General features: G+C 71.3%; 49 protein-coding genes (2 of these 49 cut by a window edge). 30 read left to right on the top strand and 19 right to left on the bottom strand.

Translation table 11 applies throughout. The features are described 5' to 3' along the window. The 8 genes in view from ACZ6S4_RS01335 to ACZ6S4_RS01300 are tightly spaced (at most 49 nt apart) and all read left to right on the top strand, a layout consistent with a single transcriptional unit that may run on beyond the window. A protein-coding gene (locus ACZ6S4_RS01335) for an MlaE family ABC transporter permease (RefSeq protein ID WP_212990756.1) crosses the window boundary here: on the top strand, positions 1-274 show its end. It extends 485 nt beyond the left edge of the window; the window shows 274 of its 759 coding nt (coding positions 486-759); its start codon lies beyond the left edge, outside the window; its stop codon occupies positions 272-274. 49 nt (positions 275-323) lie between these two features. After that, complete coding sequence (locus ACZ6S4_RS01330; RefSeq protein WP_465472952.1) at positions 324-1,118, top strand: MlaE family ABC transporter permease; 795 nt, start codon at positions 324-326, stop codon at positions 1,116-1,118. After that, on the top strand, positions 1,118-2,326 hold the full coding sequence (locus tag ACZ6S4_RS01325; protein ID WP_465472951.1) for an MCE family protein: 1,209 nt from the start codon (positions 1,118-1,120) through the stop codon (positions 2,324-2,326). Before ACZ6S4_RS01330 ends, ACZ6S4_RS01325 begins: the two co-directional genes overlap by 1 nt. Continuing rightward, on the top strand, positions 2,323-3,345 hold the full coding sequence (locus ACZ6S4_RS01320; protein ID WP_465472950.1) for an MCE family protein: 1,023 nt from the start codon (positions 2,323-2,325) through the stop codon (positions 3,343-3,345). The genes ACZ6S4_RS01325 and ACZ6S4_RS01320 overlap by 4 nt, the downstream gene beginning before the upstream one ends. Beyond that, positions 3,342-4,352 (top strand): MCE family protein, encoded by a 1,011-nt coding sequence (locus ACZ6S4_RS01315; protein WP_465472949.1) that lies wholly within the window; start codon positions 3,342-3,344, stop codon positions 4,350-4,352. The genes ACZ6S4_RS01320 and ACZ6S4_RS01315 overlap by 4 nt, the downstream gene beginning before the upstream one ends. Continuing rightward, positions 4,349-5,410 carry an MCE family protein gene (locus tag ACZ6S4_RS01310; protein WP_465472948.1) on the top strand — a complete coding sequence of 354 codons (1,062 nt, stop codon included), beginning with the start codon at positions 4,349-4,351 and terminating at the stop codon, positions 5,408-5,410. Before ACZ6S4_RS01315 ends, ACZ6S4_RS01310 begins: the two co-directional genes overlap by 4 nt. Next, the gene (locus tag ACZ6S4_RS01305) at positions 5,410-6,729 is read left to right on the top strand and encodes an MCE family protein (protein ID WP_465472947.1); all 1,320 of its coding nucleotides are present in this window, start codon (positions 5,410-5,412) and stop codon (positions 6,727-6,729) included. The genes ACZ6S4_RS01310 and ACZ6S4_RS01305 overlap by 1 nt, the downstream gene beginning before the upstream one ends. Then, a complete protein-coding gene (locus ACZ6S4_RS01300; protein ID WP_465472946.1) occupies positions 6,729-7,844 on the top strand; it encodes an MCE family protein in 1,116 nt (371 codons plus the stop codon). The genes ACZ6S4_RS01305 and ACZ6S4_RS01300 overlap by 1 nt, the downstream gene beginning before the upstream one ends. 113 nt (positions 7,845-7,957) lie before the next feature. Here ACZ6S4_RS01300 and galE read toward each other — a convergent pair whose 3' ends face one another. From galE to ACZ6S4_RS01285, 3 genes are all read right to left on the bottom strand, one after another. Then, a complete protein-coding gene (galE, locus tag ACZ6S4_RS01295; RefSeq protein WP_465472945.1) occupies positions 7,958-8,911 on the bottom strand; it encodes a UDP-glucose 4-epimerase GalE in 954 nt (317 codons plus the stop codon). Between the two features lie 9 nt (positions 8,912-8,920). Then, on the bottom strand, positions 8,921-9,397 hold the full coding sequence (locus ACZ6S4_RS01290; protein WP_465472944.1) for a GNAT family N-acetyltransferase: 477 nt from the start codon (positions 9,395-9,397) through the stop codon (positions 8,921-8,923). Positions 9,398-9,525: 128 nt separating this feature from the next. Further along, the gene (locus tag ACZ6S4_RS01285; RefSeq protein ID WP_465472943.1) at positions 9,526-9,771 is read right to left on the bottom strand and encodes a hypothetical protein; all 246 of its coding nucleotides are present in this window, start codon (positions 9,769-9,771) and stop codon (positions 9,526-9,528) included. Positions 9,772-10,172: 401 nt separating this feature from the next. On the opposite strand from ACZ6S4_RS01285, the gene ACZ6S4_RS01280 reads away from it, so the two are divergent. The 4 genes from ACZ6S4_RS01280 (at position 10,173) to ACZ6S4_RS01265 (ending at position 13,998) form a co-directional block, all read left to right on the top strand. Then, on the top strand, positions 10,173-11,279 hold the full coding sequence (locus tag ACZ6S4_RS01280) for a helix-turn-helix domain-containing protein (RefSeq protein ID WP_465472942.1): 1,107 nt from the start codon (positions 10,173-10,175) through the stop codon (positions 11,277-11,279). Then, entirely contained in the window at positions 11,276-12,406 is a 1,131-nt protein-coding gene (locus ACZ6S4_RS01275; RefSeq protein WP_465472941.1) for a hypothetical protein, read from the top strand. Before ACZ6S4_RS01280 ends, ACZ6S4_RS01275 begins: the two co-directional genes overlap by 4 nt. Positions 12,407-12,885: 479 nt before the next feature. Continuing rightward, positions 12,886-13,323 carry a hypothetical protein gene (locus ACZ6S4_RS01270; RefSeq protein WP_465472940.1) on the top strand — a complete coding sequence of 146 codons (438 nt, stop codon included), beginning with the start codon at positions 12,886-12,888 and terminating at the stop codon, positions 13,321-13,323. Between the two features lie 189 nt (positions 13,324-13,512). Further along, positions 13,513-13,998: a hypothetical protein gene (locus tag ACZ6S4_RS01265; protein ID WP_465472939.1), complete on the top strand. Its 486-nt coding sequence runs from the start codon at positions 13,513-13,515 to the stop codon at positions 13,996-13,998. Between the two features lie 156 nt (positions 13,999-14,154). On the opposite strand, the gene ACZ6S4_RS01260 is transcribed toward ACZ6S4_RS01265, so the two are convergent. Continuing rightward, the gene (locus tag ACZ6S4_RS01260; protein ID WP_465472938.1) at positions 14,155-14,379 is read right to left on the bottom strand and encodes a preprotein translocase YidC; all 225 of its coding nucleotides are present in this window, start codon (positions 14,377-14,379) and stop codon (positions 14,155-14,157) included. A gap of 106 nt (positions 14,380-14,485) precedes the next feature. On the opposite strand from ACZ6S4_RS01260, the gene ACZ6S4_RS01255 reads away from it, so the two are divergent. Both ACZ6S4_RS01255 and ACZ6S4_RS01250 read left to right on the top strand, forming a co-directional pair. Next, on the top strand, positions 14,486-14,977 hold the full coding sequence (locus ACZ6S4_RS01255; protein WP_465472937.1) for a DUF892 family protein: 492 nt from the start codon (positions 14,486-14,488) through the stop codon (positions 14,975-14,977). Positions 14,978-15,053: 76 nt separating this feature from the next. Continuing rightward, a complete protein-coding gene (locus ACZ6S4_RS01250) occupies positions 15,054-15,818 on the top strand; it encodes a GAF and ANTAR domain-containing protein (RefSeq protein ID WP_465472936.1) in 765 nt (254 codons plus the stop codon). Positions 15,819-15,841: 23 nt separating this feature from the next. Here ACZ6S4_RS01250 and ACZ6S4_RS01245 read toward each other — a convergent pair whose 3' ends face one another. Next, positions 15,842-16,249 carry a four-helix bundle copper-binding protein gene (locus ACZ6S4_RS01245; RefSeq protein WP_465472935.1) on the bottom strand — a complete coding sequence of 136 codons (408 nt, stop codon included), beginning with the start codon at positions 16,247-16,249 and terminating at the stop codon, positions 15,842-15,844. Between ACZ6S4_RS01245 and ACZ6S4_RS01240 the strand changes: the two genes are divergently transcribed. From ACZ6S4_RS01240 to ACZ6S4_RS01230, 3 genes are all read left to right on the top strand, one after another. Next, positions 16,248-16,544, top strand: coding sequence for a ClpX C4-type zinc finger protein (locus ACZ6S4_RS01240; RefSeq protein WP_465473482.1), 297 nt, complete (start codon positions 16,248-16,250; stop codon positions 16,542-16,544). The two genes, ACZ6S4_RS01245 and ACZ6S4_RS01240, sit on opposite strands and share 2 nt — an antisense overlap. A gap of 733 nt (positions 16,545-17,277) precedes the next feature. Continuing rightward, positions 17,278-20,853, top strand: a complete 3,576-nt coding sequence (locus ACZ6S4_RS01235; protein WP_465472934.1) for a tetratricopeptide repeat protein — start codon at positions 17,278-17,280, stop codon at positions 20,851-20,853. Continuing rightward, positions 20,850-21,185: a hypothetical protein gene (locus ACZ6S4_RS01230; protein WP_465472933.1), complete on the top strand. Its 336-nt coding sequence runs from the start codon at positions 20,850-20,852 to the stop codon at positions 21,183-21,185. The genes ACZ6S4_RS01235 and ACZ6S4_RS01230 overlap by 4 nt, the downstream gene beginning before the upstream one ends. 40 nt (positions 21,186-21,225) lie before the next feature. Here ACZ6S4_RS01230 and ACZ6S4_RS01225 read toward each other — a convergent pair whose 3' ends face one another. Then, entirely contained in the window at positions 21,226-24,816 is a 3,591-nt protein-coding gene (locus ACZ6S4_RS01225; protein ID WP_465472932.1) for a hypothetical protein, read from the bottom strand. Between the two features lie 132 nt (positions 24,817-24,948). On the opposite strand from ACZ6S4_RS01225, the gene ACZ6S4_RS01220 reads away from it, so the two are divergent. The 6 genes from ACZ6S4_RS01220 to ACZ6S4_RS01195 all read left to right on the top strand — a co-directional run bounded on the left by ACZ6S4_RS01220 (position 24,949) and on the right by ACZ6S4_RS01195 (position 41,831). Further along, a complete protein-coding gene (locus ACZ6S4_RS01220; protein ID WP_465472931.1) occupies positions 24,949-25,512 on the top strand; it encodes a hypothetical protein in 564 nt (187 codons plus the stop codon). Between the two features lie 4,553 nt (positions 25,513-30,065). Next, a complete protein-coding gene (locus ACZ6S4_RS01215) occupies positions 30,066-35,732 on the top strand; it encodes a DUF6603 domain-containing protein (protein ID WP_465473481.1) in 5,667 nt (1,888 codons plus the stop codon). Continuing rightward, a complete protein-coding gene (locus tag ACZ6S4_RS01210; RefSeq protein WP_465472930.1) occupies positions 35,729-37,543 on the top strand; it encodes a hypothetical protein in 1,815 nt (604 codons plus the stop codon). The genes ACZ6S4_RS01215 and ACZ6S4_RS01210 overlap by 4 nt, the downstream gene beginning before the upstream one ends. Continuing rightward, positions 37,540-38,238, top strand: coding sequence for a hypothetical protein (locus ACZ6S4_RS01205; RefSeq protein ID WP_465472929.1), 699 nt, complete (start codon positions 37,540-37,542; stop codon positions 38,236-38,238). Before ACZ6S4_RS01210 ends, ACZ6S4_RS01205 begins: the two co-directional genes overlap by 4 nt. Further along, the gene (locus tag ACZ6S4_RS01200) at positions 38,235-41,414 is read left to right on the top strand and encodes a thioesterase domain-containing protein (RefSeq protein WP_465472928.1); all 3,180 of its coding nucleotides are present in this window, start codon (positions 38,235-38,237) and stop codon (positions 41,412-41,414) included. The genes ACZ6S4_RS01205 and ACZ6S4_RS01200 overlap by 4 nt, the downstream gene beginning before the upstream one ends. 147 nt (positions 41,415-41,561) lie before the next feature. After that, positions 41,562-41,831 carry a GNAT family N-acetyltransferase gene (locus tag ACZ6S4_RS01195; RefSeq protein ID WP_465472927.1) on the top strand — a complete coding sequence of 90 codons (270 nt, stop codon included), beginning with the start codon at positions 41,562-41,564 and terminating at the stop codon, positions 41,829-41,831. On the opposite strand, the gene ACZ6S4_RS01190 is transcribed toward ACZ6S4_RS01195, so the two are convergent. Continuing rightward, positions 41,743-41,925, bottom strand: a complete 183-nt coding sequence (locus ACZ6S4_RS01190; RefSeq protein WP_465473506.1) for a hypothetical protein — start codon at positions 41,923-41,925, stop codon at positions 41,743-41,745. The genes ACZ6S4_RS01195 and ACZ6S4_RS01190 overlap by 89 nt on opposite strands. A 78-nt stretch (positions 41,926-42,003) precedes the next feature. Here ACZ6S4_RS01190 and ACZ6S4_RS01185 point away from each other — a divergent pair, with 78 nt between their 5' ends. Next, complete coding sequence (locus ACZ6S4_RS01185; RefSeq protein WP_465472926.1) at positions 42,004-43,029, top strand: hypothetical protein; 1,026 nt, start codon at positions 42,004-42,006, stop codon at positions 43,027-43,029. Between the two features lie 33 nt (positions 43,030-43,062). On the opposite strand, the gene ACZ6S4_RS01180 is transcribed toward ACZ6S4_RS01185, so the two are convergent. The 3 genes from ACZ6S4_RS01180 to ACZ6S4_RS01170 all read right to left on the bottom strand — a co-directional run bounded on the left by ACZ6S4_RS01180 (position 43,063) and on the right by ACZ6S4_RS01170 (position 44,855). Further along, entirely contained in the window at positions 43,063-43,644 is a 582-nt protein-coding gene (locus ACZ6S4_RS01180; protein WP_465472925.1) for a DUF4760 domain-containing protein, read from the bottom strand. Between the two features lie 303 nt (positions 43,645-43,947). After that, positions 43,948-44,304, bottom strand: coding sequence for a hypothetical protein (locus tag ACZ6S4_RS01175; protein ID WP_465472924.1), 357 nt, complete (start codon positions 44,302-44,304; stop codon positions 43,948-43,950). Between the two features lie 116 nt (positions 44,305-44,420). Next, positions 44,421-44,855: a hypothetical protein gene (locus ACZ6S4_RS01170; RefSeq protein ID WP_465472923.1), complete on the bottom strand. Its 435-nt coding sequence runs from the start codon at positions 44,853-44,855 to the stop codon at positions 44,421-44,423. A gap of 223 nt (positions 44,856-45,078) precedes the next feature. Here ACZ6S4_RS01170 and ACZ6S4_RS01165 point away from each other — a divergent pair, with 223 nt between their 5' ends. Beyond that, on the top strand, positions 45,079-45,543 hold the full coding sequence (locus ACZ6S4_RS01165; RefSeq protein ID WP_465472922.1) for a DIP1984 family protein: 465 nt from the start codon (positions 45,079-45,081) through the stop codon (positions 45,541-45,543). 332 nt (positions 45,544-45,875) lie between these two features. On the opposite strand, the gene ACZ6S4_RS01160 is transcribed toward ACZ6S4_RS01165, so the two are convergent. The 3 genes from ACZ6S4_RS01160 to ACZ6S4_RS01150 form a co-directional block, all read right to left on the bottom strand. Next, positions 45,876-46,688 carry a hypothetical protein gene (locus ACZ6S4_RS01160; protein ID WP_465472921.1) on the bottom strand — a complete coding sequence of 271 codons (813 nt, stop codon included), beginning with the start codon at positions 46,686-46,688 and terminating at the stop codon, positions 45,876-45,878. Then, positions 46,685-47,182, bottom strand: a complete 498-nt coding sequence (locus ACZ6S4_RS01155; protein ID WP_465472920.1) for a SigE family RNA polymerase sigma factor — start codon at positions 47,180-47,182, stop codon at positions 46,685-46,687. The genes ACZ6S4_RS01160 and ACZ6S4_RS01155 overlap by 4 nt, the downstream gene beginning before the upstream one ends. A gap of 122 nt (positions 47,183-47,304) precedes the next feature. Then, positions 47,305-49,563, bottom strand: coding sequence for an MMPL family transporter (locus tag ACZ6S4_RS01150; protein WP_465472919.1), 2,259 nt, complete (start codon positions 49,561-49,563; stop codon positions 47,305-47,307). 175 nt (positions 49,564-49,738) lie between these two features. On the opposite strand from ACZ6S4_RS01150, the gene ACZ6S4_RS01145 reads away from it, so the two are divergent. The 4 genes from ACZ6S4_RS01145 to ACZ6S4_RS01130 all read left to right on the top strand — a co-directional run bounded on the left by ACZ6S4_RS01145 (position 49,739) and on the right by ACZ6S4_RS01130 (position 53,125). Further along, on the top strand, positions 49,739-50,911 hold the full coding sequence (locus ACZ6S4_RS01145) for a sensor histidine kinase (protein ID WP_465472918.1): 1,173 nt from the start codon (positions 49,739-49,741) through the stop codon (positions 50,909-50,911). Continuing rightward, on the top strand, positions 50,886-51,548 hold the full coding sequence (locus tag ACZ6S4_RS01140) for a response regulator (protein WP_465472917.1): 663 nt from the start codon (positions 50,886-50,888) through the stop codon (positions 51,546-51,548). Before ACZ6S4_RS01145 ends, ACZ6S4_RS01140 begins: the two co-directional genes overlap by 26 nt. A 150-nt stretch (positions 51,549-51,698) precedes the next feature. Continuing rightward, positions 51,699-52,004: a hypothetical protein gene (locus ACZ6S4_RS01135; RefSeq protein WP_465472916.1), complete on the top strand. Its 306-nt coding sequence runs from the start codon at positions 51,699-51,701 to the stop codon at positions 52,002-52,004. 194 nt (positions 52,005-52,198) lie between these two features. Further along, the gene (locus ACZ6S4_RS01130; RefSeq protein ID WP_465472915.1) at positions 52,199-53,125 is read left to right on the top strand and encodes an NADP-dependent oxidoreductase; all 927 of its coding nucleotides are present in this window, start codon (positions 52,199-52,201) and stop codon (positions 53,123-53,125) included. A 34-nt stretch (positions 53,126-53,159) separates the two neighbouring features. Here the strand turns inward: ACZ6S4_RS01130 and ACZ6S4_RS01125 are convergent, their stop codons facing one another. Beyond that, positions 53,160-54,116: a diguanylate cyclase domain-containing protein gene (locus ACZ6S4_RS01125; protein ID WP_465472914.1), complete on the bottom strand. Its 957-nt coding sequence runs from the start codon at positions 54,114-54,116 to the stop codon at positions 53,160-53,162. Positions 54,117-54,434: 318 nt separating this feature from the next. Between ACZ6S4_RS01125 and ACZ6S4_RS01120 the strand changes: the two genes are divergently transcribed. Beyond that, positions 54,435-54,641, top strand: a complete 207-nt coding sequence (locus tag ACZ6S4_RS01120) for a DUF397 domain-containing protein (protein ID WP_465472913.1) — start codon at positions 54,435-54,437, stop codon at positions 54,639-54,641. A 32-nt stretch (positions 54,642-54,673) separates the two neighbouring features. Here the strand turns inward: ACZ6S4_RS01120 and ACZ6S4_RS01115 are convergent, their stop codons facing one another. The 5 genes from ACZ6S4_RS01115 to ACZ6S4_RS01095 form a co-directional block, all read right to left on the bottom strand. Further along, a complete protein-coding gene (locus ACZ6S4_RS01115; RefSeq protein ID WP_465473480.1) occupies positions 54,674-55,471 on the bottom strand; it encodes a helix-turn-helix domain-containing protein in 798 nt (265 codons plus the stop codon). A 346-nt stretch (positions 55,472-55,817) separates the two neighbouring features. After that, positions 55,818-56,360: a hypothetical protein gene (locus ACZ6S4_RS01110; protein WP_465472912.1), complete on the bottom strand. Its 543-nt coding sequence runs from the start codon at positions 56,358-56,360 to the stop codon at positions 55,818-55,820. 52 nt (positions 56,361-56,412) lie between these two features. Further along, complete coding sequence (locus ACZ6S4_RS01105; protein ID WP_465472911.1) at positions 56,413-56,559, bottom strand: hypothetical protein; 147 nt, start codon at positions 56,557-56,559, stop codon at positions 56,413-56,415. A gap of 98 nt (positions 56,560-56,657) precedes the next feature. Continuing rightward, the gene (locus tag ACZ6S4_RS01100; protein ID WP_465472818.1) at positions 56,658-56,909 is read right to left on the bottom strand and encodes a hypothetical protein; all 252 of its coding nucleotides are present in this window, start codon (positions 56,907-56,909) and stop codon (positions 56,658-56,660) included. A gap of 229 nt (positions 56,910-57,138) precedes the next feature. Then, on the bottom strand, positions 57,139-57,671 hold the 3' portion of the coding sequence (locus tag ACZ6S4_RS01095; RefSeq protein ID WP_465472910.1) for a pectate lyase. Its footprint extends 187 nt past the window's final position; the window shows 533 of its 720 coding nt (coding positions 188-720); the start codon falls outside the window, past its right edge — the gene reads right to left on this strand; the stop codon is at positions 57,139-57,141.

The raw sequence follows: 57,671 nt of genomic DNA, 5'->3' as shown, positions 1-57,671 counted from the left end.
CATCATGCAGAACGGCACGCCAGGGGCGTACCTGGCCAGCTTCTCCGCCCTGGCGCACCTGCCGGACCTGTGGGTCAGCGAGATCAAGGCGCTCATCTTCGGCTTCATCGCCGGGGTGGTCGCGGCCAACCGGGGAATCTCCGCCAAGGGTGGCCCCAAGGGGGTGGGTGACGCGGTGAACCAGTCCGTCGTACTGGCGTTCCTCCTGCTGTTCTTCGTCAACCTGGTGATCACGGCCATCTACCTGCGCGTCGTACCGCCGAAGGGTGCATGAGGTGACACACGCATCGGGCACGCGGGGACCGTCGTTGGCGGACCGCGTCATGTCCCCTGTGGACACCTTGGGCGACTCGCTCGTCTTCTACGTGCGGGTCGCGCTGTGGGTGCCTCGCGCGCTGTTCCGGTATTCGAAGGAGATCCTGCGTCTACTGGCCGAGGTCGCCTTCGGCAGTGGCGGTCTGGGCGTGATCGGCGGCACGGTCGGCGTGATGGTCGCGATGACCATGTTCACGGGCACCGTCGTCGGACTTCAGGGGTACGCCGCGATGGATCAGATCGGCACCTCTGCCTTCACCGGCTTCATCTCGGCGTACTTCAACACCCGGGAGATCGCGCCCCTGGTGGCCGGCCTGGCCCTGTCCGCCACGGTCGGCGCCGGCTTCACCGCCCAGCTCGGGGCGATGCGCATCTCCGAAGAGGTGGACGCGCTGGAGGTGATGGGTATCCCCAGCCTGCCCTACCTGGTCACCACCCGGATGCTGGCCGGGTTCATCGCCATCATCCCGCTGTACGGCATGGGTCTGATCAGCTCGTATGCCGCCTCCCGGTGGACGACCATCCTGTTCAACGGGCAGTCCGCCGGCACCTACGACCACTACTTCGCGCTGTTCCTGCCGCCGCGGGACGTCCTGTGGTCGATCGGCAAGGTGCTCGTCTTCAGCGTGCTGGTGATCCTGACCCACTGCTACTACGGCTACCGGGCGAGCGGTGGCCCGGCCGGCGTGGGAGTTGCCGTGGGTCGCGCCGTCCGCAATGCCATCGTGCTGATCAGCCTGACCGACTTCTTCCTCAGCCTGGCGATCTGGGGAGCCACCACGACGGTGAAGGTGACCGGCTGATGATCATGCTGAGCCGCCGCCTGGCCGGGTTCGCGTTCCTCGCGGTCATCGTGCTGCTGGTGTGGCTTGTCGTCGCCCGCTATCAGGGGCGGTTCACCCCCGCGGCCACGGTCTTCGTGGAGACCACCAGCGCCGGCAACAACATGCACCCCCGTGCCGAGGTGAAGGCGCGCGGCGTCGTGGTGGGCGAGGTCCGCCGGATCACGTCGACCGGCGACGGCGCCCGGCTGGAGCTGGCGTTGCGGCCCGACCAGTTCCCGCTGCTGCCGGCCGGCGTCTCGGCCCAACTGCTGCCGACCACACTGTTCGGCGAGCGATACGTCGCCCTGGTCCTGCCCAGCCGGCCCGGTCCGGCCCGGCTGGCCGAGCACGCGGTCATCCCGCAGGACCGCTCGGCCAACGCGATCGAGCTGGAGCGGGTCCTCGCGGACCTGCTGCCCCTGTTGCAGGCGGTGCAGCCGCACAAGTTGTCCGTGACGCTCACCGCCGTCGCCCAGGCGCTGGACGGCCGTGGCGCCCAGCTCGGCACGACGCTGCGTGACCTCAACGCCTACCTGACGGAGCTGGAACCGTCGCTGCCACGGCTGAACGAGAACATCAGCCGGCTGGTGGAGGTGATGAACAGCTACGCGGACGCGGCACCCGACCTGACTGATGCGCTGACCCACCTGAGCGTCACCAGCCGGACCCTGGTCGAGCAGCAGAACAATCTCCGCACGCTCTTCGCCTCGGTGACCTCGGCCGGAGGTGACCTGAACTCGTTCCTGGCGGACAACCGGGACACCGTCATCCGGCTGTCCGCCGACAGCCGGCCGACGTTGGCCGTGCTGGCCAAGTACGCGCCGGAGTTTCCGTGTGTCCTGCAGCAGCTCTCCGACACGGTGTCTGACATGGACAAGGCTCTGGGGAAGGGCACGCCGGAGCCGGGACTGCACGTGAGGCTGCACGTCACCCCGTCGCGTGGGGCGTACCGGCCCGGGAAGGACGACCCCGCTTACCAGGACAAGAGCGGACCCGCCTGCTATCCCACGCCGTACACGCCGACCATGTCCCGCCCGGACAGCCTGGCCAACGCCCCGCAAGAGAGCGCGTACCTCAACGAACTGATGGCCGCCTCGCTCGGCGTCGCACCGCGGTCGCTGCCACCCTGGAGCAGCCTGCTGGTCGGCCCGGTCTTCCGCGGCAAGGAGGTGACGCTGACACCATGACGAAAAGCATCGCCGGCCCGGCACTCAAGGGCACCGTGTTCGCCGTCGTCACCGTGATCACCACGGCCGTTCTCGGTCTGAGCATCGCCAACACCAGCGTCGGCGAGATCCTGACCTACCGCGCCCAGTTCACCGATGTGACCGGCCTGTCCGACGGCGATGACATCCGCATCGCCGGGGTACGGGTCGGCCAGGTGACCGGCATCCGGGTCGTCGACCGCCGGGTGGCCGAGGTGCGGTTCACCGTCGACGCCGCGCGTACCCTGCCGGCCTCGGTGACCGCCACCATCAAGTACCGCAACCTGGTCGGGCAGCGCTACATCACGCTGGCCCAGGGCGTGGGCCCCGTCGGTCAGATCCTGGCGCCCGGCCAGACCATCCCGCTCGGGCGCACCACGCCGGCGCTGGACCTCACCGCGCTGTTCAACGGCTTCCAACCGCTGTTCCAGGCGCTGGCCCCCGAGGACGTCAACCAGTTGGCCAACGAAGTCGTCCAGGTCCTGCAGGGAGAAGACACCACCGTCGACAGTCTGCTGGCCCACACGGCGTCACTGACCTCCACCCTGGCCGCCAAGGACGAGGTGATCGGCACGGTCATCGACAACCTCAACGCGGTCCTGAAGACCGTCAACGCACGCGGCGACAAGCTCTCCACACTGATCAGCACCCTCCAGGAGCTGGTCTCCGGGCTGGCCCAGGACCGGAAACCCATCGGCCAGGCGATCGACGCGATCGGGGATCTGACCACCACCACGGCCGGCCTGCTCCGGAGCGGACGGGAGCCGCTGCGCCAGGACATCGTGTCGCTCGGCAAGGTCTCGGCCACCCTGTCGGAGGGCTCCGAGCTGGACACGTTCCTTCAGCGCCTGCCGGTGAAGATGGAGAACATCGGCCGGACCGCCTCGTACGGCTCGTGGCTCAACTTCTATCTCTGCTCAGCGACGGTCAGCGGGGTCTCCACCTCGGACGGCAGTCCGCCGCCGACCGGGCTCCCGGTGACCGAGGCGAGGTGCCGATGAGCCGCCCCAGCCGCCATCCCGTCCTCGCCGGCGTACTCGGCCTCGTCCTGGCCGCCGCGCTCGCGCTGCTCGCGTTCAACGCCGACAACCTCCCGATCATCGGAGGCGGCACCACCTACACCGCCGACTTCACCGAGGCGGCCGGACTGCGCACAGGCAACGAAGTGCGGGTCGCCGGAGTGAAGGTGGGCACCGTTACGCGCGTGGCGCTGCACGGCGGCGTAGTGCGGGTCGACTTCCGGGTCAAGGACACCTGGGTCGGCGACACCAGCACCGTGGCCATCCGGATCAAGACCCTGCTCGGCGACAAGGTGCTCGCTCTCGATCCGCTCGGCGGAGCGTCGCAGAACCCGCGGACCACCATCCCGATCAGCCGGACGACCTCGCCGTTCGACGTCACCGAGGCGTTCGGGCAGCTGTCGGACACCGTCAGCCAGATCGACACGGACGCGCTGGCCCGCAGCTTCGACACGACGGCGCAGACCTTCCGCAACACGCCCGATTCGGTGAAGGGGGCGCTGCGGGGACTGTCCGACCTCTCGCGCACCATCTCCTCCCGCGACACGCAACTGGCCCAGCTGCTGACGGCGACCAGGCAGATCACGGGGCGACTGGCCGACGACAACGCGCGGTTCCAGGCGCTGCTGGCCGACGGCAACCTGCTGCTGGCCGAGGTCCAGCGGCGGCGCGACGCGATCGGCGCGCTGCTGACCGGCACTGAGCAACTGGCCGTGCAGATCTCCGGGCTGGTCGCCGACAACACCGCGACCCTGGGCCCGGCGCTGGCGGCTCTGGACCGGGTCACCGACGTGTTGCAGCGCAACCAGGACAACCTCACCCGGGCACTCGCCCTGGCCGGCCCGTACTACCGGATGGTGGGCAACGCCATCGGCAACGGTCGCTGGTTCGACGCGTACCTGTGCGGCCTCGTGCCCGACTCGTACCTGCCGGCCGGCACCGCGCCGTCGAGCGGATGTGTGCCGCCGAGGACAGGGAGCACGCGATGAGTCCGACGTCGTACCGGGCGGGTCGTATCCTCGCCGCTGGTCTCGCGGTGCTGGTCGTCTTCACCGGCTCGCTGGCCTGGCTCGTGATGCGCGACTTCGGCACCAAGCACATCGTCGCGTACTTCGGCGAGGCGGTCGGCGTGTACGCCGGCTCGGACGTGCGGGTGCTCGGCGTACCGGTCGGCACCATCGCCTCGGTCAGTCCGCAGGGCACGCGGGTACGGGTGGGGATCACGATCGACCGCGATGTCGAGGTGCCGGCCGGCGCGCTGGCCGCGGTTGTCGCGCCCAGCATCGTCAGCGACCGGTACGTCCAGCTCAGCCCGGCCTACACCGGCGGTGCGAAGATGGCCGACGGCGACGAGATACCGGTCGAGCGCACCGCGACGCCGGTCGAGCTCGACCAGCTCTACGAGAGTCTCAACCGGCTGGCCACGGCGCTGGGACCGAGCGGCGCGAACCGCGCCGGCGCCCTGTCCGATCTCCTGGAGACAGGCGCCGCCAACCTGGACGGCAACGGTAGAGCTCTGGGAAGCAGCATCGCCGACCTCGGCAAGGCCACCCGTACGCTTTCGGGTTCTCAGGGGGACCTGTTCGACACCATCGCCAACCTCGAGCGCTTCACGGCCATGCTCAGGGACAACGACGGCCAGGTACGCAAGGCGGAAACCCAGCTGCGCGACGTGGCCGGCTTCCTCGCCGACGACCGGCAGGAACTCGCCGCTGCGCTCCGTGAACTCGCCACCGCCCTGCTCCAGGTGCGCGACTTCATCCGGGACAACCGCGGCCGGATCACATCGAATGTCGACAAGCTGGCCTCGATCACCGACACCCTGCTCCGGCAGCGCACCTCGCTCGAAGAGGCACTGGACGTGGCGCCGCTGGCGCTCACCAACGTGCTCGGCGCCTACAACCCGGCCACCGGGTCCTTCGAGGGAAGGGGGAACCTGAGAGAGCTCGGTCCGGACCAGCCACCCGTAGCGGTGCCGTCCACGACGGCGCCCGCCCTGCCCCTGCCCCCGGTGGGCACCGTCCAAGGCGCCCCGGGAGGCCGCTGATGAGTCGTCGGCCCCGCTTGCTCGTCCTGCCCGCCGTGGTACTACTGCTCTTCGGCTGCGGCCCGGGCGCCTTCTCCGGCGCTTCCGACCTGCCGCTGCCCGGCGGCGCCGATCTCGGCCCGCACCCGTACCGGGTCGTCGCCGACTTCGCCGATGTCCTCGACCTGGTGTCCCATGCGGCGGTACGGGTGAACAACGTGCCGGTCGGACGGGTGGCGAAGGTCGAGCTGCCCGGCGGGAGCTGGACCGCGCGGGTCACCATGGAAGTCAACGGATCTGTCCGCCTGCCGGCCAACGCCGTGGCCCGCCTGCACCAGTCCAGCCTGCTGGGCGAGAAGTACATTCAGCTGGCCGCACCCGCCGACGGCTCCGGCGCCGGGACGCTGAGCGACGGCGCCGAGATTCCGCTGGCCCGGACGAACCGCAACCCGGAGGTGGAGGAGGTCCTCGGCGCCCTCTCCATGCTCCTGAACGGCGGCGGCATCGCCCAGCTGCGCACCATCACCGTGGAGCTGAACAACGCGCTGGACGGCAACGAGCCGGAGATCAAGGCGCTGCTGAAGAACATCGACACGCTCATGTCCAGTCTGGACGACAACCGAGCGGACATCACCGCCGCGATCGACGCCCTCAACCGCTTCGCGGGCGCGCTGGCCCAGCGAGACCAGCAGATCGGCGCCATTCTGGACGACCTCGCCCCAGGGTTGCGGGTGCTGGAACAGCAGCGCGGTGAGCTCGTCGCGATGCTGCAGTCGCTCGACTCCCTGTCCCACACGGCGGTCGACACCATCGAGCGGAGCCAGGCCGACCTCGTGGCCGACCTGAAGTTGCTGGACCCGGCGCTGCGGCAGCTCAGCAACGCCGGGCAGGCCCTGCCGCAGGCGCTGCAGATCTTGTTGACCTACCCGTTCACCGACGCCACCCTCGACACGATCAAGGGTGACTACCTCAACGTGTATCTGTCGCTGGTCGCTGCGCCCGGCACGACCGTGATCCCGCCGCTGACGCCCGGCGACGCGATCGCCGCCGCAGCGCAGAAGGTTCAGGGCCGCCACCCGCCGGCCTCGACCACGCCGAGCACACCCGGAGCCAGCGCTCCACCACTCCCGCTGCCCATCGTCAGTTCGACTCCGCCGTGGGGGACCACGCCCTCGACGGCGACCTCACCTTCGCAGATCGGCCCACCCTCGCAGGCAGCCCCGCCCTCGGCGTCCGCACCGGAATCGCCGCCGGCCAGTTCCTCGCCACCCAGTGCCTCGACGCCCGAGCCCTCGACACCTTCGGCCTCGTCGGAACCATCCGCAGGAGGTGCCGGCTGATGCTCACGCTCGGCGCGAAGCTCAAGATCGTCCTTTTCGCCATCCTCGGTGTGCTCGTGGTCGGCTTCATCGGGCTGCGCTATGCCGACCTGGGCCGCTATGTCGGCCACAGCGGCTACTACGTGGTCCGCCTCGAACTGGGCGAGTCCGGCGGCATTTTCACCAATGCCGAGGTGACCTACCGGGGGGTGACGGTCGGACGCGTCGGCGCCATGCGGCTGACCGCCGACGGCATCGAGACCGACCTCAAGATCGATGATTCCGCGCCGCGCGTCCCGGCCGCGGTGCAGGCCGTGGTGGCCAACCGGTCGGCGGTGGGAGAACAGTACGTCGACCTGCGCCCGAAGAGCGACGGCGGACCGTACCTGGCCGCCGGAGCGCGCATCGAGCGCGCCGACACCCGGCTTCCGCTGCCGGTCACCACGATGCTGACCTCGGCGGCGGGCCTGGCCGCCTCGGTACCCAAGGACGACCTGCGCACGGTGGTGGACGAGCTGGACCGGGCACTGGCCGGCCAGGGCGGAAACCTGCAGATCCTGCTGGACACCGCCGGGGACCTGACCCGGGCCGCGTCGGACAACATCGGTCCCACGACTCAGCTCCTCGAAAATGGTCAGGTGGTGCTCCGGACGCAGCAGGAGTCGAGCGATGCGCTGCGCTCGTTCAGTCATGACCTGAACCTGCTCGCCACCCAACTGGACAGCTCCGACCCGGACCTGCGGCGCCTTATTCTCGCCGCCCCCGCGGCCGCCGACCAGGTGAGCGGGATGCTGAACGACACCGATCCGGGCCTCGGCGTGCTGCTGAGCAATCTGCTCACCACCTCGGACATCGCGCTGGTCCGCCGCGACGGGCTGGAGCAGGCCCTGGTGACGCTGCCGGCCGTGGCGGCGGCCGGATCGACGGCCATCACCGCGGACGGTATCGACATGGGGCTGGTCACCACGTTCTTCAAGCCGCCGCCATGCGTCAGTGGGTACGGCGCAACGACGTACCGCAACGGGCTCGACACGACGCCCGCCCCCAAGCTGAACACCGCGGCGTACTGCTCGCTGCCGCCCAGCACCGGCGTCGGCGTGCGCGGCTCGGCGAACGCGCCGCGGGGGAAGGGATAAGCGCCGGGCGACCATCCGCTGGCGTGCCCTCAAGCTTGTTCTTTCACCTGTGGCGGTCTTCCGCAGCCGCGTGATGGTGGCCCGAGTGCCTTGTTGCGGCGCGTGGCCGCTGGTCAGCGGCTCGTAGCCCGCCAGGCCGACCGGACCGCCTCGTCGAAGTCGCGCTCGGCCTTCCAGTGCAGCCGGGTCGCCGCCCGCTCGGTCGACGCCCGGATGGCGGGCACGTCGCCGGGCCGGCGGTCCGCGTCCCTGGTCCGCACCGGCCGCCCGGCCGCCGTGCCCACCGCGTCCAGCACCTCCCGAACGGTGTGCCCGCGGCCGGTGCCCACGTTGACGATCAACTGCGGCTCGTCGCCGTCGGCCGTCAGGTACTGCACGCCCAGCAGGTACGCTGCCACCACGTCGTCGATGTGCACGTAGTCGCGCTCGGCCGTGCCGTCGCGGGTCGGGTAGCTCGTGCCGTGGATCTCCACCGGCACGCTGTCCGGGCCGAGCGCCCGGAACGCCGCGGGCAGCAGGTTGGTCGCCCGGGTGTCGGCGGCCGCCGGATGGGTGCCCGCGCCGATGACGTTGAACTGCCGCAGCACCAGCGAGCGGACGTCGGCCCGGGCGATCAGCCGCTCGCCGTCGAGTTTGGTGCTGCCGTACGGGCTGGTCGGCACGGCCGGCGTCGCCTCGTCGACCTCGGTGCGGTCGGGGCGGCCGTAGACGGCGGCCGAGGACGAGAAGAGGATCCGCCGTACGCAAGCGGCGTGCATGGCGTCGAGCAGCTGTTGCAGCCCGCCGACGTTGTGTCGCTGGTACCGGATCGGATCGGCGACCGACTCCGCGACCGACTTGAGCGCGGCGAGGTGGATGACGCCCGCGATCCGGCGGCCGGCGAAGAGCCGGGCCAGGTCGCCGGCGTCCGTGATCGAGCCGCGGACCAGTTCGGCGCCGGCCGGCAGCCGGTCGGCCCGCCCGGTGGACAGATCGTCGAAGACGACGACGTCCCGGCCGAGGCCGCACATCCGGCGCACGATGTGGGCGCCGATGTAGCCGGCTCCGCCGGTCACGATCCAGGTCACCGGGGTAACTTACTGATCCGGCGGACCCAGTTTTTTAACGAACACGCGGCAATACTCGATTTCCCTCCCACGGCCCGCCTCTTTGAAGGTCCGTACCCGTCCGTGGCTCCATTCCGTGTATCCCAGGCGCAGATAGAACGTGATCGGATCGGGCCGGCTCTCGTCCACGCCGAGGGCGATCCGCCGGCGGCGATCGAGCCGGGCGCTCTCCTCGGCGCGGGCGACCAGCAGGCGGCCGACGCCCATTTGGCGGAATTCCGGTACGACCCGCAGCCGCTCGATCAACGGCGTGCCGGTGAGGAGCAGCCGCAGTTTGAGCTCCTCGGCCGATTCCAGCCGCAGATACACGTAACCGACGGGACGGTCGCCGGCGAAGGCGATGAACACCTGCCCGCGTCGCCGGCCGCCGCGGCGCAACCGGGCGAGGAAGAATTCCCGGTCCTCCGGCACCGTGACGAAGCGCTGGACGTCGTGTTCGGTCGCCACCTCTATTCGTACGTTGTCCAACAGTGCCCGCCTCCCCCACGCCCGCCGTCGCCGGCGGGCACCCGCATCGATACTCCCCGGGCGGTACGCGGCTGTCGATCGCAGCCGGACAGCCGCGTACCCGGCGGTCATCGGGTGACGACCGTGTAGAGCAGGAGAACGACCACGACGGCGATCAGCAGAAAGCTCATCACCGCGAAGAGGGCGGCCTTGATGATCTCGATGACCGGGCCGACCGACCGCCACATGAGGCGGGCGGTGAGCATCAACAGGCCGACGGCGGCCAGCACGAACAGGATCTGGTTGTTGCCGGCGCTGGTTGTCGTCGTGACGGTCGCCAGGTGGACGGCGTCGAAACGGTCTAGGGTAGGCATGGGTAGGTGCCCTTCAGGTAGGCCTGTGAGAGAAAGCGCCTGCTCGAAGCACTCTCGGCTGCAACCGGGGGTGCTTCACTTTGCGCGGCACTGCACGCGCTGGACGGTTCCGCGGAACTCTCGACGACGCCGGCGTCAGTCGGTGAGCGGGTGAACGGCCTGGTCCACGGGTACGGCATGACCACCTCCCGAGATTTCAGCTAGAAGTTCAGCTGTTCGGGCTTCTGGACTTGAGGTAAGGCTAGACTTTCAGCTCAGGTATATCGACGGCTGATGTCTTGGCTGGCATCAAATGCACATCGCTCACTGTGTGCGCGTCCTGACACTGATTGGCACTCGACTTCACGCTGTCGCGGCGGTATAACTTTCCAGTCCGCAGCTGAAGTTTGGGAGGGGCGGCGGTGCAGCGAACTGAAGATCCGGCTGGCACGCTGGCCTCCACGCTGCGCGGCCTGCGACTCTCCGGGCTTGGTCGGAAGATCACGCAGGGGCAGCTGGCGCAGGCGCTCGAATGCAGTACGGCGCTCATTTCGTCGTGGGAGCGACCGGACAACCCGGTCGTCCCGCCCGTCGAGCGCATCGCCGAGTACGCCGGCTTCTTCGGCACCACCCGGTCGGTGGAGGGCCGTCCCTACCGGCTGATCGCCGAACGAGATCTCACCGCCGACGAGATCGTCCAGCGCGACGAACTGCTGGCCCGGCTGACCCGCCTGCGCACCGCCGCCCTCTCCGGCAGCGAACCGCCGGCGCTGCACTGGCCCGCGGAGTCGTCGAGCCTGGTCGGCAAGGGCCCGTGGCACTTCCCGGCCGAGGACACCGAGAAGCCGGTGGTCATCGTCTGCCCCGAGCGACCTCGCAAGGAGCTCGACGCCATACCACACAGCAATGCGCGCGACCCCGACCACTCCGAGCTGTCTCGCATCACCGACGCCGATGCTTTGCTCGAATTGCACGGGCATATCCGCGCCGTCAACCCCGACCTGCGAGTCGAGTGGCGAAGTGTCGGAAACCTGCGCCGGGACGACTTCACCGGTCACCTCGTCGTTCTCGGCGGTGTGGACTGGAACGCGGCGTCGCGCGACGTCATGCGGCGGATCGAGGCGCCGGTCAACCAGGTGTCCGAGAACGACCCCATGTACCGGGGGTGCTTCCAGGTCGTCGGCGACCAGACCAAGGCGTTCGCTCCGGTGATCGAGGACGTCGACGGCAGGAAGACCCTCGTGGAGGACGTCGGGTACTTCTTCCGTGGTCCGAACCCCTACAACCCCGAGCGGACCGTTACGCTGTGCAACGGGATGTTCGGCCGCGGGGTCCTGGGCGCTGTCCGGGCCCTCACCGACAAGGAGCTCCGCGACAAGAACGCGGACTACATCGACGGCCACTTCGGCGGGCACGACTCGTACAGCATCCTGTTCCGGGTGCCGGTGATCGACGAACGAGTCGTGGTGACGCCCGACTGGAACACTCCTCTTTCAGTGCTCCACGCCTGGCCGGAGAAGAGCGAATGACCCGTGCTGTCGATCGCGTCGACGTCTCGCAGTTCCACCACGGGTCGCACGAACAGTTGCTGTCGTTCCTGCCACCATGCGACACGCCCGACCGGGGGATCGACGCAATAGTGGTGCCCACCTTCCGGCATCCGCACGTGCTCAGCGACGCGCTCATCCTGGCGCGCGATCTCGGCTGCTTGCTGGTGGCGTTGTGCAGCGGACCGGCGCAGGCGCGTCAGGCCGTCGACCTCGGCGCCGCGCTCGGGGCCGAGGTGCTGGCCGTCGACCTGCACGACCTGCCGCCGCTGATGCCCCGCCTGCGCAGCGACGAGGTGCTGGCCCGCACCAACTTCGTACACGCCAGCGACCTCAGCCTCAAGCGCAACCTCGGCCTGCTGCTCGGCCGACTGCTCGGCTGGCAGCGGGTGCTGTTCCTCGACGACGACATCGTCGGTGTCCGGGCGGCCGATGTGCCGGGCGCGGCGGCCCACCTCGACGCCGGCTTCCGGGCGGTCGGCCTGCGCAACAACGGGTACGAGGACAACTCGGTGGTCTGCCACGCGTACCGGGCGGTCGGTGGGCAGCAGCGCACCTTCATCGGCGGCGGCGCGATGATCGTCGACCCGAGCCGGACCCGGTCGTTCTTCCCGAACATCTACAACGAGGACTGGTTCTTCCTGCTCGGCGGCGGGGTGCCGTTCCGGGCGGCGGTCTCCGGGACGATGGTGCAGCGCACCTACGACCCGTTCGCCAGCAGCCGGCGCGCGGCCGGCGAGGAGTTCGGCGACACCCTGGCCGAGGGGCTGTTCTGGCTGCTCGACTCGGGGTTCGGGCTGGAGTTCTCGGACGCGTCGTTCTGGGGCGACTTCCTGTTCCGGCGGCGCCAGTTCCTCGATCACGTGCTCGGCCGGGTGGACGACCAGGTGGCCGACGAGCGGCGGCGCGAGCCGATCAAGGCCGCCCTGCGGGCCGCGCTGGGCCGCAGCGCCACCATCAACCCGTGGCTGTGCGACGCGTTCGTCGACGCATGGCGCCACGACGTCACCTCGTGGCAGACGTTCCTGCAGGACTTCTCGCCGGTCGACGACGTGGACAAGGCGCTCTCCGAGCTCGGGCTCTCGCACCTGGCGGTGCGCACCGACTGACCCGCCGGGACAGCCCGGCGGCGGCGCACCGGGCCGGGGTGGCACCCGGCCGGCACCGCGGCCAATGACTCACCCGCCTGCGCCTCACGATCAGCTGAAGGCAAGACGCGATGGAGGCCATCGACTCGACCACAATCTTGCCCGTGAAGCCGACCGGCCCGCTGCGCTGATTCGCCTGATCGAGTTCAAGGCAATCAACGGGTAGAAAATTGTTGCCTTGTCAATTCGACGCCGGCCAGCAGAGCGAGTCCGGGTCAGCCGCCGTCACAATCACCAATTGCGCGATGTCCTCCGTTCGACGTCGATGCCGACCGGCTACCCACGCAACGACTGACCATGCGACCGTTCCGGCTCAGTGTGAGGTCGTCGGCATGCCGAACACGTGACTGCACTGCGAAGCCGGTCTCACCGGCTATGACGGCTCTGGCTTGGAGTCCTCGTGCATACTGTGGCTCCCTCTGGTGTGGAGTGTGCAACGAATGATCCGCAAAGCCCTGTCAGCCGTCGGTATCGGTCTTGCCATGGTGCTGGCCACCACGATCCCGGCCTCCGCGGCGCCGGCGATCGAGCGTGACTACGCCCCCGCGACGGGCTCCATCACCAACCCCACTGCCTGTGTGTATGTGGAGGACCACGATTTCAATCCCGGCACGGGCTGCTTTGCGGCGGCCGGAGACATCCTCTACGCGTCGGACGGCAAGTCTGACGGACACTCGGTCGCCCTGCACTGGCTCAACTATCGGGACGGCTCGCTCTACCGGGAGGGTTACTGCATTCAGACCCACGGCAAGGACACCGGAGGGCGATGCAACAAGAACTTTCTCGAGGGTTCCAGTCTCTGGATCAGGGCGTGCACCTACGAGTCGGGCACGAACAGGGAGGTCTTCTGCAGCTCTTACGAGAAGACGTACGCCTGAGCGGTTCCAGGCGACTGCCACCGGGACGGTTGGCAGACATTGTTTCGGATTTCAGGGGCTCATCATGCTTGCGAGATCGACAACCTCCTCCCTGCCATGACGACAGGAAAGTCGCGAGTCTACGGCGCAGTGCTGTAGGGGCCGACACGCGGCAGAAACCAGGATTCGGACCCGGATTAGAGTGCGATCGTGACCGACGCACCCGTGTACCTCGCCGCCCAGCCTCGCCTCGACACGCTCGTGACGGCGTTTCCCTCCGACGCTCTGCGGCTGCGCACCGACTTCGCCGGGACGGCCTGGATCGGCGACATCCCCGACCCGGCATCCGGAATGATGGGACCGCGTTACCAGCGGCGCGCTGTCGACTCGCAACTGTTTCTGCCGGACACCCACTGGTACTCCGTCCTCGAGCTCGACGACGCCGAGGTGCAGGTTGTCGTCGGCCTGCTCCAAGTGCCTGGCACCACGCAGGGCACGCAAGGTCTGGTCGGCGCGATCGCGGACCCGCGGGCGGAATTCTTCGAGCACCCTGAGCACGACGACCGGGTCGGCATCTGCCTCACGCTGCGGGGCCAGATCTGGTCCAACGTCGGCCTGTCGTATCGAATCACCGTGCTGTGCCGGCCGGAGTCGGCCATGACCTCGCCCTTGGCGTCGGAGGCGCCGCGGCCGTAGAGGTAGCCGTCGCGCAGCGCCGGTCCGAACGGCGGTATCTGATCTCAGTTGTCGTCCTTCGCGGCGCGGACCGTTCGGCCGGGGCTCACGGGTCGCAGCGCGGGCACTCGTCCGCGTGCCTCCGGGTTGATGCTCTTGGCCACTCCTTGCTGTTCATCAGCGGGCGGCGTCAGGATGGCCCGGCATGCTGGAGCCGCCACCGCTGCCTCCCGAGGCGCCGCCGGCCGTACCCGAGCCGTCCGGTTCGGTGACGATGTCGCTCTCCGGCATGCCGGCCGGCCGGCGATCGGTCTCGACCTGGGTGAGCGGGGCACCGTCCTCCTGCTTGACGGCCGTGTCGATGGGCAGTTCGCCGTTGCGATTCCCTTGATTTGTCGTCATGGCGTGCGCGTACCCGTGCGACAGCGCTTCATGCGCAGCGCCTCGTTACGGTACGCACCAGCGGGGTAGCCGGGCGTTCCAACCTTCCCGGCCGAAGGAGCACCCGATGACCGTGCAGAGCCCCGAGGACACCTTCCTGTTCGACCTGTCGCGGGCGTATGCCGGCGAGCGCACCGCCCTGCAGATCCTCGAGCAGGGCGCCGGCGAGGTCGTCGACGAGCGGGCGCGTACCGTGCTCACCGGTCACGCCGAAGAGACCCGCGCGCAGCTCCGGGCCCAGGAGCAGGTGTTCTCACTGTTCGAGGCTCAGCCGCAGCCGCTGAGCTGCCCGGCCTTGGAGGGCATCCGGCACGAGCTCGACATGTTCCGGCAGTCCCTGAACTCGTTCCGGACGAGCGTCGCTGCCGGCCATGGAGCCCCTGCTTCGTTCCCGTGGCCTCAGACCTTCTCCCGTGCCGACCCTTGCCGGTTCCGTGGCGCGCCCCGGGCCGGACAGCCGGTTTCGCCGACACCGCAGCGGGTACCCGGACCCGTCTGCGGTCGGCGCCTCGCGTCGGCGAGTCAGCGTCAAGAAGCGGCGCGTCCCGGACCGGAATGAACGTGGTCCTGCAGTGACCCGAGCTTCAGCCCCGCACCTAACCCCGGTGCGGCGGCGTGTCGGAAGGACGCCTTCCATGACAGACCCGCAACCCATCAAGCCCACCGACGCGTTCGCCGAACTCGGGCGGATCAACTTCAGGGAGACGGACGTCGCCACGGCCTTGACCAAGGTGGCCGACCTGGCGCGGCGCAGCATCCCGGGCGCGGACGACGTGTCGATCACTCTCGTCGGCGCCGGCGGCGCGCACACCGCCGCGTACACCGGGCACCCGGCCGTGGCCGTCGACGAATGGCAGTACCAGCAGGGCCACGGCCCGTGTCTGGCCGCGGCCGCGGCCAACATCACGGTACGAGTGCCCGACATGGCGGGGGAGAGCCGATGGCCGGCCTGGGCGGAGCGCGCCATCGATGCCGGGGTGTACAGCTCGGTGTCCATCGGACTGCCGCTGCGCGAGTCCGTGAGCGGCGCCCTCAACGTGTACGCCCGTAAGCCCCTGGTCTTCGACGACGACGCCGTCATCCTGGCCGAGACCTTCGCCGGGTACGCGACGATCGCGATGGCCAACGCGCACCTGTATGACGGCCCCACCACACCTGTCGGCCACACTCACACGGCGACGGACAGGCGCGCCGTGATCGAGCAGGCCAAGGGCATCGTCATGGCCGAGCGCCACTGCACCGCGGACGAGGCGTCCGCCATCCTGACGAAACTCGCGGAGTACTCCCATCGCGGGCTCCACGACTTCGCCGCGGCACTGGTTGCCAGTGCCGTACACCGATCTACCGATGAGCTCTCTTCCCACCAGCTCGGAGATTTCATGCGGTCACCGGGGCGCTGAACCTCTCCAGTCATCACTGTCTGTCAGCTCATCGAGACGAGCAGATCACGGCAGACCTGCTCGCAGGCCAGGCAGGTCTCGGCGCAGATGCGACAGTGTTCGTGCATGTCGGCGTGGTTCGCGCACTCGTCACCGCAGGAACGGCAGGCGACGATGCATGCCTCAAGCAGGGTCCGGCTGATGTGTGCGTCGTAGCCGGTGTGCCGTGACAGCACGCGGGCCGTCGTCGCGCAGATGTCGGCACAGTCGAGGTTGGTGCGGATGCACTTGGTCAGCGCGCCGACCATGTCCTCGCCCAGACAGGCGTCGGCGCAGGCGGTGCACGCCAGGCTGCATGCGGTCAGCGCCTCGACAGAGGCGGCGAGCTTGGTCCGGTCCAGGTTGATCGACTGGGGGTAGGCGTTGAGCATCGGCATCGCGGTCGCGGTCATGCGGCTCGGCTACCCTCGGCCCGGCTGTCCATGCACTCGGTCTGCGTGCGGTGGGGGCTCACGGGCTCGCCGGGTGCTGACCGACATCGCCGCGGTCAAGATGGAACTCGCCTGCCACCTCAGGCTCCGTCCGCACCGACCCCGCCGGCTCGGCCGCCGCCGGCAGGCCCGGCACCCGGCCTGCTCGTTCTGCGGCGCCGCTGACACCTCCGCCCGGCCTTTGGTCCATCGCCCCGGCGTGACCATCTGCGCCAGATGCGCCGTCGAGAACGCCACTGCCCGTGCCATGACCTGACGGCGAGGACTTCTTGGCATCGAAGAGCCAGCAGTTCACCACCACGGCCATCGCAGCCGGCCGCGACCCGGTCCCGATCCCGGTGCGGCCCTCAACGCAACGACCTGCCCCGCCGCCGCGGCGGTGTGGCGCGAAGCCTCGTTGGACGTCTTGGGCTTGCGGTTGACGAAGCGATCGACGTGTCGCGGGGTGCCGGGTTGTGGAACACCGCCCAGTGGGCGCGGTGCGGGGGAAGCTGTCGCGATTCGGGAGCGTTTCCACCGGTCTGCGCCACCGCACTGACGTGACGACATCACGCACCTCGCGACGCCTTTTGACGACTCAGTGAACGGATATCCGGCGTACAGGTCGGCTCGTCCGTTGCCTTCCCGATCGGAGCCCTGATCCTCGGCTTCGGCCCGGCGCTTTTCGCGATACGGCCGGTCGGCATGGCCGACGTGGGTAAAGCGGCTTCGCCGGTGTCAGCTCCCGGGCGCTGGTCGCGTCGGCTGATCCGGTGGTCAGGCAGGTGGACAGCTGAATCGACGGCCTGATCTTGTCCCTGGTCTCGGCCCCGGCCGTGCCCATCCAAAAGGCTGAACGGGGTTCCCGCGGCGCTTCCTGGGGCCGTAACATCTCCGAACTCGGAGCAGGACGGCGGAGGGGAATGGCCTCGGTGGATCGACTTCTCGTCGATGTGGCCCCGGACGGCCGCGCGACCATGGCGATGTGCCCGCGTGGCATGTTGCCCCAGATGATCGGCGAACCGGTCCAGCTCACCAGCTCGCTGGACAAGTCCGAGCTGGAGGATCTGCGCTGGTACCTCGAGGACTATCTCGATGTTCCGATGGCCACGTGGGAGGACCGGGGTGCCGCCATCGCGACCCTCCTCCGCGGCTGGGGCGAGTCGCTGTTCCAGGAGCTGTTCGGCGCCGGGCCGGCGCGGGACGCATACCTGCGTGCCCGCGCCCGGGGCAGCCTGGAGATCGTGCTGCGCTCGCTGGCGCCTGGCTGGCTCGCATTGCCGTGGGAGCTGATGGCCGACCCGGACCGGCCCGAACCGCTCGTCCTCGACGGCGTTGCCCTCAGCCGCAGCCTGCCCCGGCCTGACTACGACACCGCGGTGGCGGTCGGAGGCGACCGGCTGCGCGTGCTCATGGTGATCTCGCGACCCGCCGGGAACTCCGACGTCGCCTACCGAAACATCGCCCGGCCGCTGCTCGACCGGCTCACTGCCGTACGCGGCAAGGTTGATCTCGTGGTCCTGCGACCTCCCACGCTGGACGCCCTGGACGAAGCCCTTCGCGCCGATCGGCCGTTCCAGGTCGTGCACTTCGACGGGCACGGCACCAGCTCCGACTCCGACGGCGGATCGCTGTTGTTCGAGAAACCCGATGGCGGCCCCGACCCGGTCTCGGCCGAGCGGCTCGGGCGGGTGCTGGCACGGGCGAAGGTCCCGGTCGTCGTGCTGAACGCGTGCGAGTCCGGTGCCGTCGGCCGCGAACTGGAGGCGGCCGTCGCCACCCGACTTCTCGACGACGGCGTCGCGGCCGTCGTCGCGATGGCATACCGGGTCTACACGATGGCCGCCGCCGAGTTTGTGACCGCCTTCTACGAGCGGTTGTTCGCCGGTGACAGCGTCAGCGAGGCCACCCTCGCCGGCCGCGCTCGGATGGCCGCCCGGCCGCACCGGCCCAGTCCTGTCGGCGATCTGTCGCTGGAGGACTGGCTGGTCCCGGTGCACTATCTGCGCGGCGAGGTCCGATTTCCTGACCTCGTCTCCGCTTCGGTCCCGTCGCGCTCTGCCATGGACGCTGCGTTGGACCGGCTGCGCGCCACCCCCCTTCCTGACCACAACGACCCCCTCGCGCCCGCCGAGGAGTTCGTCGGCCGCGACGGTGTCATCCACGACCTCGAGATCGCCGCCCGCGTCGATCGCGTGATCGTGCTGCACGGGCCGGGTGGCACCGGCAAGACGGAGATGGCGAAGGCGTTCGGCCGCTGGTGGCGCGACACCGAGGGAGTGGAGCGGCCCGAGTGGGTGTTCTGGCATTCCTTCGAACGCGGGCCGCGCGACCTGTGGGCCGTACTCGACGGAATTGGCCTGGTGGTTTTCGGGCCGGCTTTCCCGGCGCAGAATGCCGCCGACCGCCGGGCGCTGATCGTCGACCATTTCGGGCGGCACCGTTGCCTGCTGATCCTCGACAACTTCGAGTCTGTCGCGTCGATGCCGGCGGACAAGCCCATGCCGGAGATCGAGGAGTTCCTCGGGGCGTTGCGCACCTCCCGCGCGGCGAGCCTGGTGCTGATCACCAGCCGTAGTCCGGAGCTTTGGCTGTCCGGCGTCCACCGGGTCACCCTGGGCGGGCTCACTCCGGAAGAGACCGTCGAGTACGCCACCGCCGTGCTCCGACGCTTCCCGGCTGCCGCCCGCCGCCGGCGGGACCGCTCATTCGCCGAGCTGCTGTCCTGGCTGGACGGGCATCCGCTGAGCATGCGGCTCGCCCTGCCGCACCTGGCCACCACCGATGCGGCCACGCTGCTGGCTGGGCTGCGCGGCACCACGCCGTTCCCCGCGGGGGAGGCCGGGGAGGAGGAGGGCGACCGCCTCAACTCGCTTCCGGCCAGCATCACCTACTCCCTGCGGCATCTCTCATCCAATGTCCGCCGCCTGCTGGCCGCCGTCACGATGTTCCATGGCGTGGTGAACCCCGCCATCCTGAAGGTGTTCTCCAGCCGGCCGGAGCCACCCGACCGGTTCCGCGGTGTTGACGAGCGGGCGTGGCAGAAGGTTCTCGACACGGCCGCCGACGTCGGCCTGCTCACCCGGGTCAAGCGCGGACTCTTCCGCGTGCACCCCACGTTGCCGGCGTACCTTGCCGCCCAGTGGCGCGGGAACGACCCGGACCGCTACGCCTCTGAACAGGCGGCGGCCGGCAAGGCGATCCTGTGGACGTACGCCCGGTTCGCCGAGCACTGCTCCGTCGACATTCAGGGTGGCGACGCGGCCGGAGCCTACAACACGTTGCGGTGGGAGAGTGCCACCCTGACCCACCTACTCGGGCGTGCTCTGGACGGCGGGTTCTGGGACGAGGCGAACGCGATCGGGCGAGCGCTCACCGACTATTGGGATCACCGGCGGTTCGACGCCGAGGCTGACATATGGGCCGACCGCGTACGGCTGGCCGTCGAATCGCCGGACGGCTCGCCGCCCCCGCCGGACGATCCCCGCGCCCATGTGTGGTTTACGTTCGTTACCGGCTACGCCCATCGCCTGACGTCGAAGGGACGGACCGGCGCCGCCCGCGAGATTCTCTCGAAGGTGGTGTCCCTCACCGAGAACCGGCAGGACATGGAGCAGGCGGCGGAATGGCTTGCGATCGCCTGTCATGGGCTCGGGTGGGCCGCCATCACCGAACACCAGCATGCCGAAGCCGAGAGGTGGCAGCTGCGGGCGATCGCCCTCAGCGAGCAGCGCGGGGGAGCCTCCAGCGCGGCGGCATCGCGCCACCAGCTCGGGCTTCTGTATCACCAGCAAGGTCGGCTCGCTGAGGCCGAGCGCCTCTACCGGGAGGCCGCGACGGCCAAGACAGCGGCCGAGGACAAGCCGAACCTCATCATCAGCTGGGTCCAGCTCACCGACGTGCTGCGGGAACAGGGCAGACTGGCGGAGGCTGCGGAGTTCTGCCTCAAGGCCGCCCGCACCGCCGTGGAGCTCGGTGAGGAGCATTGGCAGGCCGTGGCTCTGCACAAGCTCGGCATGATCGCTAGTGACCTCCGCCGATGGGACGACGCAGAACGCTCGTTCCGGGAGTGCCTCGCCGTGCGGCAGCGGATCGGGGACCTGCCTGGCATGGTCGACACCTATCACGAGCTCGGCGTCGCCAAGGACTCCGCCGGTGACCTGGAGGCGGCGCGCAGCTGGTACGAGCATGCGCTGGCGTTGAAGGACAGGCTTGGCTACCGGCACGCGCAGGCCAGCACCCACCATCAGCTCGCGCTGCTCGCGCTGAAGCAGGGTGGGATCGACGAGGCCGACGAGTGCTGCCGCCGCTCATACGTGCTCAAGGAGGAAGCCGGCGATCGGGCGGGAATGGCCCGCTCGCACGGTGTGTGGGCGCGGGTCGCCGAGGCGCGCGGGGACCTGGGGGCCGCGTTGGACCACTGCGTCCGCTGCGTCTCTGAGCTGCGAACCTTCGAACACCTCGCCGACAACGGCATCGAGGACTTGGCCCGTCTGTCCCGGAAACTCGGCCGGGCCGCCGTCGAGGAGGCCTGGCTACGCATCACCGAGTCCCCGATCCCGTACGACCTGGAGGAGTGCAAGTGACACCGAACTCGGCCGAAACCGTGGCGCGCGCCGTGGCCGTCCGCCTGTCCGCGCCGGCCCGGCCGGCGCTGCCCGCTCAGGTGGATGCCGCATTGCGGTCGGCTCGGCCCGACCGGTACAGCGACGCAGTCGACATCGCCTCGCTCATTGTCAGCATCGCGACGTTGGGCTACACCATCTACACAGGTCAGCGGAACCGGCGGCAGCCCTCCGCCGAGATGCTGGCCCGCAGCATCCGCCATGAGCTGGCCGCGGACGGCGACGGGGGCGCTGCCGACGAGGTGATCGACACCGTGGCCGACGAGATCACGAAGGAGAGCCCGACGTCCTGATCGCGGTCAGGCGTTCGCAAGCGTCGCCGGCTGCGGGTACTCACCGGGGTGGTTCGGCCTCATCGCTCTCGTGCTCATGGACCTCGAACGGGATGCTCTGCCCCTGATGCCGGCCGCGCAGCAGGGGATCGATCGCGATCCCGGTCGTGCCCGCCGCCTGCTGGAGTTCGGTGGACAGCCTGGCCGCCTGCGCCGGCTCGACCAGTGGCCCGTCGGACGAGAGCTGGGCCAGAACCGTCCACAGCCGCCGGCGTGCCTGCTCGGTCGGGGCCAGCTGGTCGGCGCGGTCCCGCAGCACCGCCACCAGCAGGTCCCGTTCGGTCGATGCGGGTATGTGAAGGGGGTCGCCGGTCTTGAGTGGCAGGCCCTCGAAGTGGACGAGTAACTGCCGCAGGTCGATGCCGAGAGCGATCCACGTGTCGACGTCCCGGGCGAAACGGGCGGCGTCGTCGGCCGGATCGCGGGATCTGGCCTCCGCGTACTCGACGTGCAGGTGGTGGTAGTGGTTGTGCGCCATGAAGACCGGATCGGCGTCACGCAGCATGATCGACACCTGCTCACGCAGCTGCCGGTCGGCGCCGTCGAGCCCTTTCCGGACCGCGCGGACCGCCCGTAGATGGGCGATCGGCGATCCGGAGATGATCCGCGACGGGCCGGCCAGCAGCGCGGCGACCATCGAGACCTGTACCTGCTGGGCGCTGCGGGAGAAGAAGAAATGCGGCGTGCCGCCCATGACCCGCTCAGCGTTGTCGAAGGCGGCACTCTCCGCGACGCTGGTCACGTCGCCGTCCAGGAATGTCCGCACCTTGGCGAACTCGGTGTCGAACAACGACCGGACAAGACCCCGGAAGATCATCGGACCGGGTACGGCACCGGTGCCCTTCGCCGGGCCGAGGGCGGTGCGCTGCAACTCGGTGAACCGTTTGTCGATCTTCGTGAGCGGCGTGAGCAGTTTCTTCGTGTCGTCGTCGGCGGCACCCCAGGGCAGGCTGTCCGGGCCGAAAGAGATGTCGAACGTCTCCCCGTCCCGGTGGGTGGCGTGCGGCGGGTGGTGACCGCCCCAGGCGTAGGAACTGGCACCCACGATGATGCCGTCGGTGTCCGCCGGCAGTTTGGCGAGCATGGCCGGGGGCGCGACCAGCCGCCCCGCTGCGCCGGCATCGACCGGCCGGCGGGCGTTGCCGACCTGGCTGACCACGACGGTGGGGGAGAGGCCCATCTCGGCGATCGCGATCTGCACGATCTGCGCCTCGACGAACAGCCGGGCCTGTGCGCTCAACCGGGTGTGCAGGAACAACGCCGGATTGCCGACCCTCAGCCCCGGCACACCGAATTCGGGGAAGAGCCTGAGGCGCCGCCGCAGATCCTCGAGGCCGACCGCACCGATCGGCGGGCCTTCGTTGCGTGTCTCGTCGACCAGCGGGAACGGGGCCGCCGTCATCTCCCGCAGGCGGGCGGCGACGCCCGCGTGTGGCTCTGTGGTCTCCGGCCACGCCGCCACGAAGCCGTTCACCGACCAGCCGGAGATCACCCGCAGGATCTCGGCATCAGGGTCAGAGGTCAGGTAGCCGTCTGAACCCGACGTGCTCGGCGCCCGGCGGCCGGTGACCGCCTCCATCAGCGCCACCCCGAGATAGCCGTCGATCCGCTGATAGGCGGCGTCGACCGGCAGCGCCACCATCAGCATCCGCCCGGCCAACTCGACCAGATAGGCGCGCAGCACCGCGGCGAGCGCCACCCCCCACGGCAGGCCCACCGCGGCGGCCCGCGGGCCCTGCGCCCGACAGGCGGCCAGGAAACGGCCCTCGACCGCGTCCAGCGCGTGGAACAGTGCCTGCCAGCCGGCCGGCAGCGGGTCCGGTGGCAGGATCTCCCGCAGCAACGTGTCGGCCTGTTCGGCGACCCGCAGGTGGAGGCGGAAGTCCGGTCCGCCCGCGACGGTGGCGGCGATCGGTCCGCGGAGGACCGTCTTGGCCCGGTGCGCGTCCCCGAACGGTGCGGTGGCCAGTTCCTCGTATATTTTTTCGGTGAGCCCGACGCTCAGCGCGAGAGCACCGTAGCCGTCGTCGGTGGGGGCTCGGCCGGGACGGGACACGGCACCCGAACCTCCCCAGGGATTGATGATGTCCGGGCCGAACGCATCGGCCAGCGCCTGCTCCACCGCGGCCCGCGTGGTGCTCCCGCGCAGCGCGTCGAGGGCCGCCGCGAGCTCCTCCAGCCGGCGCACCGGCAGCCGTTCCGGGCGGGCGTTCGCCGCCGGGTTCCGCCACTGCCGCATCAGCAGCGCGTCGACTGCGAACCGGCCGCGCAGATGCTCGGGCACCCGCCGGCGAGCTTGGGCGAACTCCCGCGGGTTGAACGCGCGCAGCACCGAGGACGGCTGGGCGACCGTCGCGACCAGCCGCTTCAGCAGTCCGGCCGACCGGTCGTGCAAGTGGGTGCGCAGCGCCTCCAACTCCGGGCCGGACGTGCGCTGCGCCAGCGACGGCCACCGCTTCACCGACCCGGCCGGGTGCGTGAAACAGCGCACCGCCTCGGCCAGCAGTCCACCCGGCCCGGCCGTCGGGGCACGAGTGATCGTCCAGCCCGGCACGACCGCCGCGGCCGGTTCCTCGGACAACGGGGCGATCGGCAGGGGGGTGAGGACCAGGGTCTTCGGCGGCCGTGCCACTCGCTCGGGTCGAAAGGCGGGATGAGCGTGCCGTAACGCCGCCGTACCACCGTCTGCCGGAAGCCGGACGTTGCCGTCGGCGTCCGCCGCGAGCAGCGGCGGCGGCTCGCCGATGCCCAGCGCCGCCTTCCGGTCCTCGGGGATCGCCGTCGGACCCGGCACCTTCCGCAAGGCCGCGAGGCGGCCGAGACAACCCCGCACATCCATGGGTACGCCGAACGCGTCCAGAACCAGGATCTCCGCGCGGGCTGCCTCGCCGGCCTGTGCCGGCACCCGCCCGACGGTCGCGCCCGCACCCACCCAGACGCCGTAGGTGAGCTGGTCCCGCAGCGCCGGGAACCGGGCCGCGGCCCACGCCCGTCGCTCCTCGGGAGTCTTGGCCGCCGGGTCGCCGCCTGCCTCGGCCCGGAACAGCCTGCGCAGTTCCGCCTCCAATGGCACCTGCCGCGGCCCGAAGAGCGTCTGCCGCACGACCGTCGCCCGGTCCGCGAAACCGTCCACGACCAGGGTGGTCAACGCCTCCTCGGCCGCCGCCGGATCGGCACCGGCATAGACCACGTAGGCCGGTGGACCCGCCTCGGCCGCCGCCGGCCAGTTCGCGCTGAGCACCGTCGGCCGCTCACGGGACGGTTTCCGCAGCGTCAGCAGCAGCACGGGCGCGTCACCGCCGTCCTGCTCCTGGCCGGCCGCCACGCCGTGGCCGCGGACCACCGACAGCCAGCCGTCGAACATCGCGGCGAGCGGCAGCTCCGCCCCGGGCGTGCCCCGCACCCGAAGGCCACGCCGCCTGGAGCCGCCCGAATCCGGGTCCGGCGGATCGGTGAGCTGGTCGAAGACATCCGGCGGGGTGTCCTCCGGGCCGGTCGTGAGGGCCGGGTCGAACGGCATCGCCCAGACCGGGGCGGCGCGGGTCGCCGCTGCGGGGCGGGGCGCCGTGGCGGCGCCGGCCGGCGGTGTCAACGTACCTCCCACGGGGGTCCGTCGGATTTCGGTCGGAGCCGTTCGGTCAGAACGACGATACGCTCCAACTGCGTCGTGGCGACCCTCCCGAACGGGTGGGCGTTCACGCTCCCGGTGGAGGGAGGTCCGACGGTGACGGAACCGATCAGGGCCGTGCCCGGCATGGACGCGATCCTGCGTGAGATCACGGGCCGGGTGCCCGTCGCCGTCGCGGGCGAGCCGGTGCCGCCGGTGACCGTGCCGGCTCCCGTGCTCGAACGGCTCGTCGGCGGCCGACTGGGTGGCGGCCCTGTGGTGTGGGTCGGCGCGGACGGCGCGGAGATCCTGGTGGAGGCCGCCGCGGTGCGGGTGGCCGTGCTGTCCGGCACGATCGCTGTCGGACTGCCGGTGAGCTACGACGGCGCCGCGCCGGGCGATCTCACCGCGGTGCTGCTGGTCGCCCCCGAACCCGGCGCGAACGTGCCGCTCGTCCTCGCTGATGCCCCGGCCCGCGGCGATCCGGTCCTGGTCGCCCGCTGGGGTGACGCGGTGCGGGCGGCGGCGCTCGGGGCGCTGACCGACGTGCTCGTGCACGCGTGCGCGGCGGCCGGGACCGATCCGGCGGGTCGGCCGCTGGTCCCGGCCGAGGTGTGGGCGCGAGCCGGTGAACTGGTGGTCCGGCCACGGGCGCCGTTCCCCGGCGAGGTGCCGCCATGACCCTCCGGCTCGACCCGTTCGACGTGCTGGAGCTGCTCGGGCTCGTGAGCCGCGGCCCGGACGGCGGCATCGCCGCGGACCCGGCGTGGTTCGATGACCCGTTCGGCGCGATGGCCCGGGTTCTCACCGACGAGCGGCGGCGGGACCGTCTGGGCGAGGTGCTGGCCGCGGTGCTCGGCGCCGAGGCGACCCCGCCGTTCACAGCGGATCCGGGGCCCTTGGCCGGGGCGGGCCGGTGGACGCCGCTGATCCGGCACGAGCCGGCCGGGAGCTCCGGCACCCGGGTGGAGGTCGCGCTGGTCACCACACCCGCTGGTCCGGGCACCGTCGAGGTCGGCGCCGGTGTGCGGGCCGTCCTGCGACCCGGCGCCGATCCGTTCACCGCTGGCCTCACCGCCACCGTGCCGTTGGTTCGGCTGCGCACCACCACCAGACCCGGAGGCGCCCCCCAGACCCGTGCTGAACCGGTCACCGGAGACCTGCGGATCACGCTGACCGCCGGGCCGCTCGGTGACCCGGAGACCGGGCTCACCGCCGCCGAGATCACGGTGACTGTGCCGCTCGGCGGAGCCCCGGTGACCGCCCGGGTGCGTACCACCGGCCCACGCGGCGGAGACCTCGACCTGGACCTCGCCGCCGACCCGGCCGCCGCCGGCGCCGCGATCCTGACGCTGCTGCTGCGAGTGGCCCGCGCCGCCGCCGGATCGCCGCTACTGGACGACGTGCTGGCCGTCGCCGGACTGGGAGACCGGCCGCCGGTGCCCGCGCTCGCCGTGGACCGTCTCCTGGCCGGTGACGTCGCAGCCGGCGGCGTCTGGCTGGCCGCGCTGCTGCGTCCACCGGGCGGTGCCGGTGACCCGCCGCGGGGATCGCCCGGTGGCGCCGGTGACCCGCTGCTCGCGTGGCTCACCGCGCTGGGCGGCCTGATCGGCCGGGTCGCGCCGGCCGGCACCGACGTCGTCGCCGCCGCGCTTGCCGACGGCGACCATGAGCTGCGCGCCGGCCTCCTGCGGCTGACAATTCGCCGCCGCCCCGAGGGCGCCGGAAACCTGATCACGGTACGCCTGGGTGCCGCCACGTCCGGAACAGTGCGCGCCGACGTGGCCGCCGACGTGCTGACCGTCTTCGTCGACGCCGCCGGAACCCTGACCGGGGCGCAACCGGGGCGAGCCCTGCAAGCCACGGTCACCCTCGACCCCGGCGGGGGCGACACACTCCTGGACGGGCCGCCGATCACGGTCACGGCCGTGCGCGCCGGGCTGCGCGCGGACGCCGGGACCGGACTGCGGCCGATCGTCGAGGCACTCGGCGTGACGATCGACGACGACCCCTACGAGCTGCTGGACCTGACCAGCCCTCAGGTCCGGGCGGCGGTCAGCGGCTCGGTGCTGGGCGCGCTCGCCGAACAGCTGGCCGGGCCCCGAGCCCGGGCCGCCGCGGTGCTGCTCGGGCTCGCCGCGCCCACGGCACCCCCGGCGTCCGGCTGGCCGGCCGTACCCGATCCGCGGCTTCTCACCGCACCGGTGGACGCCCTTGCCGGATTCGCCGGCGCACTGCGCGACCACGACGACCGCTGGCGCCTGCTGCTCGACCAGGTCGCGGTGATGGTCGGCGGCCCGGTTGGCGCGGTCACCCCGGGCGACGGCGAACCCGACGCGGTCGACCTCTGCCACGACGGCGCCCTCGGCCGGATGGTCCTGCTGACCTGGCGGGACTCCGGCACGATCCGATTCGGCCTCACCGTCCGGCCGCCCCCGATCGGGGCCGGCCCACGCGCCGGCCTCGCCGTCACAGCCGGCCTGCTCCGCCTCGATCTGCCCGGCGGCGCACCCCCACGGGTCACGCTCACCCCTCACCTGGGGCTCGACCTGACGGTCACCGTCGACGATCCGCTGCCGCTCGGACCGCTCATGCTCGGGCCGCTCGCGGGCACGCTCGGCGTCCGGGTCGACCTCGGCACCGGCACGCTGGCCGGCCATCTCGCGCTGCCCGCCACCCCGGTCGAGGTACACGGCGTCACCACCGAACTCCCGCCGCTGCGCCTCGCCGCCGCCGCAGTTGTCCTCGCCGCCGGCCCGGATGGCAGCCCCGGCATCGGCGCTGACGCCGGTGTCACGCTGACCGCCGAAGTGCCGTGGGAGGCACTGGAGTTGCTGGCCGGAGCCGCCCTGGACGCTCTCGACGGCGACCAGCCGGGCACCTGGACGACGCTGGCCGCGCTCGTCGGCTGGGCCCCATGGCTGCCCACCATCACCGTCGCCCTTGCCGGCGCACACGCCGAGATCCCGGTCGGTGTCGCCCTCGGCGGCTTCCCCCGGCTGTCGCTCCAGGCGCTGCTCGCCAACCCGGCCGCGGCCGCCCGCACGTGGGCCCGCAGCCTCGTCGGCGACGACCTCTTCGACAACGTCTTGGCCGGCGGCATGCTCGCAGCCCCTGCGGCTGATGCCCGGGCAGAACCCGGTGATCCGGACCGGGTCTTCGCGGCGGTGATGCTGCTCGGCACACTGCTGCCCGGAGGCTCGCCCGGCGAAGCGGACGAGCAGGGAACGATCGCCGGAGCGGTCAGTCCGGTCACCGGCTTGGGCACCCGGGCGGTGCCGTGGCTGCTCCCTCTGCCCGGCGTGGGCGGAACACTCGCACTCTGGCTGCGGCGAGACCGGCCGCCGCGGCCGCCGGCGGAGATCGCCGCTGTCCTGTGCGGTGCCGGCGACCCCGGCGGGCGTGCACTCGGCGCCCAGTTGGCGGCCGCCTGCCGCATCGCCGCCTCGGTCGCCCCCGACCTGGCCGCTGACCTCGGCGATCCGGACGCGGCGGCCACCCTGCTGGCTTCGCTGGTCACGAACGCGGCCGACGGCGACGGTGTCACCCCGGCCGCCGGTCAGGGCGACGTTCCGGATCACATCCACATCGGGGGTCACCTGGCTGTTCCCGGCCGGCTCCCGGAGATCGTGGCGGCGCTCGGCGAAACCCTCGACCCGTCGCGTACGGTCCTGCTCGCACCCGCGCTCGCCGGCCTCACCGAGTGGGACCTGGCCGGCCCACCCGCCACGCGGATCGTGATCGGCGAAGCGCTGCCGGCGAGCCCGTCCAGCGCACAGGGTGCGGGACCGTGGGTCGTGTCCGTGCCGTCCGGCGGGGATGACGAGCAGGCCGGTGCGGCGCTCGCGGCGCTGGTCCGGGCCCTGGGCGAGACCTCACCGGCGGGCGCGGCGCCGCTGACCCTGGTCGGGCTGGGACCGGCCGGCCGGTATGCCCGGCGTGCCGCCGCCCTCACCGCCGATCATGTCGGCCTGGTGATCGCCATCGCCGCACCATGGCGGCCCGTCGACGCACCCGCTCCGCCGTCACACGCTGCCGAACTGCTCCTGCGTCTGTGGCGGGCCGCAGCCCGGCGTACCGGTGCGGAGTCCCCGCTGTTCATTTCGGCGTCACCAACGCTGCCCGGTCCGTCAGCGGTTCCGGGCGCCGGGTTCCCGCCGGACGTACCGACCGGGCCGGACGTCTCGTTCGCTCCGGGCCTGCTCAGCGCGTCAGGTGTGGCGTTCGCTCCGGGTGGATTGCCGGTGCCGGGCGCGGCCGGAGCCGAGGCCCTCGTGGCATTGCTGGCCCGGCACACCGGCTGGGTGGCTGCGGACAGGGAACGCCTGGAGCGGCATCCCTTCCCAGTGGGCGGCTACCGTGCGCCGGAGACGGCTGCGGCGGCAGCGGTGCGTGAACTGACTGTCGCGGTGCGGGTGCCGGCGGAGGAGCTGAGCGCGGCCGTACTGTCCCTGATCACCGATGCCGCACTGGCCGAGGTGGAGACGGGAGGGCCGGAGGAGGCCGTCGCCGCCGGTCTCGGCGTGGGACTGCGCGCCGGCCTCGGTGGTGCGCTCGGCGGGCTGCGGATCGCCGCGCACGTGCAACTGGACCTGCCCGGCCTCGACCTGGTGCCGGGCGGCGACCCGGAGGCCGACCGCCCCTACTGGCTCCGGACTGACGTGCACCTGACCGACGACGACGGCTGGCTCAGCGACGATCCCACGGCCAACGCGGGATCCACCTCGGGTGTCGGGTCCGGGGTGGGAGGTGCGGTCGCGCGGACCGGGTGGGCGTCGCTGCGGCTCGGGTTCGATCCACGGGGCGGCGGCTGCGGCGCCGACATCGTGATCCGGCATGCCGAGGCGTGGGACGACCGTCTCGACGCGATCACTCTCGGCCTGGACGACGAACGTCCGCAACTGGCCCGCCTGACCGCCGCCGAGCGGGTGGTGGCGGGCAGAGTCCTGGGCCGTCTCGGCGCGCAGCTCCCCGCACCTGGCGTCGCCGCGGCTCCCGGCCCGGTCGCCGCACTGGCCGGCCTGCTGGCGGACCTGGGCCTGCTGGTCCACGCGAACGGATCGGTGGCGGCCCCGATCGAGGTGCTGGAACTGTTCCTCACCGACCCGACGGCGGTGCTGGCCCGCCTGCTTCCGCCGGCCGTCGCCGGCGTCGAGCCGGACCTGCCGCCGGTGATCGTCGCGCGCCTGGCTGAGCTCTTCGGCATCCCGGTCACCGCCGAGCAAGGCCGGATCATGCTCGGCCCGCCACCGTCCGGCCCTGAGGCAGGCGGCACCGCACCGAACAACGCACCCACCGCGAGTGCGGGGTCTGCCGGCGCACGCCCGGTGGCAGTGACACTGGATCTGGCCGACCCGGCAGTGGAGGTCGTGGCAGCGCTGCCGATCGGAGAGCTGGCGCTGACGGTCGCCGCCCGGCTCGCCCTGCCTGGCGCGGCCCTGAATTGTGAGGTCACCCTCGGGGCCGCGCACACCGCGTCGCTGCGGGTCACCGCCACCGCCACCGCCAGCGGCTCGGCCCTGGCCGGCGGCCCAGCCACAACCAGCGGCCCGGCTGAGACCGGCGGCCCGGCCGCCATCAGCGTTCGGGCCGATCTGGTGCTGCCCGCGGCGCTGGTCGCGGGTGGAGCGGTGCTGCCGGTGCTGCCGGAGCCGGCGCTCGACGAGGCGGCCGGACGCGCGCTGATCGGCGAGGTCGCCCGGGTGCTGCTCGACGCTGCGCGCACGACGAGTGAGGGGCGGCTGACGCCGCTGCTGGTGGCGCTCGGCCTCTACGACAACGGCGCGGCCCGGTGCCGGTCGCCGCTCCCGTTGCTGCTGGATCCACCCGCCTGGCTGAGTACGGTGCTGGCTGTCACCGAGGACCCGACCCGGCTGGCCGCGTTGACCGACGCGATCCTGAGCGCGCTGACCGGTGGTCCCGCGCTCGAACTTCCCGGCGGTGGCACGCTGGCGTTCACCACCGGCGGTGCCCGGCCGGGTGCGCGGTTGACCTGGCAGCTGCCGAGCGGCCGGGTCGTGATCGGCGCCGACTGGACGGAAACCGGTTGGCAGGGCGCGATGGACGTGGCGGCGCGCCTTCCGATCGACGGCGGCGGCCCGCTGCGCGCGGTCGGGATCGAGGCCGGCCTGGCCGCCGGTGCGCCACAGCTCGCCGTGGTGCTGACCACGGCCGGCGGCTCGGCCGGACTGCGCCTGCTGCCGGCGGCGCCGCTGGATGTCGCGGCCGTCGGCGAACTGGCCACCGGCGCCGCCACCCTCGTCGCCCCCCTGGTCCTGGACGCGATCGCCGCGCTGGCCGAGAACGGCAACGGCGGCGGGGCCGGCGGGAATGGCGGTGGTGGGGACGGTATCGGGCGATGGGCCGGGCGGGCGGTGGCCGGGCTCGGCGACGCGCTGGAACTGCGGGTCGGCGGCGGGTTCGCCGCGGAACGGCTGACCGACCTGCGCCGTGACCCCGGCGCCTGGCTGCGGCTGCACTTCGTGCCGGCGGTGGCGCTCGACGCGCTGGAAACGCTCGCCACGGCAGCCGGGGCGCCGGCCGTGACCCGGGAGCCCGGCGGCGCGCTGGTGCTCTCCGTCGGCGTCGTGGCAATGCGGCTGACGCCCAACGGGCGGGCTATCGACGCCACCGCTCTGCTGTCGGCGACCGCCGGGCCGGTGCGACTGGACCTGTCAGCGACGGTGGCCGGTGCGGCCGGGTTCGCCGGGGCGGTGGGCGCGCTGCGGTTCACCGGTGACGCGCTGGCTATCGGCCGTACCGTGTTGCGTCCTGAGATGGCCATCGCCGCGGACCCGACGACCGCCGGCGGCGCGCACCTCACCGCGACGCTGGCGTTGCCGGCCGGGTCGCATCGCGTGTCACTGTCCGTCGATTCCGCCGGTTCCACCGGGCTCACCTGCACAGAACACGCGGGTACGGATCTCGCCGGCTGCTTGCTGGACGTAGCCCGGGAGGTGGCCCTGCCGCCGCTGCTCGATCTGCTGATGGACATCGACGCTCTGCAGGACTGGTTGCGTGCCGGCGGTCCGCAGGCACGCGGCGAGCCATTGGTCGGCTCGTTCCTGGAACGCGACCCGGACCGGCCGGACCGGTATCGCCTCCGAGACGGCGCGGTCCGCCCCGGCGACCTGCTGGCCAACGTGGTGCAACTGCTCACCCGGCTGCTGGACCGGCTCGGCGGTCTGGACCTGGGCACGGCCGTCGCGGTCGGCATCGCGTCCGAGGCCGGGCGGCTGGGCTTCTGGGTCGGGCTACGCGAACCGTTGACGCTCGTGGCGAGCGAGTCGCTGACCGTGGCCGTGCAGGCCGCCCCGGACGCGGGCCCGAACAGCGGCCGGATCACGCTGCTCCTGATCGGTGCCGGTACGGACGTGCCTCCGGAGATCACGTTGCGGCCCGAAGTGACGGTCTCCGGCGTCGGGCTGCGGATCGGCGGGCCCGGCACCCGGCCGCTGCTGTCCGGTGGCACGGTCACGCTCGCCGGGCTGGGGCTCTTCGGGCGGCGGACCGGGCCGGGCGCCTGGTCGGTGGCCCTCGCGGTGGAAGGGCTGGCCGTCGCGCTGGGCGGCGCCCGTGGCGGCAACGCGGTCGCGTCCGGGTTGCTCGCCCCGCCGGCCGGCACCGCAGTGGAGAAGGCGGGCTCGGCCGCTCCGACGGCACCGGCCGTCGACGTACTGCTGACTGCCGGGCCGCAGGGCGTGACGGTCGGGTTGAGTGGGGCGGCCGTCTTCCCGATCTGGGTGCCGGTGCAGCGTAGTTTCGGGCCGCTGCACGTGGAGCGGATCGGCGTCGGTGTTCAACCCCCGCCGGGCACCGGTGTGCCGCTGTCCGCGTTGCGAGTGGACGTGCTGTTCGACGGTTCGTTCGCGCTCGGTCCGTTGGCTGCCGTCGTGGAAGGGCTGCGGATCTCCGTACCGTTGAAGGATCCCCGCCCGGAGGGCTGGTCGGTGGGGGTGGACGGCTTCGCCGTGTCGATGACCGGTGAGGCGGTCCGGATGGCCGGCGCGCTGCGCCGCCCGGCGGCCGGCGACGGCGACTATCTCGGCTTCCTGTCGTTGCAGGTCAGTACCTTCGGTATCGCGGTCTTCGGTGGGTACGGGCGATACCCGAAGGACGCTCCGGCGTTCACGTCGCTGTTCATCTTCGGTGCTCTGAAGGCGCCGCTAGGTGGCCCGCCGCCGTTCTTCCTCACCGGTATCGGCGCCGGAGCCGGGATCAACCGCGGCCTGACCGGGGTGCCGGTCACCGAGATCCCGCGGCACGAGCTGGTCGCCGCACTGGACCGCGGTTTCAGCGCCGACGGTGACGCGCTCAGTGGCCTGGCCGCCCGTTTCCCGCCGGCCCGCGACTCGTACTGGTTCGCGGCCGGGGTGAGTTTCACCAGTTTCGTGTTCGTCAGCTCGGTGGCAGTGCTGACCGTTCAGTTCGATCCGGGCGGGTTCGAGATCGCGGTGATGGGGCTCAGCCGGTTCGCATTGCCGGCCGGGGAGGCACCGGTCGCGAACATCGAGATCGCGCTGGAAGCCCGGTTCTCCAGCCGCAACCGGTCGCTGATCGCCCAGGCCGCGTTCACCGGCAACTCCTGGGTGGTCGACCCGAACTGCCGGATCACCGGTGGGATCGCGGTCGGCGTATGGTTCGCCGACGGAGATTTCGTGGTCACGCTCGGCGGCTTCCACCCGAACTTCGCGGTGCCCAGCCGCTATCCGAGGCCGGAGCGGCTGGGCATCGAGTGGCGGCCGGCGGACGGTGTGGTCGTCTCGGCGCGCGGCTACTTCGCGCTCACCCCGCAGGCGGTGATGACCGGCGCCGAGCTGGAGGTCTCGGCCGAGAGCGACTGGTACGGGCTGACCCTCAGAGCCTGGTTCCACGCGTTGTTGCAGTGGGACCCGTTCCACTACGAGTTCACCATCGGCATCTCGATCAGCGGCTGGGCCCGGCTCGGGCCGTTCGAGGTGTCCATGACCGTGGGCGGCGAGGTGACGCTCAGCGGGCCGCCGCTGCACGTCAAGGGGCACGTGCAGCTGGGGCCGATCTCAGTGCCGTTCGAGTTCGGCGACCTGCCCGGTGCCGTTCGCGCCGCGCTGCCGTGGACAGCGTTCCGGGACAAATACCTCGGGCCCTCGCCCTCCGGCTCCTCAGCACCGCCCGCCGCCAGACCCATGTTCACCGTCACCGTCGGCAGCGGACGACCCGACCCGCAGGACGGCGCAGACGGCAAGAACGCACCGTTCCGGGTGCTGCCGGAGTTCACTCTCACGGTTCGGACCGCGCTGCCCTGCACCCAGCTCGGCGCTTCCTCGCCGGTCGTGCACCGGCTCGGCGTCCCGGCCATGTGGATCAGCCAGTACACCGCTGAATTGCGCGTCGAACTGACCACGAAGGACGGCTCCGGAACCGCGGCGGTGACCGTCTCGGCGATCACCGACCAACAACCCGCGGCGGCGTTCGGCAGTTTCGCGTTTCAGCGGCTGTTCGTCGGCGACACCTCCGGCGGTCCGCCCGCGGTCCCCGCGATCAGCGGCGCGGCGCTGCGCACCGACCGAGTCCTCGGCCCGTCCGTCCTGGTGGTCGCCGACGGTCCGGAAAGCCCGGTGGTACGCCCGTCGCCGTTCGCCGCGTCGCCGGAATCCGTCGCCCCGAGACCCACCGAAGGTGTACGGACGCCGGGCGCCCCGGCCTTCGGCGCAGCCGTCGGTGGTGCGGCCGCCGCGAGTGAACCCGAGGGGGTGCCCGGTGGCGTGCGGGCATCGGCTGAGGCGGGAGCCGTGAGGGGCTCAGGGGTCCCGGGCGATGCGGGTGCGGCCGAGGCGAAAGAGGCTGCGCGGGCACCCGGCCTGGAGAGCGTGGTGCCGCTGGCACCGGCCGCCGTTGCGACGGCGCTCGCGCCGACCGTGGTCTCCGGGCGTTCGGGCCTGCCCCGAGTACCCGCGCCGACACTGGTGAACGCGCTGGTCGCGGCCGGTGCGGCGGGCATCCGGGCCGAGGCGGCCACGGCCGGCCCACCGCCCGATCTGGCCGCGGGCCTGACCCGGACCGGAACCGCCGAACTGGTGCATCCCTGGCAGGCCGCCCGCTCCGGCCGGATGCCTTTCCCCTCCGGCCTGGTCGGGAGCACGTCCGGTGGCACTGTCGTCTCGCTGGCGGCGGCCACCGTGTGGCGGGCCGGCCCGGAACCCGGCGTGCTGCGCTGGGATGCGGACGGTCCGTGCCGGGTGCTGCGGATCGAGCCTGATGGCGCGCTCACCGCGGACGAACGCGCTTCCCGGGGCGAGATGCCGCTGCCGGCCGGCAGCGCCTGTGTGGTGCTCGGCGGTGGTGATCCGCCGGACCCGGTGCTGGCCGGATGGCATGCCGCCGATCCCGTCCCGTGGCTGGGCCAGGCGACCGGCGTCGTCCCCGGCGGGGTGGTGCACCTGCTGGGCCCGCCCGTCCCGGCCGGTATCCGGATCACCGGGCCGCTACCGCCCGGCGCCCGCCTCGCGGTCGCCGCCACCTCGCCCGCGATCCGAGCACGTTCGGTTGCCGTTCTGCTGCCGGTCACCACCACCTTGCTGGGCGCCGCAACATTGCCGGGTGGTGCGCCGGCCGGTGTCTTGTTGCCCCGCGGCGTGCGGCTCACCGTGCGCGGGGTGGCCCTGGACGCAGCGCCGGTCACGGCCGCCATCCCGGACGGCGGCGTCGTGCTCGCCTGGGCCGTGCCGGACGGGCCCGGCACGGCCCAGGCGGTGCTGGAGAACGACGCCACCGCGGAGCAGGCCGCGCCGATCGGTCTGCTGCTCGGCACGACCAGCCCCGGAGCACTTGCCGCCACGCTCGCCGCGGTGCCCGCATCCGTGCTGACCGGCACCCACAGGGGAACCGGGTCGGCCCTGCTCAGCTGGGAGGTCAGCGAATGACTGGGGGATGGGCGACGCAGCCGGACAACGGTGCGGTCGCCCCGGGACGGATGCGGCTGTTCGATCTGATCCAGCCCGGGCGGGCGGCCGGTGACTATCGGCTGCGGGCGCAGATCGTCGTCACCCGGGCGGGTGGGCCGACTGACACGGTGCCCGTGGCCGGGATGAACTTGCCGATCCCGGTGGGCAGCATCCCGACTGATGTCGGGCCGACCGAGTTCTGGGACCTGGCGATCAGTACGCCACGACTGGCGATTCTCCCGTCGGCGGTGCAGCATCGGTCGCCGCCGCCCGGCACACCGGACGCGTCGCCGCTGGAGCTGCCACACATCGTGCTGCGGCGGGCCACACTGCCGTGGGAGCGCCGGGTCGGGGCCGGGTTGCCGTGGCTGGCGGTCGTCGTGCTGACCGACGACGAACTGCGCCGCTGCGCTCTGGCCACCGTGCCGAAGGCGGAGGCCGCGGCCCGTACCCTCGCCGGCGTCGGCGGTCCTGACCCCGGCGATCCCCCGGAGTGTGTGGTGCTCGGTGTGCCACCGGACATGGTCTCGTCGATTTTTCCCCGATCGGCCGACCTGATGCCGCTGTGCCACGGGCGGCAGGTCGACCCGGCGGACGTCGCGCTGGCCGCGGGAGACGACGACGGGTTCTTCGCGGTCGTGATCGCCAACCGGGTGCCGCCGCCGTCGACGCGGTGCACCGCCCTGCTGGTGTCGGTGGAGGGCCGGCTCGGTGTGCTCGATGCGGCGCCGGTGCCGCGACCCGCGTCGAGCCCGGCCGGTGCGTCCGGCCCGCGTGCCGTGCTCGCCGCCTCGGACGTCGTCTTCGCGGTGCTGGACCGGTGGTCGTTCGGCACCGAGGAGGCCGGCCTGGACTTCGTGTCGGCGGTGACCGCGCTCGACCCCGGAATGCTCGGCGCGGAACTGACCGACGGCGACCGGCCCGGCGCGCTGCCACTGGCCGGTGCCACGCGGGAGGGTGAGCCGGACCCCTGCTGGTATCGCGGCCCGGCCGTGCCGGAGCCGTCCGCCCTGGACCCGGATACCGGTCCGGCGTCGCACGTGACCGGCCTGCGAGCGGTCGCGGCGGACGGGCGGGCGGACGTGTCGCGGGCCGCCGCCTTCGAGATCGGACGGCTGCTCGCGCTTGCCGATCCGGCGCTCGTTCTCGAGTTGCGACGGTGGGCGCGGGCCGGATTCGAGCTGGTCACGATGTTTCACCTGGAGAGCTGGATACCACCGCACCTGACCCTCGAGGTGCCGCCGGACCTCCTGCCCTATGCCGTGCCGGGGCTGCCGGTCACCCATGGTGCCGGACGGCTCGGCGCGTTCGGGGACCTGCTACCGCTGCGCGGCCCGCTGGTGATCCCGGACCCGACCGGTGGGGGACCGCTGATCAACCCGGGGCGGGACGTGCTGGCCGGGGCGCTCCAGGGACTGGGGCTGGACCTGTCGGCCATCCGGGACGTCCTCGCGGGAAACCCGATCGGCAGCGGCGGCCCTATTGGTGGTGGCGGCCCTATTGGTGGTGGCGGTCCGATCGGTGGTGGCGGTCCGATCGGGGGAGGGGGCCCGATCGGCGGAGGCGTCGGCATCCCGCGTCCTCGGCTCCGTGATCTGCGGCCCGCCCCCGGCCCCGGCTTCGACGACGCGGTCGGCGAGCTCCGCACCGCCGGCCCGAGCGACGCCTTCCGTGACCTGGCCGGACGCGCGGCCGCCGAGATCCACGACCTGTCCCCGTCCGACGCGGCGACTCTGCGAGACCGCCTGACCCACCTGACCGCAGACCCCCCGACGAAGGGTCCGGCATGATCACCGGAAGCGATCGCCCGGACGACGTGCTCGGCCGTAATCCCGGCCGTCCCGGCGTCGTGATCACCAGCCGGGTCCTGCCGCTACCACTGGGCGCCTGGCTGAAACGCCTCCTGCTGCTCGACCACCTGCCGCCCGCCTACGTGGTCCCCGACGATCGGTTGCTCCCACCGGAGTCACTGCGCTGCTTCCACCTGGACGGGGAATGGCTGCGTGCGGCGATCGACGGCTTCCTCGCGACCGCCACCCCCACCTCCGTCGAGCGGGCGGCACTGGCCGAACGCTACTCAGAGATCCGGGACCAGCTGGGGCTCACCGGCACCTGGCGACGCAGCGGGTTTCTGCTCCGATCGAGCCTGCTCTCCCGGTTCCCGGGCCTGCGCGTCGAGCCGGCTGATGCCGTGCTGCGCCGGGAACTACTCAACCCGTCGCTGCTGTTGGTGGTCTTCTCCGGCGTACCGGATGAGTTTTCGCTGGTTGAGCCGGGTGGGGAGACCGCGTTCGGCGTGCAGCGGCGCGGCAACGTCGTCACCGCGCTGCGCGGTGGTGCCGGGGCAAACCCGCCGCCGTCCCTGCCCGTCCGGCTCGGTGCAGCGCCCGGAGTGCTCGACTGGTCCGGGGCCGGCGGGTCGGCGCGGCTGGCTGCGAACTTGCTCGAAGGGCTCGGCGCGGTGCGGTTCGGCGGTGCCGGATGACCCGCCCGCACCCGGACGAGGCCGGCGGTCTGCTGGCCCGCGCCGAGTCCGGCGACCCCACCCTGTCGCTGCTGGTGCCGATCGACGTGCAGGCGATGGTGGCCCGCGCCGGTGACACGCGGGCCCGGATCGGAGTTGCGCCGGGCGATCCGCGACGGCCGCCGCCGCTGGTGACCACCGGCGACCGGGCCGCCGGGGTGCACCTGCACTGGGCGATGCCGGACGGGCTGACCACCGCCACCGAGGTGGACGGACGGCCGGTGTTCCCGGCGCTGCCGGACCGGTGGATCGTCGTCCGGTGGGCGCCTGACCCGAACGGCGCGCCGGCCCGGACGATCCGCACCTGGTTCCTGGACGCAGTCACCGGCGAGACCGTTCGCGGCGACGAGCCGGCGCCCGGCACCTCACCGTTCGAGTCGTCACGCCTGCCGGTAACCGCGACCGGGGACACCGACCCGGCGTGGGCGGCCGTCTACGACAACACGGTGGGCCGGTTCGCGTTGCACGACGACGTCGCCGACGTGCTCGCCGGGTCCCGGGTCACCTATCTGGTCGCGGGCTGGTGGGGCGACCTGCGACAGGACCCGGCGGCCCACGTCGGCGGGGTCGCGCTGGCCGGGCACGTGCGCCGGTTCGGCTGGTCCACCACCGCGTTCGCCACAGTGCCGGTCAGCCGGGTCGACCGTACGATCTGCCACGGGACGCTCGCCGGCGTCGCCGTCGACGGGCCCGGCGCGGACGAGGACCAGCGGCCCGCCGCGACGGACGTGTCTCTCGCCGTCGGTCAGACCGACGTCGAGGCGGTCGCCGCGCTGTTCACCACGGACGCCCCGGAGGTCGGCGACGCCGACGCGGCCAAGGAGGAGCTGATGCTCACCGCGGCGGGGTACGACCAGGCGCGCCTCCTCACCGGCCCGGAGGCGATCACCGGGCTGGAGGAGCTGCTGCACGAGGCCGGGTTCGAGCGCATCTCGTCCGCGCCCGACGACGACGACCTGCTCACCCGGCTGTCGGCGATCGAGGACACCGCGCCGGACGTGCTACGCCGGCCGGCACCCGGGTGGTTCCAGCCTCGGGACCCGGCCGTGGCCTTCCGCGGTGCCGGGCGGTCCCTGCGGCACGGCGAGGACGGCCGGTTCGACCCCGGTGACGGCCTGCTCGCCTGCCGGATCGCCGGCCAGGTGGTCACGGGGCTGACCGGGCTGGTCGACGGTGCCGCCCTCGTCCCGGACGGCGCACTCGACCCGGCTCCGTCCCGGACCGATGGAACCAAACCCGTGCCGGGGGCGGGAAACCCGAGGCGGCCGCCGCCGGCCGTACCGTTGCTGGCCCGTGAGACCGCCCTGCTGGACCCGAACGGCACAGCCGCGGTCGTCGCAGTCGCCGAGGCGGGGGGTGAGCCGGACCCGGCCGCCCGGATCGCCCGGGAGCAGGCACTCGCCGCCGCCGACCTCGGCGTGGCCGCCGACCTGGGGGCGCTGCATTCCGGCTCGTTGCGCCGCGGCGTGCTGCCGTCGCCAGTCGCCTGGAACAACTGGAGACAGGCGTGGGTGCCGGTCTATCTGGAATGGGAACTGGCCGTCGCGCTCGACCCCGGCCTGGGCGCCTGGCACCTCGACGAGCTGGACCTGGACCGGGACGCCACCCCGATGGACCCGGCCGCCGCCCGGGTGGGGCGGCACCGCGGCCGGTCTCTGTTCTCGCCGGGCCCGGCAGCCCGGCTGGCGAGCCAGGCCGCACTGTTGCTCACCGAATCCGGCGCCGGAGCCCTGCCGGAGCGGGTTCGTGAGCGGTTGCAGGCGGTCGCCAGCGACGGGCGGTACGCGGATCTCGCCGCCGCTGGACTGGACGGGCTGATTCCCTGGCTGCTCGGGCTGTCCGGCGCGAACCGGGTGCCCGGCCCGGACGGCACCGGCGGCCCCGAGCGCGCTGTTCCGCCGTTGCTCACCCGCGCCGGTGGTGCCTGGCTGACCCGGCTGCGGCTGGTCGACGCGTTCGGCCGCTTTCTCGACCTCGACGAGCGACTGCCGTCGCTGCTCGTCTCCAGGCCGCTGCGGCCCACCGACCAACTCGCCGAGGCCATGGAGCCGGCGCCCGCCCTCCCGGCGTCGCCATTGTTCGCGCTGGCGGCGCGGCTGACCAGGCCGGCCAGGATCCGGGTACGCGTCTGCGGCCCCGACTGGGAACCCCTGCATCCCGGCACCACGCTGCCGGACCGCCCCCCGGTCGCCGGCTGGTTGCTGCCCGACCTGATCGACGCCGCCATCGAGGTGTTCACGCCGGACGGCGAACCGGCCGGGCAGGTACACCGCGACCCGGTCACCGGCACCACCCTGTGGGAGTCGCCGCCGGGCGAGGGCCACGACCTCGGTGCCGGGCCGCCGGCTGGGCTCGATCCGGGACTGGCCGATTTCCTGCGCGGCCTGGTCGCGGCGGACGGACGTCCCGGCCGGCCGCTGCCCGGTCCCGGCGAGCCCAGTGCCGCGGACGTGCTGCTGCGGATGCTCGACGTCACGGCGTGGACGTCCGAGCCGTTCTACGACACCGGCGTCGCCGACGTCGCCGGGCTGTCGGGTGTGCCCACCGCGGTTCTGCGCGCCCAGATCCTGCTGGAGGTGACCCCGGATCGCCGCGAGCCGGACGCGACCGGCGCGGAAGACCTGACCCGGCACCCGTTCGAGGTACGGGTCGGAGCACTGACCCGGTCCGGTGACGGCGTGCGAGGGTTCACCCGCCGCGACGGGCGCGGTGGATTCACGGTGATTCATCCGGCGGTGCGGGAGGCGGCCGGACTGGGTGAGGAACTTCCGGTGGAGATCGGGACCGCCCCGATCACGCTTCGTCCGGGCGTACCGGTGGATGTGCTCTTGTTCTGTGACCCGGCCGGGTCGATCACGGTGACCAGCGGCGTGCTGCCCCGCACCGCGGCCCGCCTGCCACCGGAGTGGACCTCGGGCGCACCGCGCCTGCTGTCGTCGATGCGTTTCGGGCCACTGCTGGTCGACCCGGCGGCCGTGCGTCTTCCGGCGCCGCCGGGCGCGCCGCGCTGGGTGCGCCGGACGTCACCGGCGGCGTGGTCCGACGATCCGGTCGTGGCGCGCCCACGCGCCGGCGACCTGCCGCTGAAACCAGCCCGCGTGGAGGAAGGCTGGATCGTCCTCCGGCCGGAACGGTGATCCAGGTTCAGGCCGGAGGGCAGCCGACGGCTCCGGCATCGTCATGATCACACCCCTGTTTCCCTGACCAGGAACCGATGATCAGCGTCGCCCCGCTTGGTTCAGACGACCGTTCGGCGTGGGAGCAGCTGTTCAGCGGCTACAACGGTGCACGCCCTGGGCGCGCGGCTGGACGGCCAGCTGGTCGGTATCGCGCACTTCTTGGTCCACGACAGCATGACCTCACCCGTTGTGCGTTATCTGCAAGACCTGTTCACAGCTCCCAACGCCCGCGGCCGGGGAGTCGCTCGGGCGCTGATCAGAACCACACAGCCCAGCGGTTGTACGATCAGGTCGCCGAAAACCGCGGTTTCATCCAGTGCGTGGTCGCCTTCCAGCTTCGTGTATCCGGGCTCTTCCGACGGCTGGCTCTGCTGAGGATCTGGTCGGCGGTCTTGGCCCAGCGAAACGGTTCGCAGCGCTGGTTGTAGGCGTCGATGAGCGTTCGGATCGCGGCGATGAGCTCGGGCACGCTGGCGAAGGTGGCTCGGCGGCGGCCGGTGGACAGACTTGCTGTCACTGGTGCTGCGCCGAGGGTATGGAGGCGGTCGTGATCCGTCGATGGTGGGTTGGCCTGGTCATCGCGGTGTTCGGCGCTGCGGGCCTTGCGGTCGGCTGGCTGATCGAGGGCAACGGCAACAATGCCGCGGTACTCGCAGTGCTCTCGGCGTTCGCGGTGGCTGCTGGAGGTCTGCTGGCCGCGAACGCTGCCGGGGAGGTCGCAGTCCGGGTCACCGGCGGGCTGCTGTTCATCGCCGGCCTTGCCGTGATCGTCACGCAGCACGAGGTGTGGTGGTGGCTACCGAACAACTGGGCCACCCCGATGTCACTGACCGCGTTCATCATTTCGCTGGTGGGTTTGGGGGTACTGCTGCTGGCGTACGGTTTCCGCCTGGCGTGGCTCAGCGGCGCCTTTGGCCTGTTGGCTTTGACGTGCCTCGGGCTCACCCTGCTGCCGTACGGCAGCAGTAACGACCAGGAGGTGCTCCAGGCGATCGCGACGGGCCTCGGCGGTATCGCCCTCACCATGGGCGTGCACGCTTTCATCCAGCGGTCACGACTCGATAGGCGGTCGACGGCCTTGGCCGCCGCCGTCGCGGCGGCGGCCATTCTGTATGCCGGCTACGACGCGTACGGTCATACGCCATCGGGTGGTTACCACGCTGCGGTTCTCGGCGTCACGGGTGTTGGAGCTGTGGCATCGCTCATTTTCGGGGCCATCTTTTCGTGGCCGGCTGTCGCCGGTCTGTTCCGGAGCGGCTCGCGCGCCGGCCTCCCTGGGGCGCCCGAGCCCGTGCCAACAGCGTCACGGTCGACCAGGTCCGACACCGTGCCGTTGGAAGCACCGCTCCAGCCAACCGCGGACCCGGCCGTCCTACCGGGAACGACGGAGCCGGCAACGCCGAGCACTGGCGGCGAGCCCTCGACAACTCAGGCCACGGCAGTACCGGTCACCGCTATGACCTCGCCGACAAGTAGCCGGCTTCAGACTGCCTCGATGATTGTCGGCCTTGTCCTCGGGATCATCACGATCGCCAAGGAACTGATCGCTGCGGTCCTGGCTGTCATTCCCTGAACGAGTAGCCGGCTTCGCCCCTCCTCCCGTCCGTTAGTTCGGCGGCTGCTCCGTTCGAGGTCGTGGCGTCGCAGGGGACTCGGAGGGCGCCGGTAGGGACGTGTGCTTCGGCCCGGCGTACCGGTGCAGTTTGAGCTTCTCGTGGATGACGGCTGGCGGTTTCTGGGTGGTGCGGTACGCCAGGTCCTCCAGATAGATCCACAGGTTGCTGTTGCGTTTGTCGCGTTCGGCGCGCACGAAGGGCTCGATCGTCTCCCAGATGCGTCGGGCCTGAGGGCCGTTCGAGCCAATGATCAGCTCCTCCTTGACGATGCCGTGGGCGACCAGCTTGCCGAGGTCGTCGTAGAGGCCGCCCACCATGCGCAACTGGGACCGGGCCTCCAACGACAGGTCCGTGTACGGCCGGACCGGTTGCCGCGGAAGCTCGTCGAAGATGAACTGCTGAGCGTCGAAGAACTCCTGGGTTCGGAACCGGCTGAAGACCTGGAGCACGACTGGCAGGGCGTAACCGTCCATGGTGGTTCGGGTCTGCCGGAGCGCGAGCGTCCCGGAGACGATCAGGGAGACGACGGCGATGGCGATGGAGATCAGGGAGATCGCTGTCTTGGCGTCCACTGATCCAAGGTAATCGATCCTCATGGCCGCGTGGGGTCTTCGGCAGCCGGTCACCAGCAAGGCATACCCGAAGCTCGACCCGAACGGTTGGATGCAGACTCATTTCCAGGAAGTCGGTCAAGCAACCTTGACGAAGGTTCGGCTATAGGTCGTCGCCCATGAGCAAGCGTGGACCTGCGGCGCCCCTCGCACTCCTTCGACACCGCGGCCAACGCGGCGGCCGCCCGCTCTACGGCCAGCGCCCGCCGCGCATTCGGCTCCAATGGACCTTGTAGCTGGTTGACGGCGTTACGGGAGCGTCAGTCAGCGGCCGGCTGCCGGTCGGCGCCGGCCGCGCGCCAACAAGTATCCGGCATAGGCTGCGAGCGCGACCGCAGCGAACGCCGCGGGCGGCCCGAGGGCCGCGCGGTCGCGGTCGCGGGAAGTCAACGCCGTCCCGAACGAGTGGTCGGCAAGCAGCGACCACTGCGACCGCCAAGACAGGGCCGATCCGGTAGAGAGCGCGGAGCCGACCGACAGGATCGATCCGGCTGAGCCGATGCTGCCGATCGAGGCCACCGAGCCAACGCTGCCGATGGACAGCACTGAACCGCGGGAGCCGATCGACAGCAGGGAGTCGGTGGACCACAGCGACAGGCGTGAGGAGCCGGTGGAGGTCATGAGCGGATTATGCGGTACTCCGGTTGTCCTCGCGAACATCCGGATCCGCCGCCGACCAAGCGTGCCGCCCCGTAGGCAGAGCTTCGACCAGCTCGTTGGGCGTTGGTCGTGATGCCTCAGTTGTCGACGTCATCCAGCCCCCACGCCGCGATCAGACCTTCGGCCGCCTCGGGTACGGCGAGCTGCAAGTCGCCGTGCGGCTCCCACCGAACCCAGTCCGGTCGCAGCAAGCCAAGGGAGACGAGCGGCAGGCCGCGGTCGTCGAAGAACTCGATCCACAAGTCCGGCCATTGCATCCAGAACATGATCTCGGTGCCCGGTCGTAGTCGCAGTGCCTCTGTCAACGGAGCGACTGCGTCGAAGCCGTTCAAGTCCAGCAGCAATGACGACGCCACGCGATCCCGGCGTTTGGTGCCTGGTTCGACCCTGCCCCGTCTGTCGTAGATCCGAGCTCGCAACGCCCCCCGGAGCAGCTCAGGCAACGTAGTCGCCAACTCGTCCGCTTCACCGGCTGAATCTTCGTGGGCGGGTCCCGCCGGCTCGATCGACACGCGACCATGTTGTCACCCCCTCGCCCGAGCAACCAACCATTGTGGGACCGAGCTGGGCAGCGGGATATTTTGCGCGAGTGCGGCAGGCGCCGGCGGGAATTGTGACTTGTTCATTGTCATGCCGGGGACCGCGCGGTCTGCTGCGGCGATCGGCTCTGCCTCGTAGGCTCCTGCCGGTGGAAAATCAGAGGCGACGCCGATCTTGGATGGCCATACTGCTCCCATGAAACTTGCCGAAGCTCTCGCGCTGCGCGCAGATGCGTCGCGCCGTGCCGAACAGCTCCGCTCTCGCATCACCAGCAGCGCGCGCTTCCAGGAAGGCGAGGCTCCGGCTGAGGACGCAGAGTTCCTGCTCGCCGAGGCGGGCGAAGTGCTCACTGAGCTTGAAACGCTGATCAGGCGAATCAACCGAACCAATGCCGCGACACCGGTCGAGGGCGGCACACTGACCGACGCGCTTGCCCGGCGAGACGTCCTGCGCCTGCGCCACAGTATGGTCACGTCCGCAGCTGACGCCGCGGCCGGTGAGGGCCAGCGCGGATACCGGCAGCTGCGGTCCGAGCTGAAGATGATCCCGGCGCTACCGGTCGCTGAGCTGCGCCGCCAGGCCGACGATCTTGCCCGGCAGGTACGAGAGGTGGACACGCTGATTCAGCGGGTCAACTGGGAGGTCGATCTGCTCGACTGATCGACGCGGAGCAGGTAACCGACGTGGAGGCGTGCGCAAACCCGAGAGCCGGCGGGTAATCCGGTTCACGCCTGGCGCGCCGGGGGCAGGCGCGGGGGTTCGATTCCCCGACACACATCGCATGCCCAGCACGCGGCACAGGTGACGGCGCACAGGGCACGGCACACCACCGAGCGCAGATCCACGACGGCGAGGGCGGGATCGGGGAACTCCGCGTCGCTTCATGAACGGAACGGTCCACACATTCACCTGAAGTTTCTCTTCTGCCGCAGCCAAGGGCGGCGCCGGCCGCCGCTGGACCCGTTCGCGGGTCTGCGCTCCTGCGCGGCGGGTCAGCCGGTGATCTTCTCGGCGATGTCGGTGGCGATCGCGTCGAGCTGGGCGCGGGTGAATACCGGCGCCGGTGCGGACGGCGCGCTGCCGTCGCCGCCGAAGTAGTTGACGGCGCTCAGGTGCACCGCGTGCTTGCGGTCCGCGAGCTCCACATCGACTCCGTAGAAATGCCAGCCTCGGCCGGGCTTGTCCACGTACCGGATGAGCCGCAGCCCGGATGCGGTTCGGGTGGTCTGGCAGTCGGCGATCGGGGGCGCGCATTCGTAGAGCGGCTCGCACGATTGGCCCGCCCCGCACCCGACGTCCCGCAGCGACAGGTAGAAGCCGCCCTTTCGGCCGTCGGCGGTGACTCCGGACCGGGCCCGGAACGTGCTGTCGTCCAGCGCGAACATCACCGGATGCCCGTCGGGTGTGCGTTTTTCGCCCGGCACGTCCGGCATGTAGATCCACCGCACGCCGGGAGCGTGCTCGGTTGCCGCCTGCTCCAGGACGGTCCGCAACCTGTCGAGGATCCGCTGCTGCCCGGCCCGCGTACCGGACTGCAGCCGGAACGCCGGCGGGCTGGGCGACACCGGCGGCGACAACGAGGGTGACGCGACGGCGGCCGGTGGGGCGGGTGCAGGCGTGGGGCCTCGTCCGGGCAGGAGACTGGCGCCGGCCATGACGGCGGCGACGACGGCCACGGCGGTGGATCCGCCGGCGGCGAGATGACGGATCCGGCGGCGGCGACGGGTACGCCGTACGACGGCTTCGACGTCGACGGTCGACGGCGGTGCCGCGCCGAGGAGTTGGTCGAGCAGGGCCTGGTTCACTGGTGCCTCCTCGTGGCGTAGCTGAGCGCGCGTAGAGCCTCCAGAGCCCGCGCGGACTGGCTCTTGACGGTCCCGGTGGTGACACCGAGGAGCTCCGCGGTCTCCTCGACCGAGTGGTCGAAGTAGAAGCGCAGGACGACGACGGCACGTTGCCGCCGCCCGAGCCGGGACAGCAACGCGATCAGCTGCTCCCGGTCGGCGAGCTGGTCGGGCGGGCTCCAGCCGGGATCGGGTACGTCCTCGGCCGGGTGCTCGCGCCGCCACGGCCGGCGGTGTTCGTCGATCCACGACCGGGTCAGGACGCGCTGCGCGTACGCGTCCGGGTTGTCGGCGGCCGCCACCCGGCGCCAGTTCTCATAGAGCTTGCCCACCACTGTCCCGACCAGGTCGTCGGCCATGTGCCAGTCGTGGCACAGCAGGAACGCCGCCCGCCGCCAGCGTTCCATCCGGATTTCGACGAACTCCCGGAACTCGTCCTCCTCGGACCTTTTCACGGTCCTCCTCCCACACGGCTCTGCGGGCACGACGGAAACGCCGGTGTTCAAGGTTGCACGCCGTGGCCGGTTCAGGCGCCTCCGCCAGGCCGGACGGAGGCGCCTAGCGGGCGAGGGCTTCGTCAGTGGATCCGCTCGAGCACCTGTGGATCGGCGTGCGTGCCGTCCCTCGCGGCGTCGGTGCCGGCCGGGCGTCCGGGTAGCACCCGGTCCAGCCACCTCGGAAGCCACCAGTTGGCCCGGCCCAGCAGCGTCATGGTCGCCGGCACCAGGACCATCCGCACCACCGTGGCGTCGATGAAGATCGCGGTGGCGAGGCCGAGCCCGAACATCTTGGTCGACGGGTCGTCGGCGATGGCGAAGGACAGGAACACCGCCACCATGATGAGGGCGGCCGAGGTGATCGTCCGGGCGGTGCCCGAGATGCCCCGCACGATCGCCTCGTTGTTGTCGCCGGTTCGCAGGTATTCCTCCCGCACGCGGGACAGGAGGAACACCTCGTAGTCCATGGACAGGCCGAACAGGATCGCGAACAGGAACATGGGGATGAACGACACGATCGGTACCGTCGCCTCCAGCCCGATCAGCGCGCCACCCCAGCCCCATTGGAACACCGCGACCATGACGCCGTAGGCCGCGCCGATGCTCAGCAGGTTCAGCAGCACCGCCTTCAGCGGTACGAGCACCGACCGGAAGGCCAGCATCAGCAGCACGAACGACAGCGCCAGCACGGCGCCGATGAAGATCGGCAGGCGTTGGCTGGTGCGGCGGCCGACATCGGACAGGCTGGCCGCGGCACCGCCGATGTGAGCGTTCGACGGGCCCTGCCCGACCGCGGTGGGGAGCACCTCGGCACGTAGCCGGGCGACGGTATCGGCCGTGGCCCGCTCCTGCGGTCCGGTGGTGGGGAACACCACGAGGGTCGCGATTCCGGTGGCCTGATCGACTCGCGCCGGCGCGACCGAGGCGATGCCCGGGTCGGCGGCGACCGCTGCGGCGACCCGGCCCGCCGATCCTGGATCGCCGGCGAGGTCGACGGCGATGATGAGAGGGCCGTTGGTGCCGGGGCCGAACCCGTCAGCGATGAGGTCGTACGCCCGGCGCTCGGTGCGGCTTTCCGGAAGCGAGCCGTCGTCGGGCAGCCCGACGCGCAGGCCGAGGACAGGCAGCGTAGCGGCCAGGAGCAGCCCGGCCGCGCCGACCGCGTACGGCACCGGATGCCGGTTGACGTGCCCGATCCAGCGCCGCCAGCCGGACGCGGGCGCGGTGCCCGCCGCCGCGACTCGCCGCTGCCCGAGCCGGGCCCGGCCGAGCAGCCGGCCCAGCGTCCCGCCCCGGGCCAGGCGTGGGCCGGCGGCGCCGAGGAAGGCCGGCAGCAGCGTCACCGACGCGACCACCATGATCAGCACAACGATGGAGACCGCGAGCCCGCCCATCGTCATGAACGGCACGTTCGCAACCGCCATGCCGAGGATCGACACGACGACGGTGCCGCCGGCGAAGACGACGGGCCGCCCGGCCGTGGCCACCGCTCGCCCGGCCGCCTCGTGGGGCTCGAGCCCCAGTCTGAGGTATTCGCGGTGCCGGACGAGCACGAACAACGCGTAGTCGATGCCTACCCCCAGCCCCACCATGCTGCCGAGTACCGGGGCGAATGTCGGGATCTCGGTCACCCGCGCGAGCACCGTCATCGTGGCGACGCCGACGGTGAGGCCGAAGACCGCCATACCGATCGGCAGCGCGGCGGCGGTGAGCGAGCCGAACGCCAGGAACAGGATGGCGGCCGCGGCCAGGAGGCCGATCAGCTCGCCGGTGCCGCCGCCGGTGTCGGAGAAGGCGAAGAACAGGTCCCCGCCCATCTCGATGCGTAGCGGCATCTCGCCGCGCAGCCGGTCCCCGAGGTCGACAAGAGCGTCGAGGTCGTCGGCTGACAGCCGGCTCTGGTCGGGGTACTGCACACGGACGACGGCGATCCGTCCGTCGGCCGACACCAGGCCGGACCTGACGGCGGCGTCCGCGCCCCGGCCGAGCGCCTCTGCCGGGTCGCTGGTGTCGAGCACGTGCGGGAGTTGCCTCACCTCGGCCTGTAGCCGCGTCAACGCGGCACGCGCCGGCCCGTCATCGAAGAACGACGCCCCGCTGTCGACGGGGGTGGCGACCACCTGGGCGGTCATCCCCTCCTGGCCGGTGCCGGCCCGCTCGATCAATTCCGCGGCCCGCTGGGAGTCCAGCCCGGGAGCGGACATCGTGTCGGCGGTCCGGCCGCCGAAGGCGGTCGCGGCCAGGACCGCCAGCGCGGCGGCAAGCAGCCACGCCCCGATCACCCGCCACGGATGGCGGGCGGCGCTGCCACCCAGTCGGGAAAGGGCTTTCGAGAGCATGGGGGTCCTCCAACCACCTCGTCGGCCGCCTTCGCACGACCGCCGATGACCAGGGTCGTCACGGCGGCGCTTCCGGGCATCGGCCCGGGAGCCGCGGATCCGCCCGCCCCCGGACGGAGGGACGCCCCGTTCTTTCGGCCGATGCGCGGCGCCCTGGGCTCCCTAGGCTGAGACCGTGCTGCGAGACGACCTGCGAAACCTGTGGACCGAACCACGGCCGCCCGACGCCCCGGGCCGGTTGTGGCGGGACTGGGCGCTGCTCGCCGCGGCCCTGGGCGGTGTGCTGCTGGAAGCCACGCTGCGGGACGACGTCGTGTGGCGGCCGGTGGCGGTGGTGCTGGGCGTCTGGCTGGCCGTCCTGTCCCTGTGGCGCCGGGCCCGTCCGCTGGCGATGATCACTCTGGCGTTCGGCGCGATAATCCTGCTTCAGGTGGCCACGGTGGTGGCCGACCCGCCGGAGCCGGTGGGCCTGTACTCCGCCCTGGTAGTGCTCGTGCTGGTGTACGCGTTGCCCCGGTGGGGATCGGGCCGGGAGGTCGTGCTGGGCGGCGTGGTGATCCTCGCGGGCTTCGCGGTGTCGGTCGCGACGGACGACACCCCTGTCGGCGAGGAGATCGGGGGCCTCGTATTCCTGCTCATGCCCGCGGTGATCGGGGCGTCCGTACGGTTCTGGAAGACAGCTCGGGAACGGCAGCTGGAGCGGATGCGCTCCCATGAGCGGGAGCGGCTCGCCCGGGAACTGCACGACACGGTGGCCCACCACGTCTCGGCCATGGTGATCCGCGCCCAGGCCGGCCGGGTGGTCGCCGGCACTGACCCGGCCGCCGCTGTCGAGGCACTGGAGGGGGTCGAGGAGGAGGGCGCGCGCACGCTGGAGGAAATGCGGCTCATGGTCGCGACCTTGCGCGACAGCGGCACCGGCGCCGAGCTCGCGCCGGCGGCCGGCGTCGCCGACCTGAAGCGCCTGCTGCGCGCCCCCGCTGCCCGGCTGCGTGTGGACCTGGGACTCGACGGCGACCTGGACGGGCTGCCCCCGGCCGTGGACGCGGCGGTCTACCGCATCGTCCAGGAGTCGGTGACCAACGCCATGCGGCATGCGGTGGACGCGACCGAGGTGATGGTCCGGGTCACCGGAGAACCGCAAAGGGTACGGGTGACAGTGCGCGACGACGGCGCGCGAGCCGGCCGCGGTCGCGACGGGTACGGTCTTGCCGGGCTGCGAGAGCGCGCTGCCCTGCTCGGCGGGGAGCTGAGCGCCGGGCCCGGTACCGACCGGGGCTGGCAGGTCGAGGCCGAGCTGCCGCGGGGGAGGGCGAACAACCGTGTCCATCCGCGTACTGGTCGCTGACGACCAGCCGGTCATCCGTACCGGGCTGCGCATCATGCTGAACGCCCAGCCCGGCATCGAGGTGGTGGGTGAGGCCGCCGACGGGCGGGAGGCGGTCCGGCTGGCCCGGGACCTGCGACCCGACGTCTGCCTTTTCGACATCCGGATGCCCGAGGTCGACGGGCTGCAGGCCACCCGGCTGATCGCCGGCCCGGGCGTCGCCGACCCGATGGTCGTGGTCGTGATCACGACCTTCGATCTGGACGAGTACGTCTACGGCGCCCTGCGCGCAGGGGCACGTGGGTTCCTGCTCAAGGACGCGGGGCCCGACTTGCTGGCGCAGGCCGTACGGTCGGCCGCCGACGGGGAGGCCCTCATCGCGCCGAGCGTCACAGTGCGCCTGCTACGGGCGTTCGCGGAGGTACCGACCGGGCGGCCCGCCGCTCAGCCGATCTCGCCGGTCACCACCCGCGAGGAGGAGGTGCTGCTGGCCGTCGCCCAGGGGCTCACCAATGTCGAGATCGCCGATGCCCTGCACATCAGCCTGAGTACGGTGAAGACGCACCTGGCGAGCCTGATGGCCAAGCTCGGCGCCCGCAACCGCGTGGAGATCGCGATGTGGGCCTACGAGACCCGCCGGATCATCCCCAGACCTTGAGCCCGTTGTCGGCGGCGGCCATGCGGCGCTCGGCGGCGATGTCGAATCCCGGCTGCGCGATCGGCGCAAACCTACGCACGGTATCTTCTTACGGCTCAACGGCTGTTCGATACGGCGAATGCCCTGTATCAGCAACGCAACACCGCTCCGGTGGATGTGCCGGATGTTCTGGCGAAGCCGCCGGTCGAGTTGAGCGCGTCTCTGGCCGACAACGAGGCGGCGCGTGTCGAGTCCATGCTGCTTGCCACCGGTCCTGTACTCGAGGCTCTCGAGGCCTATGACCGTGCGCTCTGGGATCTGTGGCCACGAATGGCGTCGGGTACCGACCGCGCTGGGCAACCGGAATCGACGCGGCTTTACCATCGGGTTGTTCAGGCGATGCACCGTGATATCCGAGGCGATCGGCACGATGAGTCAGCACGCCCGCGAACGATCGAGCGCCCGACGGCGCACTGATCTGCCGTCGGCAAAGCGCCTGTCGGCACCACAGTGCGTTGTCTCCCGTGTTGGACGGCGCTCTTATGAACCTGTGCGTGGTGGCGTGGTCCTTGGCGGGCGCGCCAACCACTGTCTCGTCTGCTCGGATACCGGCGCGCTACGAAAAAGTCGGCGGGGCTGTCTGTCGGGAGACGGGGGTCTAGAGTGGACGCGTGCTGGGAGTAGTCGCGGCCGCGCTTGGCGGTCCTGAGGTTTTGCAGGTAACGGAACTGCCCGAGCCTGAGGCGGGGCCCGGGCAGGTCGTTGTCCGGATCCGCGCGGTCTGTGTGCACCCGGCTGACGTCGCCGCCACCACCGGAGAAATTCCTCGGGGGCCGGATGTGCCGCCGTTCTCACCCGGGTGGGATATCGCCGGAGAGGTGGCCTCAGTCGGCCCGGACACGGCTGACTTCGGGGTGGGCGATCGTGTCGTCGGAATGATTCCGTGGTACTTGACCCGGGGTGTACCGGGTGGCTACGCCGAGTTCGTGGCGGCCGACACGGACTGGTTGGTGCGGCTGCCGGACGGGCTCGATTTCGTGTCCGCGGCCACGGTGCCGCTCAACGCCCAGACCGCACACCAGGGGCTGTCGCTGGTGTCGTTGGCCATGCTTCCGGCCGGCAGCAGCATTCTGGTCACCGGTGCCAGCGGCGGTGTCGGCGGCTTCGCCACCCAGCTTGCCGTGCAGAGCGGCTATCGTGTCTTTGCGCAGGCCAGCCGCGAGGATGAGCAGTGGGTGCGCGGCCTTGGCGCTCACGAGGTGATTTCCCGTTCCGTCGATCTGGCGACGGTAGGGCCGGTGGCCGCGGTGTTCGACGCGGTCCCCCTCGGCGAGGCGGCAGCCGCTGCCGTCGAGGACAGGGGAGTCGTCGTCGTGACCCGGCCCACGCCGGCCATCGTTCCGGCCCGTGGTGTGCGCCAAGAGCTGCAACTCATCCGGCACGACCGCGAGCTGTTGGCCGATCTGGTGGGTCAGGTGGCGACGGGACGGCTGCGCACGCGCGTGGCGGACGCGATGCCGTTGACCGAAGCGGCCGACGCCCACCGGCGGGTACTGGCCGGTGGCCTGCGCGGAAAACTCGTGCTGACGGTGGGCTGACGGGGGAGCGTGACCGCAGCCTTAGGTCGCGCGATCACCGCTTGGTGGAGGACTCCCGGTCCAGGTACGGATCGGCCTCGGCTCGGACCGTGAGACAGTTCGTGGGGATCGTGTCGACCATCGTGCCGGCGCCGTTCAGGCATCGGTAGCGGACCAGGGCTGCCCATTCGCAGGCGCTCTCGACCACTCCCGCACGACGGGCGCCACTCCGGTGCACCCATACCGGGTCGCCCGGCCGGCACGCCACGGCAGGTCCCGGGACGGTCAGGTCCGGCGCGGATCCGGGAGTCGCGGCCGGCTCGTACGTCCCGGTGTGGTCGCCGCTCTCCGTAACCACGACCCAGGTGATACCGGCCTTGTCGGTGGTGTTCGCGTGCCGCTTGGCGCTGAACATCGCCTGGTCCGCGCGGCGCAGCAGGTCGGCAAGGTCGGCGGAGCGTCCAGCCGGTACGACGCCGATCGAGGCGGTGACGGACAGGGTGTGGCCCTTCACGTCCATCGGGGGTGCGATCGCGGCGCTCAGCGAGGCGGCCACCTCCTGCCACCACGTCTCCGGGACGTCGGCGTGCGGGGCGCGCGGCAGCGCGGCGAACTCGTCGCCGCCGAACCGGGCCACCAGATGATCGGCGAGGCAGGCGGCCATGCGTCGGGCGACGACGCAGAGGACCTCGTCGCCGGCATCGTGGCCGTACGTATCGTTGATCGGCTTGAAGCCGTTGAGGTCGAGGATCAGGACGGCCGACGAGTAAACGTCCTCGCGTAGCAGCTCCGGGGCGAGCGCGTGGAAGAGGCGGCGGTTGGCGAGTCCGGTGAGCTCGTCGTGGTCGGCCATCCACCGGAGCGAGGCGCGCTCCTGCTCCAGCTGCTGGACGTGCGCTGCGAGCTGATCGATGCGGGCTCGGAGGTGGGCAGTTGCCGGCTCGTTCCGCAGCTGAGCGTCATCCGGCAGTGCACCACCCGTGTCGGCGGCGGCAGGTTCGAGGATCCGCATCGGCCGTCCTCTCAAGACTGCGGCGGACCAGCAGGGGCTGTCGAGTTGACGGCGAGGCATCGCCGAGCGCCACAGTGGAATCATGGCAGTCGGTAGAGGCGCGTGCAAGATTTCACGAGCACAACTATCACGATGACATGATGCATCCCTGGCGGGTTTCGGCTACTTTAGGTACGTGCACTTTCGTGGTGAAAGAGTCGTCCCTGGACCTGGCGGACTGTTTTCGCACTTCAGGCCGGTAATGGGAGGGCCGCCGGGCCATGGGGCCGGTGGCAAGCCGATAACCCACAGTAAGCAACTCCAGAAGGAGGGGCACTGATGAGTGGCGAAACCGGCTGGATCATTTCCAGCAGGTCGACGGGCAACGGAGGCAGTTGCGTCGAGGCCCGCCGCCAGGACGGCCTCATCGAGGTCCGCAACAGCAAGGCGCGCGAGGCCGGCACCGTGGTGTTCACGGTCGAGGAGTGGGACTCGTTCTTGTTCGGTGCCAAGCGCGGCGAGTTCGACCGGCTCTTGACCGACTGATCGCGGCGGATCTCCACGACGACATCAGTTCGTCAGCGGAACTCTCCGACCGGTACGGAATTCTTGCTGATGAGCTCGAAGACCCGCCGGTATTCGTCGACCTCGACCTGCTCCTCCAGGTAGAGCGCGCCGACGTGGGATTCGAGGTAGACCACGTCCGGATCGTCCGGGTCGTCGAACTCCAGGATCCGGAAGGCACCGGCCATCGCCGCGTGCGCCCCGACCGAGAACGGCAGCACCCGGATGTCGACCGTGTCCTCTCGGGACAGCCGCCGCAGATGCTCGATCTGCCCCTTCATCACCTGTTCGCCGCCGACCGCCCGGGTCAATGTTCCCTCACCGAGCACCGTGACGAGGCGGATCGGTGGGTTGCGCGCGAAGAGCGTCTTCTGCCGCTGCATACGGAGATTGATGTGGCGCTCGGCGATCTCCGAGTCGACCGGCTGCTCGGCGCCGAAGACGGCTCGCGCGTACTCCGGGGTCTGCAACTCGCCGGGAACGACCTCGCCGTCGTACCCGAACATGCGGGCCGCGGACGCCTCCAGCCCGACGTACAGCTTGAACCACTCGGGGATCACCGGGCTGGCGTCCCACCACTCCTGCTGTGACGTGCCCAGCGCGAGGTCGGCGAGCGCGTCAGTGATGCTCTGGTCAGCACCGTAGAGCCAGCACAGCGCGCGCACGTTGGCCCCGGTGACCGGCACCTTGCCCGTCTCGATGCGGTGCAGCGTCGGCTCCGAGATACCCAGCCGCGCTTCCACCACATCACGCCGGCTCATCCCGGACGCCGTGCGTAGCCGCGTCAATCGCCGCCCCAACGCCCGCCGCACGACGCGTTGGCCTGTGACCGGCACCCTTACCTCCGCCTTGCCAACCCATGTGGACGGTGACGCCGACCACCGTACCCGCAACGCGGCGTCGTCAACAGGCAACCCGTCGGTGCTCACCGAACGTGCAGGGCGATGAGCCCGTGTTCGCGGTGATACGCGCCGGCTCGCTACGCCCCGTGGGTTCCGCCCCGCCGTAGCGGCGCGCGGTGATGTCGCGCGCCGGCCATCGCCGGCGGCGTCCTGACCGCCACCGGGGAGCCGCAGTTCTTACTGCCCGACGCGGCCCGCCGTGGGCTGGCGGTGGGGGACTGACACCTGACAACTGCCGGGCCGGCTGAGTGCGATGTCATCCCGCGCGGATCGGTACGGCGGTGCATTGCGCGTCGGCCCGGTCGATGAGCAGGTCCTCAGGTGTCGGGTACCGGCGGCGCAACGCGGCAACGGCATGCTGGTGAGCCAGGCGGTCGTACGGCGTCTCCTGCATCCTGGCCACCGACTCCCGTACCACCGACAGGAAGCCGACCGGCCACCGAACCCGGTGCACCGCCCGGACCACCCTGCTGTCCCGGTCGACCAGCGCGATCCGCACCCCGTGCGTACCGTCGACGCCGGCCGGACCCTCCTCGGCCGGAACCAGACGGGGGTGGAAGGTCACCTGCCCCCAGGGCAGCACCGGGCCGAGGCGGTACAGCAGGACCCCCGCAGCGCCGACGTCGATCCACGCGAATCGGGTCGGGGCCGCGGTGACCGCCTGCACTTCCAGATCGTGCGGACGATTCAGGGCCAACAGCAGCTCCACCGGCGCCCCGGTGACCATCGTCAGGCCGGCATGCTCGGGGAGCGTGACGTCCGGATCCAGCCGGATGCCCCTGGTGAGGACGGTATGCACATCCCCAGCGTATTGGCTCGGGAGCGAGCCCGTGGGCGGTTGGCCGGCCTGATCAGTGGTTCATCAGTACGTCCTTGACCGGAGGTGGATCAGGACCGGTCGCGGTGCGTCCCCCGTCGCCGGGTACGGCCCCGCGTCCGGCGCGGATGCCGTCGAAGAGGGCGGCGAGCATCGCCGCGTAGTCGAGTGGGCCGCGCACCGTCCCAGCGGACCTTCCGGCAGCGAAGCTGAGGTCTCCTTACTCGCCACGAAGAGGGTGATGCCGCAACCGCGGCGGCCTCGGCCGGCCGTCAGCGCCTAGTCCGCGGCACGGTGGCGCCCACCGCTGCCTGGCCTGGAAGGGTCCGTGCCGCGTTCTCCGTGGGTCAGCGGGATGCGCTTGACCGCTTGGTCGGTGGGTTGCCCGCCGACGGAATCCTTGTTGATCCATTCGTGGGGGGCAGCGGACACCTCGGTGCGCAGGTCCGACAGCCAGTGTTCCAGGTCGTCGCTTGTTCGGTCCGGACCAGCAGGCGCGCTGCTTGAGCCGGGGTCCTCGATGGCGCTCATCGCGGCGCACGCTCCGATCGGTCGGGTGCGGTCAGGGCGAGAGTAGCGGGCTCGCGCGAGGCGCTGATGTCGCTCGGCCACGGTCCTGCAAGCTGTGCGGGGTCGCCGAACGCGCGATGGTCGACCGGATGCGACCAGAGCGCTCATTCGACAGCATCGAACACGCGGGAGATCGGCGGACAATGGCAAGAACGGCCCCTGGTCCACGCCAGGGGCCGTTTCGCCATTGTCAGGAAACGATGCAGTTCCTGCCGTTCGCGCCGGAGCCGGTCTTGGTCGGTTCGGCGCCGGTGTTGTTGCCGGTGTACAGCCAGCAGGTGGGGATGCTGCCGATGTTGTTGCCCTTCAGAGTCGCGACGTCGCCGTAGTTCGTGTTGACGCCGGCGATCACCTTGCCGCTGGTCGCGGTGATGTTCTGGATGGTCACCTTGCGGGCGGCCTGGGTGGAGCAGTTGCCGCAGGAGCGGTAGAGCTTGCCGAAGTTGGAGACCTTGAAGTTCTTGATGGTCACCGAACCGCCGGAGCCGCGGTTGTCCTGGAACACCTTGTCCGATGCGCTCGCCGCGCTGCCGCCGTCGATCACGACGGTCGCGTTGGTGCCGCGGAAGGTGGCGGCGTCCTCGCCTACGTCCTGCCAGACGATGTTGGTGAGGTCGCAGCTGCCGGCGCAGTGGACGCCGTCGGCGGACGGGGCGCCCAAAATGACGTTCTTCAGGGTGGCGCCGGCGGCCAGGTCGAAGATCGGGTCCTGGCCCTCGTTCT

This window comes from Actinoplanes sp. NPDC051405 (genome assembly GCF_055586185.1).
This window is presented reverse-complemented; position numbering and strand designations above follow the sequence as displayed.

Excerpts from the sequence above, each read along its gene's own strand:
- ACZ6S4_RS01330 (WP_465472952.1), top strand. The coding sequence starts at position 324 with ATGTCCCCTGTGGACACCTTGGGCGACTCGCTCGTCTTCTACGTGCGG.
- ACZ6S4_RS01125 (WP_465472914.1), bottom strand. The coding sequence starts at position 54,116 with ATGCGGATCCTCGAACCTGCCGCCGCCGACACGGGTGGTGCACTGCCG.
- ACZ6S4_RS01315 (WP_465472949.1), top strand. The coding sequence starts at position 3,342 with ATGAGCCGCCCCAGCCGCCATCCCGTCCTCGCCGGCGTACTCGGCCTC.
- ACZ6S4_RS01165 (WP_465472922.1), top strand. The coding sequence starts at position 45,079 with ATGAAACTTGCCGAAGCTCTCGCGCTGCGCGCAGATGCGTCGCGCCGT.
- ACZ6S4_RS01100 (WP_465472818.1), bottom strand. The coding sequence starts at position 56,909 with ATGAGCGCCATCGAGGACCCCGGCTCAAGCAGCGCGCCTGCTGGTCCG.
- ACZ6S4_RS01205 (WP_465472929.1), top strand. The coding sequence starts at position 37,540 with ATGATCACCGGAAGCGATCGCCCGGACGACGTGCTCGGCCGTAATCCC.
- ACZ6S4_RS01215 (WP_465473481.1), top strand. The coding sequence starts at position 30,066 with ATGCTCGGCCCGCCACCGTCCGGCCCTGAGGCAGGCGGCACCGCACCG.
- ACZ6S4_RS01150 (WP_465472919.1), bottom strand. The coding sequence starts at position 49,563 with ATGCTCTCGAAAGCCCTTTCCCGACTGGGTGGCAGCGCCGCCCGCCAT.
- ACZ6S4_RS01210 (WP_465472930.1), top strand. The coding sequence starts at position 35,729 with ATGACTGGGGGATGGGCGACGCAGCCGGACAACGGTGCGGTCGCCCCG.
- ACZ6S4_RS01175 (WP_465472924.1), bottom strand. The coding sequence starts at position 44,304 with ATGACCTCCACCGGCTCCTCACGCCTGTCGCTGTGGTCCACCGACTCC.
- ACZ6S4_RS01305 (WP_465472947.1), top strand. The coding sequence starts at position 5,410 with ATGAGTCGTCGGCCCCGCTTGCTCGTCCTGCCCGCCGTGGTACTACTG.
- ACZ6S4_RS01320 (WP_465472950.1), top strand. The coding sequence starts at position 2,323 with ATGACGAAAAGCATCGCCGGCCCGGCACTCAAGGGCACCGTGTTCGCC.
- ACZ6S4_RS01245 (WP_465472935.1), bottom strand. The coding sequence starts at position 16,249 with ATGACCGCGACCGCGATGCCGATGCTCAACGCCTACCCCCAGTCGATC.
- ACZ6S4_RS01250 (WP_465472936.1), top strand. The coding sequence starts at position 15,054 with ATGACAGACCCGCAACCCATCAAGCCCACCGACGCGTTCGCCGAACTC.
- ACZ6S4_RS01200 (WP_465472928.1), top strand. The coding sequence starts at position 38,235 with ATGACCCGCCCGCACCCGGACGAGGCCGGCGGTCTGCTGGCCCGCGCC.
- ACZ6S4_RS01285 (WP_465472943.1), bottom strand. The coding sequence starts at position 9,771 with ATGCCTACCCTAGACCGTTTCGACGCCGTCCACCTGGCGACCGTCACG.
- ACZ6S4_RS01260 (WP_465472938.1), bottom strand. The coding sequence starts at position 14,379 with ATGACGACAAATCAAGGGAATCGCAACGGCGAACTGCCCATCGACACG.
- ACZ6S4_RS01325 (WP_465472951.1), top strand. The coding sequence starts at position 1,118 with ATGATCATGCTGAGCCGCCGCCTGGCCGGGTTCGCGTTCCTCGCGGTC.
- ACZ6S4_RS01240 (WP_465473482.1), top strand. The coding sequence starts at position 16,248 with ATGCGGCTCGGCTACCCTCGGCCCGGCTGTCCATGCACTCGGTCTGCG.
- ACZ6S4_RS01235 (WP_465472934.1), top strand. The coding sequence starts at position 17,278 with ATGATCGGCGAACCGGTCCAGCTCACCAGCTCGCTGGACAAGTCCGAG.
- ACZ6S4_RS01300 (WP_465472946.1), top strand. The coding sequence starts at position 6,729 with ATGCTCACGCTCGGCGCGAAGCTCAAGATCGTCCTTTTCGCCATCCTC.
- ACZ6S4_RS01275 (WP_465472941.1), top strand. The coding sequence starts at position 11,276 with ATGACCCGTGCTGTCGATCGCGTCGACGTCTCGCAGTTCCACCACGGG.
- ACZ6S4_RS01120 (WP_465472913.1), top strand. The coding sequence starts at position 54,435 with ATGAGTGGCGAAACCGGCTGGATCATTTCCAGCAGGTCGACGGGCAAC.
- ACZ6S4_RS01310 (WP_465472948.1), top strand. The coding sequence starts at position 4,349 with ATGAGTCCGACGTCGTACCGGGCGGGTCGTATCCTCGCCGCTGGTCTC.
- ACZ6S4_RS01255 (WP_465472937.1), top strand. The coding sequence starts at position 14,486 with ATGACCGTGCAGAGCCCCGAGGACACCTTCCTGTTCGACCTGTCGCGG.
- ACZ6S4_RS01270 (WP_465472940.1), top strand. The coding sequence starts at position 12,886 with ATGATCCGCAAAGCCCTGTCAGCCGTCGGTATCGGTCTTGCCATGGTG.